Source organism: Methylosinus sp. DMC45 (assembly GCF_056313885.1).
On sequence record NZ_JBQUZK010000033.1, the window covers coordinates 113,280 to 168,639 of the forward strand.

The 55,360-nt window shown below is 63.8% G+C and carries 55 protein-coding genes, 4 tRNA genes and 1 riboswitch (2 of these 60 only partly in view); of the genes, 19 read left to right on the plus strand and 40 right to left on the minus strand.

Going from position 1 to position 55,360, the window contains the following annotated elements; all coding sequences use genetic code 11:
• Positions 1–717, plus strand: the 3' portion of a protein-coding gene (locus tag ACT53T_RS07385; RefSeq protein ID WP_476160725.1) for an AsmA-like C-terminal region-containing protein. It extends 2,799 nt beyond the left edge of the window; 717 of the gene's 3,516 nt are visible here — the last part of the coding sequence; the start codon falls outside the window, past its left edge; its stop codon occupies positions 715–717.
• Between the two features lie 178 nt (positions 718–895).
• On the opposite strand, the gene ACT53T_RS07390 is transcribed toward ACT53T_RS07385, so the two are convergent.
• The 3 genes from ACT53T_RS07390 to tyrS form a co-directional block, all read right to left on the minus strand.
• Complete coding sequence (locus tag ACT53T_RS07390) at positions 896–1,135, minus strand: hypothetical protein (RefSeq protein ID WP_476160726.1); 240 nt, start codon at positions 1,133–1,135, stop codon at positions 896–898.
• A gap of 32 nt (positions 1,136–1,167) precedes the next feature.
• A complete protein-coding gene (locus tag ACT53T_RS07395) occupies positions 1,168–3,477 on the minus strand; it encodes a TonB-dependent receptor (RefSeq protein WP_476160727.1) in 2,310 nt (769 codons plus the stop codon).
• 756 nt (positions 3,478–4,233) lie between these two features.
• A complete protein-coding gene (tyrS, locus tag ACT53T_RS07400) occupies positions 4,234–5,493 on the minus strand; it encodes a tyrosine--tRNA ligase (protein WP_476160728.1) in 1,260 nt (419 codons plus the stop codon).
• Between the two features lie 184 nt (positions 5,494–5,677).
• On the opposite strand from tyrS, the gene ACT53T_RS07405 reads away from it, so the two are divergent.
• Positions 5,678–6,412, plus strand: coding sequence for a class I SAM-dependent methyltransferase (locus tag ACT53T_RS07405; RefSeq protein ID WP_036308821.1), 735 nt, complete (start codon positions 5,678–5,680; stop codon positions 6,410–6,412).
• 326 nt (positions 6,413–6,738) lie between these two features.
• On the opposite strand, the gene ACT53T_RS07410 is transcribed toward ACT53T_RS07405, so the two are convergent.
• Positions 6,739–7,533 carry a DUF2076 domain-containing protein gene (locus ACT53T_RS07410; RefSeq protein WP_476160729.1) on the minus strand — a complete coding sequence of 265 codons (795 nt, stop codon included), beginning with the start codon at positions 7,531–7,533 and terminating at the stop codon, positions 6,739–6,741.
• A gap of 129 nt (positions 7,534–7,662) precedes the next feature.
• Positions 7,663–8,802, minus strand: a complete 1,140-nt coding sequence (proB, locus tag ACT53T_RS07415) for a glutamate 5-kinase (protein ID WP_476160730.1) — start codon at positions 8,800–8,802, stop codon at positions 7,663–7,665.
• A gap of 164 nt (positions 8,803–8,966) precedes the next feature.
• Between proB and ACT53T_RS07420 the strand changes: the two genes are divergently transcribed.
• On the plus strand, positions 8,967–9,776 hold the full coding sequence (locus tag ACT53T_RS07420) for an intradiol ring-cleavage dioxygenase (RefSeq protein WP_400767879.1): 810 nt from the start codon (positions 8,967–8,969) through the stop codon (positions 9,774–9,776).
• Positions 9,777–9,785: 9 nt separating this feature from the next.
• Here the strand turns inward: ACT53T_RS07420 and ACT53T_RS07425 are convergent, their stop codons facing one another.
• From ACT53T_RS07425 to ACT53T_RS07435, 3 genes are all read right to left on the minus strand, one after another.
• On the minus strand, positions 9,786–10,451 hold the full coding sequence (locus tag ACT53T_RS07425; RefSeq protein WP_476160731.1) for a DUF3142 domain-containing protein: 666 nt from the start codon (positions 10,449–10,451) through the stop codon (positions 9,786–9,788).
• Positions 10,452–10,504: 53 nt separating this feature from the next.
• On the minus strand, positions 10,505–12,619 hold the full coding sequence (locus ACT53T_RS07430) for a PA5441 family protein (protein ID WP_476160732.1): 2,115 nt from the start codon (positions 12,617–12,619) through the stop codon (positions 10,505–10,507).
• 120 nt (positions 12,620–12,739) lie between these two features.
• Positions 12,740–12,925, minus strand: a complete 186-nt coding sequence (locus tag ACT53T_RS07435) for a hypothetical protein (RefSeq protein WP_476160733.1) — start codon at positions 12,923–12,925, stop codon at positions 12,740–12,742.
• Positions 12,926–12,941: 16 nt separating this feature from the next.
• On the opposite strand from ACT53T_RS07435, the gene ACT53T_RS07440 reads away from it, so the two are divergent.
• Entirely contained in the window at positions 12,942–13,484 is a 543-nt protein-coding gene (locus tag ACT53T_RS07440) for a hypothetical protein (protein WP_476160734.1), read from the plus strand.
• 137 nt (positions 13,485–13,621) lie between these two features.
• Here the strand turns inward: ACT53T_RS07440 and ACT53T_RS07445 are convergent.
• Positions 13,622–13,698 (minus strand) — tRNA-Trp (locus ACT53T_RS07445).
• 87 nt (positions 13,699–13,785) lie between these two features.
• A complete protein-coding gene (gene pal / locus ACT53T_RS07450) occupies positions 13,786–14,304 on the minus strand; it encodes a peptidoglycan-associated lipoprotein Pal (RefSeq protein WP_018265426.1) in 519 nt (172 codons plus the stop codon).
• A gap of 306 nt (positions 14,305–14,610) precedes the next feature.
• Here pal and ACT53T_RS07455 point away from each other — a divergent pair, with 306 nt between their 5' ends.
• Positions 14,611–15,243: a hypothetical protein gene (locus ACT53T_RS07455; RefSeq protein ID WP_476160735.1), complete on the plus strand. Its 633-nt coding sequence runs from the start codon at positions 14,611–14,613 to the stop codon at positions 15,241–15,243.
• Here the strand turns inward: ACT53T_RS07455 and chrA are convergent.
• Positions 15,236–16,471, minus strand: a complete 1,236-nt coding sequence (gene chrA / locus ACT53T_RS07460) for a chromate efflux transporter (RefSeq protein WP_476160736.1) — start codon at positions 16,469–16,471, stop codon at positions 15,236–15,238. The two genes, ACT53T_RS07455 and chrA, sit on opposite strands and share 8 nt — an antisense overlap.
• A gap of 142 nt (positions 16,472–16,613) precedes the next feature.
• A riboswitch (Fluoride riboswitch) is annotated at positions 16,614–16,676 on the plus strand.
• 62 nt (positions 16,677–16,738) lie between these two features.
• Between chrA and ACT53T_RS07465 the strand changes: the two genes are divergently transcribed.
• Positions 16,739–17,185 (plus strand): hypothetical protein, encoded by a 447-nt coding sequence (locus ACT53T_RS07465; RefSeq protein WP_018265423.1) that lies wholly within the window; start codon positions 16,739–16,741, stop codon positions 17,183–17,185.
• Between the two features lie 235 nt (positions 17,186–17,420).
• Positions 17,421–17,870: a hypothetical protein gene (locus ACT53T_RS07470; protein ID WP_476160737.1), complete on the plus strand. Its 450-nt coding sequence runs from the start codon at positions 17,421–17,423 to the stop codon at positions 17,868–17,870.
• A gap of 6 nt (positions 17,871–17,876) precedes the next feature.
• On the opposite strand, the gene ACT53T_RS07475 is transcribed toward ACT53T_RS07470, so the two are convergent.
• The 5 genes from ACT53T_RS07475 to ACT53T_RS07495 all read right to left on the minus strand — a co-directional run bounded on the left by ACT53T_RS07475 (position 17,877) and on the right by ACT53T_RS07495 (position 23,624).
• Positions 17,877–18,842, minus strand: a complete 966-nt coding sequence (locus ACT53T_RS07475; protein ID WP_476160738.1) for an alpha/beta fold hydrolase — start codon at positions 18,840–18,842, stop codon at positions 17,877–17,879.
• Between the two features lie 95 nt (positions 18,843–18,937).
• Complete coding sequence (locus ACT53T_RS07480) at positions 18,938–21,496, minus strand: TonB-dependent receptor (RefSeq protein WP_476160739.1); 2,559 nt, start codon at positions 21,494–21,496, stop codon at positions 18,938–18,940.
• Between the two features lie 123 nt (positions 21,497–21,619).
• Positions 21,620–22,558, minus strand: a complete 939-nt coding sequence (locus ACT53T_RS07485) for a FecR family protein (protein ID WP_476160740.1) — start codon at positions 22,556–22,558, stop codon at positions 21,620–21,622.
• A 73-nt stretch (positions 22,559–22,631) separates the two neighbouring features.
• The gene (locus tag ACT53T_RS07490; RefSeq protein ID WP_476160741.1) at positions 22,632–23,132 is read right to left on the minus strand and encodes an RNA polymerase sigma factor; all 501 of its coding nucleotides are present in this window, start codon (positions 23,130–23,132) and stop codon (positions 22,632–22,634) included.
• A gap of 96 nt (positions 23,133–23,228) precedes the next feature.
• Complete coding sequence (locus tag ACT53T_RS07495; protein WP_476160742.1) at positions 23,229–23,624, minus strand: hypothetical protein; 396 nt, start codon at positions 23,622–23,624, stop codon at positions 23,229–23,231.
• A gap of 233 nt (positions 23,625–23,857) precedes the next feature.
• Between ACT53T_RS07495 and ACT53T_RS07500 the strand changes: the two genes are divergently transcribed.
• Positions 23,858–24,325 carry an Hsp20 family protein gene (locus tag ACT53T_RS07500; protein ID WP_036287246.1) on the plus strand — a complete coding sequence of 156 codons (468 nt, stop codon included), beginning with the start codon at positions 23,858–23,860 and terminating at the stop codon, positions 24,323–24,325.
• Between the two features lie 65 nt (positions 24,326–24,390).
• Here the strand turns inward: ACT53T_RS07500 and ACT53T_RS07505 are convergent, their stop codons facing one another.
• Entirely contained in the window at positions 24,391–25,350 is a 960-nt protein-coding gene (locus tag ACT53T_RS07505; RefSeq protein WP_476160743.1) for a hypothetical protein, read from the minus strand.
• 324 nt (positions 25,351–25,674) lie between these two features.
• Between ACT53T_RS07505 and gltB the strand changes: the two genes are divergently transcribed.
• Positions 25,675–30,336 carry a glutamate synthase large subunit gene (gltB, locus tag ACT53T_RS07510; protein ID WP_476160744.1) on the plus strand — a complete coding sequence of 1,554 codons (4,662 nt, stop codon included), beginning with the start codon at positions 25,675–25,677 and terminating at the stop codon, positions 30,334–30,336.
• Between the two features lie 16 nt (positions 30,337–30,352).
• Here the strand turns inward: gltB and ACT53T_RS07515 are convergent, their stop codons facing one another.
• The 3 genes from ACT53T_RS07515 to ACT53T_RS07525 all read right to left on the minus strand — a co-directional run bounded on the left by ACT53T_RS07515 (position 30,353) and on the right by ACT53T_RS07525 (position 33,663).
• The gene (locus ACT53T_RS07515) at positions 30,353–31,255 is read right to left on the minus strand and encodes a metallophosphoesterase (protein ID WP_476160830.1); all 903 of its coding nucleotides are present in this window, start codon (positions 31,253–31,255) and stop codon (positions 30,353–30,355) included.
• 90 nt (positions 31,256–31,345) lie between these two features.
• Positions 31,346–32,092, minus strand: a complete 747-nt coding sequence (locus ACT53T_RS07520; protein ID WP_476160745.1) for a hypothetical protein — start codon at positions 32,090–32,092, stop codon at positions 31,346–31,348.
• A gap of 131 nt (positions 32,093–32,223) precedes the next feature.
• Positions 32,224–33,663 (minus strand): aspartate aminotransferase family protein, encoded by a 1,440-nt coding sequence (locus ACT53T_RS07525; protein WP_476160746.1) that lies wholly within the window; start codon positions 33,661–33,663, stop codon positions 32,224–32,226.
• Positions 33,664–34,216: 553 nt separating this feature from the next.
• Here ACT53T_RS07525 and ACT53T_RS07530 point away from each other — a divergent pair.
• The 7 genes from ACT53T_RS07530 to ACT53T_RS07560 all read left to right on the plus strand — a co-directional run bounded on the left by ACT53T_RS07530 (position 34,217) and on the right by ACT53T_RS07560 (position 37,044).
• Complete coding sequence (locus ACT53T_RS07530; protein ID WP_400767851.1) at positions 34,217–34,774, plus strand: cold-shock protein; 558 nt, start codon at positions 34,217–34,219, stop codon at positions 34,772–34,774.
• Between the two features lie 165 nt (positions 34,775–34,939).
• Positions 34,940–35,407 (plus strand): DUF192 domain-containing protein, encoded by a 468-nt coding sequence (locus tag ACT53T_RS07535; protein ID WP_476160747.1) that lies wholly within the window; start codon positions 34,940–34,942, stop codon positions 35,405–35,407.
• Positions 35,408–35,500: 93 nt separating this feature from the next.
• A tRNA-Pro gene (locus ACT53T_RS07540) sits at positions 35,501–35,577 on the plus strand.
• A gap of 75 nt (positions 35,578–35,652) precedes the next feature.
• A complete protein-coding gene (locus tag ACT53T_RS07545; RefSeq protein WP_026191305.1) occupies positions 35,653–35,964 on the plus strand; it encodes an ETC complex I subunit in 312 nt (103 codons plus the stop codon).
• A gap of 13 nt (positions 35,965–35,977) precedes the next feature.
• Positions 35,978–36,054: transfer RNA gene (locus ACT53T_RS07550), tRNA-Arg, on the plus strand.
• Positions 36,055–36,164: 110 nt separating this feature from the next.
• Positions 36,165–36,241, plus strand: a tRNA-Arg gene (locus tag ACT53T_RS07555).
• 173 nt (positions 36,242–36,414) lie between these two features.
• Entirely contained in the window at positions 36,415–37,044 is a 630-nt protein-coding gene (locus ACT53T_RS07560; protein ID WP_476160748.1) for an Abi-alpha family protein, read from the plus strand.
• Positions 37,045–37,158: 114 nt separating this feature from the next.
• On the opposite strand, the gene ACT53T_RS07565 is transcribed toward ACT53T_RS07560, so the two are convergent.
• The 3 genes from ACT53T_RS07565 to ACT53T_RS07575 all read right to left on the minus strand — a co-directional run bounded on the left by ACT53T_RS07565 (position 37,159) and on the right by ACT53T_RS07575 (position 39,404).
• A complete protein-coding gene (locus ACT53T_RS07565) occupies positions 37,159–37,446 on the minus strand; it encodes a hypothetical protein (RefSeq protein WP_476160749.1) in 288 nt (95 codons plus the stop codon).
• Between the two features lie 797 nt (positions 37,447–38,243).
• The gene (locus tag ACT53T_RS07570; RefSeq protein ID WP_476160750.1) at positions 38,244–39,125 is read right to left on the minus strand and encodes a hypothetical protein; all 882 of its coding nucleotides are present in this window, start codon (positions 39,123–39,125) and stop codon (positions 38,244–38,246) included.
• A gap of 39 nt (positions 39,126–39,164) precedes the next feature.
• Positions 39,165–39,404, minus strand: coding sequence for a hypothetical protein (locus ACT53T_RS07575; protein WP_476160751.1), 240 nt, complete (start codon positions 39,402–39,404; stop codon positions 39,165–39,167).
• 338 nt (positions 39,405–39,742) lie between these two features.
• Here ACT53T_RS07575 and ACT53T_RS07580 point away from each other — a divergent pair, with 338 nt between their 5' ends.
• Complete coding sequence (locus ACT53T_RS07580) at positions 39,743–39,991, plus strand: helix-turn-helix domain-containing protein (RefSeq protein ID WP_476160752.1); 249 nt, start codon at positions 39,743–39,745, stop codon at positions 39,989–39,991.
• A 52-nt stretch (positions 39,992–40,043) separates the two neighbouring features.
• Here the strand turns inward: ACT53T_RS07580 and ACT53T_RS07585 are convergent, their stop codons facing one another.
• From ACT53T_RS07585 to ACT53T_RS07665, 17 genes are all read right to left on the minus strand, one after another.
• Positions 40,044–40,946, minus strand: coding sequence for a hypothetical protein (locus tag ACT53T_RS07585; protein WP_476160753.1), 903 nt, complete (start codon positions 40,944–40,946; stop codon positions 40,044–40,046).
• Between the two features lie 285 nt (positions 40,947–41,231).
• The gene (locus tag ACT53T_RS07590; protein WP_476160754.1) at positions 41,232–41,888 is read right to left on the minus strand and encodes a hypothetical protein; all 657 of its coding nucleotides are present in this window, start codon (positions 41,886–41,888) and stop codon (positions 41,232–41,234) included.
• Positions 41,889–42,459: 571 nt separating this feature from the next.
• A complete protein-coding gene (locus tag ACT53T_RS07595) occupies positions 42,460–42,687 on the minus strand; it encodes a hypothetical protein (RefSeq protein WP_476160755.1) in 228 nt (75 codons plus the stop codon).
• Positions 42,684–43,484: an HK97 family phage prohead protease gene (locus tag ACT53T_RS07600; protein ID WP_476160756.1), complete on the minus strand. Its 801-nt coding sequence runs from the start codon at positions 43,482–43,484 to the stop codon at positions 42,684–42,686. Before ACT53T_RS07600 ends, ACT53T_RS07595 begins: the two co-directional genes overlap by 4 nt.
• Positions 43,481–44,209: a hypothetical protein gene (locus ACT53T_RS07605; protein ID WP_476160757.1), complete on the minus strand. Its 729-nt coding sequence runs from the start codon at positions 44,207–44,209 to the stop codon at positions 43,481–43,483. Before ACT53T_RS07605 ends, ACT53T_RS07600 begins: the two co-directional genes overlap by 4 nt.
• Positions 44,210–44,269: 60 nt before the next feature.
• Complete coding sequence (locus ACT53T_RS07610) at positions 44,270–44,761, minus strand: hypothetical protein (protein ID WP_476160758.1); 492 nt, start codon at positions 44,759–44,761, stop codon at positions 44,270–44,272.
• A 508-nt stretch (positions 44,762–45,269) separates the two neighbouring features.
• Positions 45,270–45,701 carry a hypothetical protein gene (locus ACT53T_RS07615; protein WP_476160759.1) on the minus strand — a complete coding sequence of 144 codons (432 nt, stop codon included), beginning with the start codon at positions 45,699–45,701 and terminating at the stop codon, positions 45,270–45,272.
• Between the two features lie 16 nt (positions 45,702–45,717).
• Positions 45,718–46,887, minus strand: coding sequence for an AAA family ATPase (locus tag ACT53T_RS07620; RefSeq protein ID WP_476160760.1), 1,170 nt, complete (start codon positions 46,885–46,887; stop codon positions 45,718–45,720).
• Positions 46,884–47,051: a hypothetical protein gene (locus tag ACT53T_RS07625; protein WP_476160761.1), complete on the minus strand. Its 168-nt coding sequence runs from the start codon at positions 47,049–47,051 to the stop codon at positions 46,884–46,886. Before ACT53T_RS07625 ends, ACT53T_RS07620 begins: the two co-directional genes overlap by 4 nt.
• Before the next feature lie 128 nt (positions 47,052–47,179).
• Positions 47,180–47,869: a hypothetical protein gene (locus ACT53T_RS07630; RefSeq protein ID WP_476160762.1), complete on the minus strand. Its 690-nt coding sequence runs from the start codon at positions 47,867–47,869 to the stop codon at positions 47,180–47,182.
• Positions 47,866–48,369, minus strand: a complete 504-nt coding sequence (locus ACT53T_RS07635; protein WP_476160763.1) for a hypothetical protein — start codon at positions 48,367–48,369, stop codon at positions 47,866–47,868. The genes ACT53T_RS07630 and ACT53T_RS07635 overlap by 4 nt, the downstream gene beginning before the upstream one ends.
• A gap of 182 nt (positions 48,370–48,551) precedes the next feature.
• A complete protein-coding gene (locus tag ACT53T_RS07640) occupies positions 48,552–48,797 on the minus strand; it encodes a hypothetical protein (protein ID WP_476160764.1) in 246 nt (81 codons plus the stop codon).
• A 116-nt stretch (positions 48,798–48,913) separates the two neighbouring features.
• The gene (locus ACT53T_RS07645) at positions 48,914–49,621 is read right to left on the minus strand and encodes a hypothetical protein (RefSeq protein WP_476160765.1); all 708 of its coding nucleotides are present in this window, start codon (positions 49,619–49,621) and stop codon (positions 48,914–48,916) included.
• Complete coding sequence (locus ACT53T_RS07650) at positions 49,618–50,907, minus strand: tyrosine-type recombinase/integrase (RefSeq protein WP_476160766.1); 1,290 nt, start codon at positions 50,905–50,907, stop codon at positions 49,618–49,620. Before ACT53T_RS07650 ends, ACT53T_RS07645 begins: the two co-directional genes overlap by 4 nt.
• Before the next feature lie 324 nt (positions 50,908–51,231).
• Positions 51,232–52,599 (minus strand): outer membrane beta-barrel protein, encoded by a 1,368-nt coding sequence (locus ACT53T_RS07655; RefSeq protein WP_476160767.1) that lies wholly within the window; start codon positions 52,597–52,599, stop codon positions 51,232–51,234.
• Between the two features lie 172 nt (positions 52,600–52,771).
• Positions 52,772–53,893, minus strand: coding sequence for a cell division protein ZapE (gene zapE / locus ACT53T_RS07660; protein ID WP_476160768.1), 1,122 nt, complete (start codon positions 53,891–53,893; stop codon positions 52,772–52,774).
• Between the two features lie 22 nt (positions 53,894–53,915).
• Positions 53,916–54,413 (minus strand): GNAT family N-acetyltransferase, encoded by a 498-nt coding sequence (locus ACT53T_RS07665; protein ID WP_476160769.1) that lies wholly within the window; start codon positions 54,411–54,413, stop codon positions 53,916–53,918.
• A gap of 71 nt (positions 54,414–54,484) precedes the next feature.
• On the opposite strand from ACT53T_RS07665, the gene ACT53T_RS07670 reads away from it, so the two are divergent.
• Positions 54,485–55,045: an N-acetyltransferase family protein gene (locus tag ACT53T_RS07670; protein ID WP_476160770.1), complete on the plus strand. Its 561-nt coding sequence runs from the start codon at positions 54,485–54,487 to the stop codon at positions 55,043–55,045.
• Positions 55,046–55,051: 6 nt separating this feature from the next.
• Positions 55,052–55,360 carry the 5' portion of an N-acetyltransferase family protein gene (locus ACT53T_RS07675; protein ID WP_476160771.1) on the plus strand. Its footprint extends 222 nt past the window's final position, so the window shows 309 of its 531 coding nt (coding positions 1–309); it begins with the start codon at positions 55,052–55,054; the stop codon falls past the right edge of the window.

A 55,360-nucleotide genomic window follows, 5' to 3' on the forward strand; every position in this document is an offset into this window, starting at 1 on the left:
GGCGGCAAGCCGCGGCAATTGTCGCTCACCGGCAATTTCGGCCGCGAGCCCTTCGCCGCAATGCTGACGCGCCATCCGAGCGGCGCGCCGCAGATCGATCTCTCGACCAGCGACGGCGGCGCCTTTCTCTCCTTCCTCGATCTCTATCATCGCATGGAGAGCGGCGCGCTGTCGGCGACGCTATTGCTCAATCCGGGCCGCTCCGACGGCACGATGCGCATTCATGATTTCTATCTGCAGAACGAGCCGGCCATTCGTCAGCTCGTCATGCAGGGCGCCGCGCGCACGGATGACAAGGGCGCCGCGCATTTCGATCCAGACTCGGTGAAATTCGCGCGCGTGCAATCCACCTTCACCTGGGCGAATGGCCGCCTCACAATGCGCGACGCGGTGATGTCCGGGACGGAGATCGGACTCACGGTGGACGGCTATATCGATATGGCGCGCGATCGCATCGACGTGTCGGGCTCTTTCGTTCCGGCCTATGGGCTCAATAATCTCGTGTCGAATATTCCGGTCATCGGCTTCATGCTCGCCGGCGGCCAGCACGAGGGCGTCTTCGCGGTGAGCTTTCGCGTGAGCGGCGCCTTCAGCGCGCCGGTGCTGACCGTCAATCCGCTATCGGTGATCGCGCCGGGCCTCTTGCGCAAGGTGTTCGGCATAGTGGACGGCACCGGGACGGGCCGCCTGCCGGAGAGCGCGCCGGCGCCGCGGTAGAGGGCGTCGCGAGCGCGGCGTCATCTCGCGCGGCGGCAGATCGGGCCGGTGGGCTCCGGGTCTTCTCGCAACGTCGCCATCAACGCCGAGGCGCCGCCGCAGGCGAGGAGCAGAAGAAGCGCGAGCCACCCAATGGCGGCTCGCGTGTGGATGGTCGAGGCGCTCCACATGCGCGCGCTCAGTGGTGATGGCCGCCGCCTCCGCCGCCCGCCGCGCCCTCCGCCTCGTCGTCCGACGGCAGCTGGCCGACGCGCTTCAGAAACGCCGCATGCTGCTCGGGCGTATGGTTGGCGTGGATGCCGCCGAGCTTCTTGTAGTCCTCATTGGCGGCGACGGCGGGCGTCGGCGAACTCGTCGAATTGCAGGCGGCGAGCATGAGCGCGCCGCCGATAGCGACGATAGAGAGTGACGCCTTCATCGTTTCTTTTCTCCAGTAATGATTTCATAGCCTCAAAATGTGATCGACGAGGTGACGCCGAATGTGCGCGGCCCCTGCGTCGAAATTCCGACGGTCGTCGGCGCCGAGGACGTGCCGGGCGTCCAGCTCGACCAGGGCCGATTGTTGAAGAGATTCTTCGACCAGAGGGTGAGGCTGTATTTGCGATCGTCGGTGCGCAGCCCGAGGCCAGCGTCGAGCATCACATAGGCGGGCTGCCAATATTGGACCAGCGAGAAGGGGTTCGTATATTGCGCCTTGTTGAACCAGGACGCATTCGAATAGACGAAGCCTGTCACCGGCTGATTGCTCCACTCGCCGAGGCCGGCGAGCGCATTGCCGAGCCTGTGCTCATAATTGAAGCCGCCATTGACCTGCCACCAGGGCACGCCGGTGATCCGCGTGCCATTCATCGGAATGGTCGCCGGGCCGCCGGCGATGGCCCAATCCGCGGGCGCCGGTCCGTCCTTATAGTCGATATAGCGGGCCTCGGTGTAAGCGCCCGACGCGTTCAGCGTCAGCCCTTCGAAGGGAATCCAGCGCTCCACGAATTCGACGCCGCGCAGGCGCACATGTGGGGCGTTGCCGAGATAAGAGACATTGGCCGTGACGCCGGCGCTGCTCGTCTGCACCTTGGTCTGGGTGATCTGGAAGTCGTAGAGATCGTTCCAATAGAGGTTGACGTTGGAGATCAGCGCGCCGTCGAACCAATTGGTCTTCGCGCCGATCTCATAATCCCATGAGGTTTCGGGCCGGGAGAAGGCCGTCTTGAAGCCTTGCGCGACGCCGCCGATGTAGGTCGGCGTGTTTTGCGTGTTCACCGATTGCGGCTTGTCGCCGCGTCCGACCAGGCCATAGATCAGGACATTCTCATTGACCTGATATTGCGGGTTGAAGACCGCCACGACGCCATTGTGATATTTCGTCTCGCCGCCGGAATCCGCCCAACCATAGCCGCCGCCGGCGATGATGGCGGCGTTCTGCTGCCAGACGGTGTAGGGCACGCCGTAATAGAAGTTCGGCCGAAATTTGTTCGCGCTATAGCGGATCTCATAGCTGTCGCGCAGGCCGAAGGTGAGGGCGAGCTTCTCGTCGAAGTGATAGGTTCCCTGGCCATAGGCGGCGAAGGAAATGTCGCCGGTCTTATTGAGCCACCAAGGCGTCAGATCGGGCAGAGCGGCGGGGTTGTTGAGCCATTTCGCCGTGTCGACGCCATATTGGTAATGGTGCATGCGGTCTTCGCCATACTCCAGATAGCCGTAGAGACCGGTCGTCCATTCGAGTTCCTGGTCCTTGGGCGAGGACAGCCGCAGCTCCTGCGAGGTCTGCATGAGATAGGTGTCCATGCTGCCCGAGCCGAGACCGAGCTGCAGCAGCTGATTGTCCGAATATCCCAAATTGCGGAACGATCCATAGCCGATCGCGGAAATGGCGGTCAGCATATTGTCGCCGATCTGATAGTTGAACTCGTTCGACAGCATGAAGACATGCGTCGGGTCGCGACCGCTGCGCGCGAGATAGGGCGTGTTGGGATCGACCGTCCAAATCGGCTTGCCGAGCTTCTTGATGACATTCTGGAAGAAGGTCGTCGACGGACGCGTTCCATCGACATAGACGAGGCTGGTGTCGCCGATCGTGCCCGTGAGATAGTCATTGTGCTCGTTGGACGCGTTGTAGATGAAGCTGAAGCGGTCGCTCCATCCATCGCCGACGCCCAGAAGCTGGAGGTGCAATCCGAGGCGATTGGTGTCCTGATAGGTCGAGCCCGTGGACGGGTCCTTGATCCAGCCGTCGCCGCGATCGAGATAGCCGGCGAAGCGATATGCGAGGGAGTCTTCGATCAGCGTGCCGGTCGTGTTGATCGTCTGCTTGAAGTGATTGTAGTTGCCGAAGGTGGATTTGACCGTCGTCTTCGGCTCGAAGGACGGCGCCTGCGTATGCAGGATGATCGAGCCGACATTGGTGTTCTTGCCGCCGGCCGTGCCAGTCGGGCCGAGAGCGAGCTCCACCGAGCTCAAATCGATGAGATCGCCCCATTGGAAGCCGGCGAAGCTCCAATAGACGTTATCGACGATATATCCGGTGTCCGACGGCGATCCGGTGCCGCCGCCCGCCGCGACGCCGACGCCTCTGATCGCATTGCGGGACTGTCTCGGCGTCGAAATGTTCGGACGATAGCCCGGCACGCGGCGCGAAATATCGGTGACGGAATCGATCTGCTGATCCTCGAGGGTGCGCTGCGTCACCACATTTCCCGCGCGAGGGGTCTTGGTCAGCACCTGCTCCAGTAGCTTCTCGCCGACGGCCTCAGTGCCGCCAGTCACCTGCACATCCTGAATCTGCGCGGAAGCGGCCCCCTCACTCTGCGTCGCCGCCGATGGCGCGGGCGCCGGCGTCTGAGCGAGCGCCGCGCCGCCCGAAGCGCCCGCCGAAAGTCCTATCAGGATGGACGCAACCGACACGCTCGAAGACAGACGCCAATTCGAATTACCTTCCCCGATCCAGACCATTCGACCTATCCCTCACCGTTCGACCCGTGATGGTCCCCCCGGACCATGCCGCCTCGCGCCGCCGCCCCCTCAGGCGATCTGCGCGCTGCACGTACGAAGTCTCGCTTAGTGTAGGGAAAAGATACAGTATGTCTACCGATTTAATATGTTTTAGCGTCGCGACTAGGTCTTCTTTCGCCTCCTATCTTATTGAATCATAGTAATTTATGAGATGGAGCGGAATGCGCCCACGCGCCGCAACGGGATTTTCATCGCAGATGGAACCTAAAAAGTAGGAATTATGGTTCGCCCTTGCCCGGACCGGAGAGACTCTCGTCTCGGCTCCGCAACGGCAGGATGCGCAGCTTTTCGAGGAGCGATGGCGTCGACGCAATCGGGCTCGCCGAATGTCGCCGGAGCGTCGGCTGCGAGAAAAACGGAGGGCGTGTTCGACGGCGAGACGGTCAGCTGCGACAATGGAAGGAAGTGGACCAAGCAATAAGCGGCTCGGGCGCGCGGCGATCTCGTCACGGCGACAGCAAGCCGTCGCTAGGCGCGCGTCGGCGCTTCACATCGAGCGCGGTCGGCTTCTTACGCGCGCTCCAGCAGCACATGCTTCTTCTTGCCGAGTGACAGCTTGGCGACGCCTTCGACGAAATCCGTCTCGCCGAGCACGGCCTTCTCGTCGCCCACCACGGCGTCGTTCACGCGAAGTCCGCCGGCCTTGATCTGCCGCCGCGCCTCGCCCGTGGAGGCCACGAGACCGGCTTTCACAAAGGCGGTGAGCACGCCGATGCCCGCCGCCACCTCGCTCGCCGCGACAGCGACCTTGGGCAGGGAGAGCGCGAGCGCGCCTTCCTCGAAAGTGCGGCGCGCGGTCTCGGCGGCGAGCTCGGCGGCCTCGCGCCCATGCAGAAGCGCGGTCGCCTCGGTGGCGAGAATCTTCTTCGCCTCATTGATCTCGGCCCCGCCGAGCGCAGCGAGCTTCTCGATCTCGTCCAGAGGCAGGAAGGTGAACAGCTTCAGGAAGCGGACGACGTCCGCATCCTCGGTGTTGCGCCAATATTGCCAATAATCGTAGGGCGCGAGCATCGACTCGTCGAGCCAGATCGCGCCGGCCGCCGTCTTGCCCATCTTGGCGCCGGAGGAGGTGGTGAGCAGCGGCGCGGTCAGCGCATAGAGCTGATGCGTCCCGAGCCTTCGGCCGAGATCGACGCCCATGACGATATTGCCCCATTGATCGGAGCCGCCCATTTGCAGGCTCGCGCCATAGCGCTTGGCGATCTCGGCGAAATCATAGGACTGCAGGCACATATAGTTGAACTCGATGAAGGACAGCTCCTGCTCGCGATCGAGCCGCAGCTTCACCGAATCCATCGACAGCATGCGATTGACCGAGAAATGGCGGCCGACGTCGCGCAGAAAGTCGATGTAATTGAGCTTGGTCAGCCATTCGGCGTTGTCGAGCAGAATGGCGTCGGTCTTGCCGTCGCCGAAGCGGAGAAATTTCGCGAAGGTCTTTTGGATCGCCGCCTTATTGGAGTCGATCGTCTCTATGGAGAGAAGCTTGCGGCTCTCGTCCTTGCCGGAAGGATCGCCGACGCGCGTGGTGCCGCCGCCGACCAGCGGCAGCGGCTTGCCGCCCGTGCGCTGGAGCCAGGACAGCAGCATGATCGACAGAAGATTGCCGATATGCAGCGAGGCCGCCGTGCAGTCGAAGCCGACATAGGCGGTGAGCTCGCCGGAGCGCGCCTTTTCATCCAGCCCCTCGAAATCGGAGCATTGGTGCACGAAGCCGCGCGCGATGAGCGTCGCGAGGAATTCGGATTTGGGGCGGAATGCGTCAGACATGGGGGCAGGGTGTTACGGGGAAAGGGGGCGGGGCGCAAGGGAGGGGCGCCGCTCGGCGAGGGCAAGGAAATCGCCCGCCGTCTTTTAGCTGTCGCATAGCCGAAATCGACGATACCGTCGTTGATCGCTGGGCGCGTTCTGGTGTATCGGAGCTAGTTGTCAGCACTTTCCAAAAGGCGTCTCCATGCATCAGATGCTCATCGATCATAATGACATTGGCTATAGTGAATTGATTGCGCATCTGGTCAAGGCGCGCGCGGCGCGAACCTATTTCGAAATCGGCGTTTGTCATGGACAAAACCTCGCGTCCATATCCTGTGACGTCGCGATCGCCGTCGATCCTTTCTTTCTGATCAACCACAATGTCGCGATGGGAAAAAAGGAGCTCTATCTCTTTCAATATCCGAGCGACTCTTTCTTCGAGCGCGGCATTTTGAAAAATATCGCGCCCAATGGCGTAAACTTTGCCTTTCTCGACGGAATGCATGTTTTCGAATTTCTTCTGCGAGATTTCTATAAGACCGAGCGCCATAGCTGCAAAAACTCGCTTATCGCCCTGCATGACTGTTTGCCGGTGAATGCCGAAATGGCAGAACGGGTCCACAAGCCCGAAGCGAGGCAGGACTTGCCGCATGCCGGGTGGTGGACGGGGGATGTTTGGAAGTTGATCCCTATATTGAAAAAATACAGGCCTGATCTTTCGATCAAGGCAACCAGATCTCCGCCGACAGGCCTGCTTTTCGTGACCAATCTTGATCCGAATTCCGATGTGCTCGAAAAAAACTATCTGCAGATCATTTCGGAGTTCAAAGACATAGAAAACAGCAGCGAGAATATTCGAGCGGCGATCGACCAGGTCGAGTTCATCGATTCGCAGGCGTTGCTGGGGCTGGATCACACGTTGTACTTCAGCTTATAGCGCCCACTGGCGCGGCGTTCATCATCCTTTTGGAAAGTTTCCGTTTCTTTGGGGTTGTAGCGAGACAGAAACCGCGCTGTACCGACGTGTCCTTCAGCAGCGCGCCCAGGGTACGCCGCTGTTCTCACTTCAGTATCGCGGCGGTAGAAAAATCGGGAGCAGCGCGCCGCCTGTCGGAAGCGGGCGACGCGCGCTATCGCTGGACTTCATCCAGTCATCGCATCCCAATCGGGGATCGCGACCCAGCCGTCGCCCGAAATCGATCGAGATAATAAGACGGCGCGCCTGACAGGCGCGCCGCGCGTCGAATTTCAACTCGGCCCCACTCACACGTCGAAGCCGCCATCCCCGCCGCCGTCGTCGAAGCCGCCGGTATCCGTGTCGTAATCGGCGCTTTGCACATCGGGGCCGCCGGGGTCGGGGCTGTCATAGCCGGCGTCGGGGTAGGGCTGGCTATTGTCGCCCTGGTCGCCGTAGTAATTGTTGATGATCGTGTCGCCACCGCCGGCGTTGGCGTGCTCATAGCCCGAGCCTATGCCGAGATTGCTCCCGGCTCCGCCGGTGCCGCCATGGAACAGGCCGCGGATCGAGTCGGCGAGCAGCACGCCGCCGGCGACGCCCGCCGCCGTGCCCAGCGCGCCCTTCAGAAAGCCGCCGCCGGGGGCCGCCGCAGCCTGCTGGGGCGGATAGCCTTGCGGGGCGTAGCCGGGAGGCGTGGGCGGAGCATAGGCGGGACCGCCGGCCGGGGGCGCCCCCCAAGGGCCGCCCTGCTGCTGCGGATAGCCGGGCTGCTGGCCATAGCCCGGAGGCGGGGCCGGACGCGGCGGGGGCGGAGCCTGGCGCTGAGCGCCGCCGAACAGACCGCCCAAAAATCCGCCGGACTGCTGCGGACGGCTCTCGAGGTCGCGCACGCGGCCTTCCAGCTCCTGCAGACGTTGATTGGCCGCCTGCAGCGCCTGATCCTGCACCAGAACGGTCTGCGCCAGCAGATAGGGCGCGCCCGGCTGCGACTTCAGCTGCTCGGCGATGAAACTTTCCGCCTCCTGATCGCGCTGAGCGCCGGCGGCGCTGCGCGTACGCTCGAACAAACCGGCGAGCAGTTGGCGTTCTTCGGGTGACATAGGTCTCTCCCAGTTGGAACCAGCCCTCTTCGCGGGCGTGGCGCCCGTGATATGGGAGCGCGATTTCGCTCTGCCAAGGCCTGCCGCTACGTTCCCGCCCATGTTTTACCGGGCCGCGAACGCCCCGAGTCAGTCGCCGGCGAGCGCCATGTCGTCGCGGTGGATGATCTCGTCCGGGCCTTTGAAGCCGAGCAGCCCCTCTATGTCGCGGGACGAGCGGCCGATGATGCGGGCCGCGTCCAATGCGTCATAAGTCACGAGGCCGCGGCCGATTTCGCCGCCCGAAGGATTGCGGATCACGACGCAATCGCCGCGCGCGAAGCCGCCTTCCAGCGCGGTGACGCCGGCCGGCAGCAGGCTCTTGCCGGAGAAGAGCGCGCGCGCCGCGCCTTCATCCACATGCACGACGCCCTTGGGCTCGAGCGAGCCGGCGATCCATTTTTTTCGCGCCGTCACCGGCGAGGAGGGGGTCAAGAACCAGCTGCAAGGGCCGCCCGCGGCGATTCGCGAGAGCGGCGCCTCCACGCGGCCGTCGGCGATGACCATATGGGCGCCGCCCGTGGTCGCGATCTTGGCCGCCTCGATCTTGGTGCGCATTCCGCCGCGGGAGAATTGCGAGGCGGCGCCGCCGGCCATCGCCTCCACCTCCGCCGTGACCCGCGGCACCACCTCGAGCAGCTTCGCATTCGGATCGCTCGCCGGCGGCGCGGTGTAGAGCCCGTCCACATCGGAGAGCAGCACCAGAAGATCGGCGCTCGCCATCGTCGCGACGCGGGCGGCGAGGCGGTCGTTGTCGCCGTAGCGAATCTCGGAGGTCGCGACCGTGTCGTTCTCATTGATGACCGGCACGGCGCGCAGCGCCAGCAGCCGGGTCAGGCATTCGCGGGCGTAGAGATAGCGGCGGCGCTCCTCCGTATCGCCGAAGGTGACGAGAATCTGCCCGGCGGTGATGCCGAGATCGCCCAAAGTCTCCGCCCAGATGCGGGCGAGGGCGATCTGCCCGACGGCCGCCGACGCCTGGCTGTCCTCCAGCGGCAGCGCGCCGGAGGGCAGGCCGAGCACGCTGCGTCCCAGCGCCACCGCGCCCGAGGAGACGACGAGAACATCGGCGCCGCGACGGTGCAGAGCGGCGATGTCCGCGGCGAGCCGTGCGAGCCACTCGCGCTTCACCTTCGCCTCGCGCGGATCGACGAGCAGCGAGGAGCCGACCTTGACGACGATGCGGCGGAAGGAATTGAGGGAGGGACGTTTCACGGGCGATCGGCTCATTCGAGATGCGGGACGGCGGGACTTATAGCCCGTCTGCGCGGAAAGCCCACCCCGCGCCGCACGGCGAGAAGAAACGGGACCGAAACGCGCGAGAGATTTTCCGCCGCGCATCCGACACCGGGCCGTTTCATCCTGCGCGCGCTGACGAAGACCAAGGAAATTCCATGCCTGACAAAATTGCTTTGACGCGACGCGGCCTCGTGGCTGTTGCGCTCGCCGGCTCGGCGACCGCGATCCTGCCGGAACCCGCCGCTCCCGAGCCTGCCCCCGGGCCGCTGACGGCGCCGGCGGAAGAGGGGCCATTCTATCTCGATCTCGATCTCCAGCGTGCGGACATAGCCGAAGGGCTCGCCGGCGTGCCGCTGGACATCGCCTTCGCCGTCCAGGACGAGACCGGCGCGCCGCTGCCGGGCGCCCGAATCGATGTTTGGCATTGCGATGCGCAGGGGCGCTATTCCGGCTTCCCCGGCCAGGGCGAGGACGGGCGGCTCGATCTCTCCGGCAAGACCTTTCTGCGCGGAAGCCAGATCGCGGGGGCGGACGGACGCGCGCGCTTTTCCAGCGTCTATCCGGGCTGGTATCCCGGCCGCACCACGCATATTCATTTCAAGATCATCGACGGCGGAACGGCGCGTCTCACCTCGCAGATTTTCCTGCCGGATGCGCTGAGCGAATTCCTCTACGCCAATCTCGGCGATTATGCGCGTGGCCGGCTGCGCGACACGCTGAACTCGACCGACGGCATAGCGCTCGCCGCCGGCGAGACGACGCGTGGCGAGCTGCGCGAGGCGGCCGGCCGCTATGTCGTGTCGCTGCGCGCGCGGATCGACCGCAAGACGGTGCGCGCCGTGCCGACGCCGCCCTTCATGCCGCCGCGCGGCGATCGTTTCGCCGGACCGCCGCCGGGCGGCCCGCCGCGCCGTCCGGCGCCGCAAGGGGCGGAGCGTCTGCGCGGGCTGCTTCCCAAGGCGTGAGCCGATCGCTCATGGCGCGGCGCGATTGCGCAGAAACACCACATAGCCGAGAAAATTCGGCCGCGTCGCCAGCGCGGCCGGAGGCGTCCATCGCGCCCCTTCGGCGAGGCCGAGCCGGAAGGGAATGCGAAGCCGCGAGAGCCGCGCCAGATAGGCGTCGATATTCTCGACCGTCTGCGCGCCTTTGTAGGTCTGGAAGACCAGCTCGTCGACGCTTCCCGAAAGCGCGTTCAAATCCTCGGGCGAGGCCTGCGACGCCCAATCCATGAGGCCGGTCGCGCCGAGCGCGCAGCCTCGAGGCAGCTCCCGCCGCAGCGCGCGCAGGAAGGCGGCGTAATTCTGCAAGCCGCGCGTCGCCGCGTCGAAATCGATCTGCACGCCGGCGACTCCGCCCGGCTGCGTGCGCCAGGCGTCCAGCCGACGGCGAATCTGGGCGACGATCTCCGGCGGCCAATCGAGGCTGCGGACGCGATAGGCGAGCCAGAGAGCGGCTGTGTGCGGGCCGGGCTCGACCCCGCCTTGCGCCTTCATGCGGACAAAGCCGTCGCGATCCGGCCCGATCTCGCCCGAATGGAGATAGATGGTTTTCGCCGTGGCGAGCTCGGCGCGCCTTTTGACGCCGGCCCATAGCCAGAAAGCGTCATGATCCGCCGCCCGCACGAGCGGCTCGGCCATTGCCCGCGCGGCGCAGAGCAGGGCGCAGAGCGCGAGGAGAAGAGCCCGCGCTCTCACCAGTAATATTGCAGGCCGCGCGCCCATTGCGTCGCGCCATAGCGTGATTTCAGCGTTTGGAACCAGGCCTTTCGCTGCGCCTTGTCGACATCCTTGCCGCCGCAATCATTGCTGCCCGCCGGCGCATAGCAATTGATGGCGCGATAGAGCGCATAGGCTCGGTCGGCGTCCTTGGTGGCCGGATCGGCGATCAGCCGCTGATAGACATCGCCCCGCGAGAAAGGCTCGCCCGGGAAGATGGCTTTGGCGCCGCCCAGCTCGTCCGCCGCCGGACGCCAGGCGTCGAAACGGGCGAAGCCCGAGTGGCGGACGAAATCGCCGAGGCAGAGCAGCCCATGCGCGGAGCGCGGATCGGCGGCGAGCTCAGTGACCACCGCCTTGGGCGCTGGGCATTTATAGGGCTCATTGGCGGGCGAGGAGAGGAAGACCGCCGATTTGGGAAGATCGGAGACCTCCGGCGCCTCGGCGTCGTCCTTGGCGAGGCCTTCGGCCGTAAAATCGCGCAGGAAATTCGCATATTGGCCGCGCGTCGCCTCCTTGTAGAGCAGGAGGAAGCGGGCGAGCTTGCGCTCCTCCGCGCTCCCCTGCGGATCGGCGACGGCCATGCGCAGCAGGATCGGCCCGGCCGTGTGGCGCAGCAGAATCGCGCGAATGCGCGGCGAGGAGAGCCTCGTCTCCGGCAGGAAGACCTTGTTCGCCATGCCGGCGCGCTCATAGCTCAGGGCGAGGCCCAGCTCGATCGCCTCTTTCCACAAGGGATTGGAGACAGCGCCGCGCAGCTTCGCCCAATGCTCGATCGCCTGTGGATATTGGCCCGAGGCCATCAGCGCCTGGCCGCGTAATGTCTCGCGGCTGAAGGCGAGATAGGAGCGCGGCGCCGCGACGGGAGCCCCGAGCGCTTGCAGCGTCGCCGGAAAATCGGCGTCGGCGTAATAGGCGCGCGCGGCTTTCAGAAAGCCGAAGAGATCGGCGCGGCCGGCGAAGGCCTGTGCCTGCGCGTCCAGCTCCGCGGCCGGGAGATGCGTCTCCTTGCCGTCGGAGCGCAGCTTCATCAAATCCTGAGTCGCCAGCAGGATCGGCTCGCGGCTCGCATGGTCTTTGGCGGCGGTCAGATATTTGGCGTCGATCTCCTGCGCCAGATCGACGCCGTCGAGGCCGACCTTGGCGCCGCTCCCCTGCGCGATCTGCCGGCCATATTCGGCGGCGAGGCGCTCGTCATCCGCCGCCAGCCAATAGACGCGCCGCAGCAGTCCCTGCGCCGAGGCGGCGTAGCGCCCTGTGGAATAGGATTTCAGATAGGTCTGAAAGGCGGCCTGCGCCGCCGTCAGCGTCGCGCGATCGGTCACATTGGGCGTCGCGGTCGCGTCGAAATCGGCGAAGGCGCCGATCTGCGCCTTGTTGAGCAGAGCGCGGGCGGTCATGTAGCGCGCCGCCTCGCGCAGCCAGGCGTTGCGCGCCGATTCGAGCTTGCCGAAGCGCTCCAGCGCGCGATCGAAATCGCCTTCGTAGAAAGCGTCGGCGCCGATCAGATAGGACGCGAACTCCTGCCCGGCGGCCGAGGGCGCGACTTGCGCGAGCGCATTGCGCGCGGCCGCGTCGGCTTTCTCATTGCGGCAGGAGGGAGCGATCTTGTCCCGCGCCGCCGTCAGCGCCCGCCGCTCTTCGGCGGAAAGCGCGGGCTCCGCCTCGACCGCGGCCGTGAAGGCGGCCCGGCCGGAGTCCAGTGAGACGCAGCGCGTTCCCTCGCCGAAGCCAAAAGCGAAAGCGCTCGCAGCCTGGTCTTTTCCTTCGCGCGCGCTCGCGGCCTTTCGGCACGCGTCCGTAAAGTCCGGCCATGCAAACAGCACAGATGAATAGAAGTCGATCTTCTCATCGCCCTTCGAGATGGCTTCGTCCTGTGGCCGCAGCTTTGGATCGCCATCGATCATCAGGAAAAGCAGATTAAGGCGGCTGTCATTGCCCGGGCCGAGGAAAGGCATGCCGTTTTGTTGGGCGTAGCTCTTAAAATCGAGGGTCCAGCGCCCAGGAGAGCCGCCGTCGGCGCATGCGCGCGCCGCACTAGCGGAAATCAGAAAAGCGAGAATGGCGGCTCCGGCGAGCATGGAACGCATCGAAACATCCCTATCACGAAATGCGCTTCGATATCGCGCTCCGCTGAACGCCCGGCTGCGCGATCTGTGTTGGGCTGAATTCTGGGAGAGGCTGGCAGGAGTGGAGGGATTTGCCAACCGTCAATTGCGGCCTTCGACGTCGGCGCGGGCCTGTTCCTCTTCTAGCAAAGATAATCTCGCCATTTGCAAGAAATATTCGACCATTGGTTCTGATTGCTTGGCCTCGACAATCAGATAGTCGATCAGGCTCAACATGGTCGATAGGCGATCGAATTCGGCGACCGCCGACTGCTTCGACGGTTCCATGGGATTTTTTCGAATCATGAGCCTCAGCCCGGCGCCGATTCCGTATTTTCACCAATCGGACCAGGGTTCAGGGGAGACCGCAACGAAAAAGATGCTGGCGGCGAAGAAGCGCGCGTCAATGACCATGCTTGCGCCGCCACTCTGCAAATTGCTTCTCGATCCATTCGCTGTGCTGCGGGTAGCGAGTGGCGAGGTCCGCAATTACCTTCTCGACGCCTTTCCTGGCGACGTCCCAGGAGGTTTTTTCGTCCTCGAGAAGCCGATCGGTGTTCTCAATTGTTCGCGCGACGAGGCGCGCGAGGTCTGGATCGACCGACATGTCGATACCTCGTTCGACGCCAATCATTGGCGCGCCGGTCCGATAGCAACGAACGGTTGCGGACCACCTAAATCAATCGCTCAAATTTCGTTAATGCAGAAAAAGTCCCGCCGGCGATGCGTTGGCGGGGCTCTTGGTCCATTCGACAAGGCCGAGGTGGCGCGCAGTCCGCCGTCCGGCGGCGCCGGGGCGCTCGACGGCTGGACGGCGTTAGAGCTGGCCCTAGACCTAACATTGTAGGAGAAACGCAAACGCCTCGCATCGGGCGCCGTAAGGCTGATCGGGGAAACGTCCGGGGAACAAAGTGTCCCACCTATTGGGACGGATGTTGTCCCACATGATGGAACAGACTGACTTTATTGCATGATTTTCGGAGCTGGCAGGAGTGGAGGGACTCGAACCCCCAACCCCCGGTTTTGGAGACCGGTGCTCTAGCCGATTGAGCTACACTCCTGCGGTGACGGCGCGCCGTCGTGGCTCTCATGCCGCATCGCGGCCGAGGATGCAAGCGCCGGGGAGGGGCCTCGGCGCATTTTGCGGGTCAAGAATTGCCGCCGGACAGCACGGTGACGGCGCGGCGGTTCTGCGACCAGCAGGAAATATCGTCGCAGACGGCGACCGGACGCTCCTTGCCATAGCTGATCGTGCGGATGCGGCCGGCGGAGAGGCCGCGCGAGGCGAGGTAGTTCTTCACCACCTCGGCGCGGCGGGCGCCGAGCGCGAAATTATATTCGCGCGTGCCGCGCTCGTCGGCGTGGCCCTCCACGGTGAAGGAATAGCGGCCGTAGCGCTGCAGCCAGTCGGCCTGCTTGTCGAGCGTCGCCTGCGCGGTGGTCGTCAGCTCGCTCGAATCGGTCTCGAAATAGACGCGGTCGCCGACATTGACGACGAAATCCTGCGGGCTTCCGGGGGCGGCGTAGCCGCCGCGGCCATTGGCGCCGGCGCCGCCGGCGAGCGCGGCGTTCTCATCCTCGGCGTTTTTGGCGCAGGCGCCGAGCGAGACGGCCGCCAGAACGGCGACGGCGAAGCGCAGGGCGCGCGCGGCGGAAAGCAATGCCATTTCCTCTAAGCTCCTCTGACGACGGGTCTCTGCTGTCGCCAGTCCTATCTGCGCAGGGGTTAAGCGAAGGTTCCGTCAACCTTGACGAAAGCTTTGCGCGCCCCGATGCGGCGCGCGAAAGCGCGGTAAGGTTAACGTGAGCTTGATCGTCGACGCGGTCCGTGGCGGCAGTGAGGCGAAAAGGCGGCGCGAAAGGCGATGCGCCTTGTCCCACAGGGAATTGCGTATGGGGAATGCGGGGGCTGGACCGCCGCCCGGATCATTGTTAGCACTTTCTTCATCATGAGGCGGAGGGTGCTGGAGACGATGCGCGATCTGAAACGCTGCGCCCTTCGCTTTTTCGGGCCGTTCTGCGCGGCGATCGGCGCGCTGACGCTCGCCGGCTGCGTCGATACGGCGGTGGAGATCGGCCATCCGCGGGCCGAGCAACTCGCTCAGCGGCAGCGCCCGACAGCGCGGCCCGGCGTCAGCCCCCATGGCGCGCCCGTGGCGCTCATCAGCCTGGAAGGCGCGCCGGAGGATGCGCTGGCGCGCTTCCGTCCGGCCTTCGCCCGCGCGACGGAGAGCCGCGACATCGCCGCTTCCGAGGAGCCGGCGGCCGCCTATCGGCTGCGCGGCTATCTCACCGCCTATGCGAGCGCGGAAGGGGCGACGCGCTTCGCCTATGTCTTCGATATTTTCGACCGCAACGGACGACGCGCCCGCCGCCTCACCGACGAGGTGGCCGTGACCGGCGCCGGCGATCCCTGGACGCTGCTCGACGATCGCGCGCTGGCCGCGGTCGCGGCGCGGGGCGCCGACGAGCTCGCCGCCTTTCTCTCCGATACGCCGGAGGCCATAGCCGCCGCGGCGGGAGCCGAATCGGGCGTGACGATCGCAGCCGCGACGCGGGGCGAGCCGACCGCCGCCAAGCCTCTGGGCTTCGCCGAGATCAAGTGAAATTGCCGAGCGCCGCCGCGCCCAGCGCGCCGAAGAGGACGACGATCCAGGGCGGCGTCCGCCAGAAGACCAGCAGCAGATAGGCCGCCGCAGCGAGGCAGAAATCCGCCGCCGAGAAGATCGCGCTGGTCCAGACCGGCGTGTAGAGCGCGCCCGTGAGAATGCCGACCACCGCCGCATTGACGCCGGCGAGCGCCGCGCGCATGGCGGATCGGCCGCGCACCGCATCCCAGAACGGCAGCACGCCGAGCAGCAGCAGCAGGGACGGCAGATAGATGGCGACGAGGCACAGAATCGCGCCCTCCCAGCCATTGGGCGGCTCGCGCATCGCCGCGCCGAGAAAGGCCGCGAAGGTGAAGAGCGGGCCGGGGACGGCCTGCGCGGCGGCATAGCCGGCGAGAAAAGCGTCCGGGCCGATCCAGCCCGGCGGAGTCACCGCCTGCTGCAGCAGCGGCAGCACCACATGGCCGCCGCCGAACACCAGAGCGCCCGAGCGATAGAACGCCGCGAAAAGGGCGAGCCAATGCGCGCCGGTGGTCGCGGCGAGAATCGGCGCGCCGATCAGCACGAGGAGGAAAAGCGCGAGCGAGGCGAGGCCGGCGCGCCGACCGATGAAGCCGGTGGAGATCGGCGACGAGGCGGGCGCCGCGCGTTGCGGGAGCAGCAGCCATCCGATGAGGCCACCGCCGACAATGGCGCCGATCTGGCCCATAGCGGAGGGAAGCGCCAGAGTGAGGATCATGGCCGCGAGCGCGATCGTCGCGCGCTCGCGATCCGGGCAGAGGGATTGCGCCATGCCCCAGACCGCTTGCGCGACGACGGCCACGGCGACGATCGCGAGTCCGTGCAGCCAGGGAAGATGCGCGACATCGCCGAGCTGCGAGACGCCATAGGCGAAAAGGACGAGGGCGACGGCCGAGGGCAGGGTGAAGCCGAGCCAGGCCGCGAAGCCGCCGAGCAAGCCCGCGCGCGACATGCCCAGGATAAAGCCGAGCTGGCTGCTCGCCGGTCCGGGAAGAAATTGGCAGAGCGCGACGAAATCGGCGAAGGCCGTCTCGCTCAGCCATTTGCGGCGCTCGACGAATTCGGCCCGGAAATAGCCGATATGGGCGATCGGCCCGCCGAAGCTGGTCAGTCCCAGCTGCGCAAAGGCGAGAAGCGTCTCGAGCGCCGAACGCCGTGGAGAGCTGGAGCCGATGGTGTCGTTCTCGTCGTTGCGCGTGAGCATTTTGGTTTCGTCCTCGCGGCGGCTCATACGCTCGCGCGCGGGATCGCGAAAGCCGTCCGCTGCGCGCCGCTCGCCGGCGCATTGACGGCCCGGCCGGCTTTAGGTATCGAATTAGCTACATAAGGCCGCGAGGGCGATAGCCCGCGCGCCAGGGGATGGGGTGCCCCCTATAACCGCCGAAGAGGCTGATGACTCCTGCTCGATGCCCGATGATCGCAAGATCATCGAAGGAGGGCGCTCGCGCGCTCATAAAGCAGGAGGAAGCAGATGAATCAGGATCTCTCGGTTTTCGTCACCCCTTTCGCTCTCGTCATCGGATGCGCGCTGATCGCCGCCGGCGGGCTCTACTTCATCGAAATTCAATTTCTGAAGTCGCGCTTCCAGGCGATCGCCGCGCTCGTCGCGGGCTCCCTCGTTCTCGCCGCGCTCGAGGTCGTGCTGGCCGGCAGCAGCGTCTCCTTCTTCAAGGCGCAGCAGGTGCAGACTTCCGCCTGCGAGCTGGAAGGAGAGTCGGCGCATCCCGAGGCGCGCCTCGGCGTCGACGTCAACATCATTCACAAGCACATCCTCGGCTGCATGCAGGAGGCCGGCTATGAATGGTCGCCGACGCATCGCAACTGCAAGGACGCGCCGGTCGCCACCAATCCCTATTGCTACCTGCCGACCGCCGGCTTCGATCGCACCATCACCGCTTTCCAGCTGCGATTCGAATAGTCTGAGCGCTGCGGCGAGCTCGAGCGCTTTCGAGCGAAGGGGGAGCCGGTTCGCGTGAAGAAAACACGACCGAACAAGGGAAACCACGAGTCATTCCGGTTCAATCCGAGCCGGAATGACTCTAAGCTCGCCGCTGGTCCCCGCGGGGCGCTTGCCGGTTGGAGGACATGCTCCATTTGACCTCGAGACTGAGGGGAAGGCGGCGCCCCGTCGGGAACAGACGGGAGACGTGCCGATGAATGAGGATATCTCCGCCTTCGTGGCTCCGCTGACGCTCATGCTCGGCGGCGGATTGCTGGCGCTCGGCGCTCTGTCCTTCATCGGCATCGATTATTTCGACAGCAAGTTCAAGGCGCGCGTCGCCTTCGCCGTCGGTCTCGCCTTCATCGTCGCGACCGAGCTCGTCTTCGTCACCGGCAGCAGCAGCGGGCGCTATTTCGCCGGGCTGAAGATCGACGTCACCGATTGCGAGCTCGACAGCGAGAGCAAGCTCCCAGAGGAGCGGCACAAGAACAGCAGAGTGCTGCACGATCATATCGTCGCCTGCATGGAGCGGCTCGGCTATGAGTGGAACGCCGAGCACGAGCACTGCAAGGAGGCGAAGATCGCCACCAATTCCTTCTGCTATCTGCCGACGCGGCCGGTTGCGCGGGCGATCGTGCGCTTTCAGACCGCCTTCGAGTAAAAGCGCTCAGGCGCTATCCACCGCCTCGCCGGGAACGAAAGCGTCGAAGGCCGCCCAGAACTGCTCGCGCAATTCGTCGCGCTCCATCAGCAATTCGTGACGCGCGCCGGGAACCTCTATCAGGCTCGCGACCGGCAGCCGCTGGGCGAAGCGCTCGATCGCGCGCGAGGAGACGATGCGGTCGCGCCCACAGAGAAACGCCATCACCGGCGAGCGCACGGCGCGGGCGTATTCGGGCGCGGCGAACTGCTTCATCAGCCGGAAAGCGGCGTTGACCCAGCCGACCGTCGGATCGCCGATGGCGAGATGCGGCGCGGCGCGCACAATGTCGGCGTTGCGGGAGAAGCGCGCGGGATCGGAGGTCAGACGATTGTCCTCGAAGGGCAGCTCCTCCAGCGATTTAGGTCCGCCGCCCGGCACATACATGGCGCCGAGGCCGAACATGTCGAGCGTGTCGGCGATGGCGCGCGCGCCGATCGGGAAGCGCAGCCCTTCGAAATCGACCATTGGCGCGGCGACGATGACGCGATCGAATGGCGAGCGCGCCGAATGGACGCGATCGAGCAATATGGCGCCGCCCATGGAATGCGCTAGTGCATGCCAGGGGGAGGGGCATTCGAGCGCCAGGACGTCGGTGATGAAGGCGTCGAGATCGCGCTGATAGAGCGCGAAATCATCGACATGGCCTTTGCGTGGATCGGAAAGATCGCGCTCCGAGCCGCCCTGTCCGCGCCAATCCAGCGTCACCACATGAAGGTCGCGGGCGAGCAGATCGTTGATCGTCTCGAAATATTTCTCGATGAACTCGGCCCGGCCCTGAAACAGCGCCACTGTGCCGATCGCCCCACGTGGCGGCGTGAAGCTCGCCGCGCGCAGGCTGCGTCCGTCCGCCGTGCGAATGGCGAAGACCTTCGCATTGGGCGGCACGGGATTGTCGGGCGTTCCGATGAGCTGCGATTCGGTGAGCGGCATGTCGGGCGATCCTGCTGCGGCGGGAACGAAAGGCGCTGCCCGCGCCTCTCGTCCCGTCTATCGCATGTCTCGCCCGAGCGCGCAAAAGGCGAAGCTCAGAACTTCACTGTCAGCCCCGCATAATAGGAGCGGCCCTGTCCCGGCACGGCGCCGAAGACGCTCGTCTTCTTGTAATTCGTGTAATCGAAGCCGCCGAGCGGCGAATAATAGCGCACATCGGCGACATTGGTGACGCCGAGATCGATTCGGAACGCGTCCCATTCATAGGCTGTGCGCAGATTGACGAGCCCGTAGGAGGGCGTCTTCAGCTCGTTGCGCGCCGTGCTCACATGCGTCTTGCTGTCGACCAGCTGCAGCTCGACGGCGCTGCTCCAGCCGCCGAGCTTGTGCTCGAGCGCGAAGCGGGCGTTGAGCGGCATGATGTGATAGAGCCCGTCGCCGCGATCGAGATTCTCGCCATAGACATAGCCGATGACGCCGGAGAGCGTGAAGCTGCCGACATCCGGCGCCTCATAGAGCTTGCCGCGGCCGGAGAGATCGAAGCCATAGAGCTCCGCCTTGTGATTGCGGAACTGCAGAATGGGGAACCAGCTTCCATTCTTGTCGCTGAATCCGCCGATGCGATCGGCGTCGATGAAATTCTCGACATAGCTGAAATAGGGCGTCGCCTTCACCTCCCAATCATGGGCGACGGGATCGCGCCAAGCGGCCGTGAAGCTCACCGTATGCGCGACCTCGGGCTTCAGATCGAGATTGCCGACATAGCCATTGGCGTCGCCGAACCAGCCGATCATGCTGCTCGCCATGCCGCCGACGCCGAAGGCGTAGCGCTCGTAGAGATTGGGCGAGCGCGTCTTGCGCGAATAACCGAGCTCGTATGTGCTCGTCTCGTCGGCCTGGTAGCGGACGAGCGCGGTCATGTCGAAATTCACGTCGGTGCGCGCATGGCTGCGGGCGTTGAAGAAACGCGCCGCCGTCGCGTCTGGATTGGCCATGCCCATGCCCATTCCCATCATGCCCATGGGGATGGGATTGCGCGGGTCATAGGCCTGCGCGTCGCCGGCGTTCGTCCACACGACATCGTTGCGCACGCCGAGCGACGTCGTCCATTGCGGCGACCATTTCGCCTCCCATTCCGCGAATGTGCCGATGCGGTCGCGCTGGCCGCCATTGATGTTCCAATAGGTTCCCGGACCCATCATCATGCTGCCGACGATCGGCGGCCACCAATCGTTCAGATGATTGCCGTGGAACTCGTTGCCGACGCGTAGAAGATTGGAGGGGTCGAGCGGAATTTCCGCCTTCAGCGAATAGCCGTAATCCGTTCCCGACGTGTTCATCGGCATGTTGGCGGGCTGCTTGTCATAGAGAAAGCCCATCTCATGCGCGGTATGGTGCCAGTAGGCGCGCGCCTCGAGCTTGCCCCATTCGAACGCGCCCTCATAGCCGGCGTCGACGGAATAGGCGCGGTTGGCGGTCATATCCATGCGCTGATTGACGAAGCCCTGATAGGGAATGTTCTGATAGCCGCCCTTCAGCGTGAAGAGATGTCCGTCGTTCTGATAGGCGAGAGTCGCCGAATGATTTTCGGAGATGAAGCCGGTGGAGAGGACCTTCGGGCCATTGTCGCCCGCGTGATAATCCGAGCCGCGCGTGTAGCCGCCATTGTAGAGCAGGCTGAAATGCTCGGTGGCGACATTCGCCGTTCCCGAGACGCCGAAGCTGCTGTTGGAGCTGCGGAAGAAGCCTGAGATCGATCCCGAGGCGAGAACGCCGGGCGCGACCGATGGAACGAGGCCGGGCGCCGAGGCGACGCTCGGATTGGCGAAGATCGGCGGCTTGGGCGTGACCGAAATCGTGCCCGCGATCGAATCGCCGCCCTTGCTCACCGGCGTCACGCCGGAGAGCACCTCGATCTTTCCGACATTGTTCGGATCGATATAAGAGAGCGGCGGATTCATGTGATTGGCGCAGGCCGAGGTGATCTCGACGCCGCCGAGCAGAATCTTGATGCGATCGTCGGCGAGGCCATGCAGCGCGGGAAGCCGCGACACGCCGCCCGCCTCATAGAGATCGACGCCCGGAGCCGCGTAGAGCAGCTGCGCCGTGTCGCTGGCGTTGGGACGCTGAGCGTCGAGCGCCGCGCCGCTTATGTCCGTCGCGCCGATCGGCGTGAAGGGGCCGTCGGCGTGGCGCGCTGCGGCGCGCAGAGCGCGCGCGCGCTCCGCCGCCACGTCGATCGGCGGCAGCGGAACCGCGCCGGCGTCATTGCGCGTGGTCTCGTTCTGCGCGAGCACGATGGCGACGCTGCGTCCATCGCGCGTGAGGCGATAGCCTATTCCCGTGCCGGCGAGCAGACGATCGAGAGCGTCTTCCAGCGTGAAGACGCCGGTGAGTCCGTGCGTCGTGAGATCGCGCGTCAGCCGAGATTTGTAGACGAGCTGCGCGCCGGTGGCGTCGGCGAGGCGATTGAGCGCGGCGGCGATGGAGCCCGCCGGAATCTCATAGCTGCGCACGGCGGCCACGAGCTCCGCCTCCGGCATTGCGACATGCGCTATGGCCGGCTCTTGTCCGAGGACGAGAGCGCTCAGAGCCGTCGCTATCGCCGTCGCGCCCATGTTTCTATTCTCGAGACGAAAAAATCGCCGCTGCATCCGTCCTTCTCCGAGTTCTCATCGGGAACGAAAACGTCCCTCTATGAACTCTGACGAATGGAGCGCGCGAACACGCACGTCCGTGCGACGAAAAAATGCGGGCGCATGATGCGGCGTTCTGTCTCATCCGCGCAGCGCCACGAGATAATCGCCGATATGAATCGCGTCGAGAGCGAGCGAAGCCTCGATCGCGCGCAGAGCGCCGATCGGATCGGCGGCGTCGAACACGCCGGTGACGCGCAGCCGCCGCGTGGAATCGCTCGCCACGATTATGTAGCCGCGGTGATAGCGTGACAGAATATCGACGACTTCGCCGAGCGGACGATCGACGAAGATGAGCTTGCCGCGCCGCCAGGCGGTGGCGTCCGGCACGGCGACTGGGATGGGCGCGCTCGTCGGCGCCGCCGGGCCGAAGTCGCATTGGCGACCTTCCTCGACGATCATTCTCTCGCCATGGCTCGCGACGGCGACCTTATGCTCGGCGACCGTCACGCGGGCGCCGTCATTCTCGAGCGCGACGTCGAAAGATGTGCCGAGCGCCGTCACCGATCCGCCCGCCGCCGTGACGACGAAGGGCCGCGCGGCGTCCGGCGCGACATCGAAAAACGCCTCGCCTTCGAGCAGAGTGAGCGCGCGTTCGCCGGCGGCGTAATGCACGGCGATGGCAGATTTTCCGCCGAGCTGGATCTTGGAGCCGTCCGCGAGCGTGACCATGCGCGTCTCGCCGGCGGCGGTGCGGAAATCGGCGCTCCAGAGCAGGCGCAGCGTGTCGAAGCTCGCCACGGCGGCCAATGTCGCGGCCAGCGCGGCGGCGAAAGCCATGCGCCGCCGCCGCCGCCGCGCCGTGATCGCGTCGACACGGCGCGGCTTCAAAGCCTTCACCTCGCCGCAGAGCGCGCAAATATAGGCGAAGGCCGCGGCGTTGGCCCGCTCGGCCACCCAGGCCTCGAAGGCGGCGATCTCGGCGCTCGACATGTCGCCGGCGTCGCGCCGCACCCACCAGGCGATGGCGGAGTCCTGCGAGGCGCTCTCCTGCGGCGCGGGATCTTTGTGGGCGGCCATAGATCGAAACTCGCTCTTCACACATACAGACGAGCGACGGTCCGAATCGCGGATGCGTCGCCCGGGAATTTTTCTACTGCACCGCGTTTCGGCAGCGCTTTATGGCGATGCGCAAATGCCGGTCCACCATATTGCGGGAAATGCCGAGCCGCCGCGCGATCTCGTCCTGCGGGACGTCATGATGCATGCGCAGCACGAAGACCTCGCGGCATTTGGGCGGCAGCGTCTCGATCGCCGAGGTGAGAATGCGCGCGCGGCGATCGGCTTCCAGCGTCTCGTCCGCCGAGGGCTCCTGCGAGGGCGCGTCGCAGCTCTCCGCATCGGCCACGAAGAGCCTGCTCTCGAGCTTGCGCCGCCGCGAGAAATCCATCGCCAGATTGACGGCGGTGCGGCGCAGATAGGCGGGCGGATCGGCGATCTCCTCGGTCATGTCTCTATGCATGACGCGCAGAAACGCCTCCTGGACGATGTCCGGGGCGTGATCGGGACCGACGCGCCGCGTCAGCAGCCGCGTCAAATCGCGTTGCGTGCGCGCGAAGAGCTCGCGCAAAATCGAAAATCTCGTGTCGGGCATCGGCGCCATCCGTCGCGGCGTCGCCCGGGCGCGGGGGCGTCCGGTGCGTCCATCGGCGTATCGAAACGGCGGCCGCGATCGCGGCGCGCCGCGCGATCAGGCGAGGGGAGGGGCGCGGGACGACCAGGAGCTGGCCCAGCCGACGGGCTCGCGCCGAGGCGGCGCTGTCGAGGCATAGGCGACGAAGGCGAAAGCGACCGGCGGCGCGAGGATCGGCTCCTCGGACGGCGGCTCGGCGAGGCTCGGCAGATCGCGGCCGGAGACGCAGAGAATGCAGCAGGGCGCATGTTCGCGCTCTGCCGGCGGCGCGCCGTCCCTGTGCGGCTCGCAATAAGCGGAGGCCGAGACGCCGGCCGCGCTCGCGTCATGCGCTCGGACCAGCGAGGCGGCGACGAAAGCCTGGAGCGCGAAAAGGCAAAGCGCCAGCGCCGAGACGAACGCGCGTCTCGCCGCGGAGACGTCCGACCAGCGCCGTGACCTCAGCTTCGCCATGCGTGAAACTAGCGCCGGGAAATTTCCGCGGTCAATGCGATCGTCACGCTCACGGCGAAAACTCGGGGCCTGTCACAAAATTGCGACACCCGCGCCGGCGCCTCTTGCAGGCCGCAAAAGGCGCTCCCACATGGAATTCAGCGCGGGCCGTAGCGGACGCGCTTCTTCCCCGGCGCGAGCGGGGACGAGCATCCCGATCGCGCTTCCACTGTCGCTTCTAGGAGGACAATGACATGCGTCACTTCGATCTTTCCCCCCTCTATCGCTCGACCGTCGGCTTCGATCGTCTCTTCTCGCTGCTCGACCAGGGGCCGGGCGCGGAGACGGCGCCGACCTATCCGCCTTATAATATCGAGCGCACCGGCGAGAACGACTATCGCGTCACCTTGGCCGTCGCCGGCTTCGCGCGCGAGGATATCTCCATCGAGACGCGCGAGAACACGCTGACCATCAAGGGCGCGAAAGACCCGCAGCCCGAGACCGGCGGCGTCAAGCGCGAGATGCTGCATCAAGGCATCGCCGCCCGCGCCTTCGAGCGCCGCTTCCAGCTCGCCGACCATGTCGTCGTGACCGGAGCGACCCTCGCCAACGGCTTGCTGCATGTCGATCTGGTCCGCCAGATTCCCGAGGCGCAGAAGCCGCGCCGTATCGAGATCGGCGGCGGCGTTCCGGCGCAGACGATCGACGCCAAAGCGGCCTGATCGCAGGCCACATCCCTCGCTTGCAAAAAATCGAGGCGTCCCGAGAGGGACGCCTCTTTTTTCGTTCAGCCGCCCGGAGTCGGCTGGGCTTGCTCGCCCGCGGGCGGCGCCTTTGACTGCTCCGCCGAGACGGGGTTGGCGGGAGCCGCAGGGGCGGGCGGCGGCGCGGCCGGCGTCGCCGGAACAATGGTCTGAGGCGCCGGCGCCGCCTGCTGATGGCCGACGGCGGCAGGTTCTGGCGCGGTCGCATGCGACGGCTCGGGAGCGGCTTGGACCGGCGCGGCGGGGGCGGCGGCTGGCGCAGGGGCGGGCGCCGGAGCTGCGCCTTGCGGCGGGGTCGGCCCCGATTGCTGCTGCGCGGGCGCCTTGCGCTCGGCGGCCGGCTTCACGGAATGGGGAGCCGTCGGACGAAGCTGCGGGGCGGCGGCGCGCGTCGGCGGCTTGGTCGCCTCGGAGGGCGACGAATGGGATGGGCGCTGCGTCTCGGCGTTCTCCGGCCGGACTGCGGCCACGCCATTGGGCGCATGGGCGCGCGAAGGCGCCTCCGCGCGTCGCGCCGGACGACGGGGCTCGGCGCCGAGGCCGGGCACGACCAGAGGGTCTTCCGCGGCGCCGGCGCGCGGCGCGTCATAGGGTTCCGGCCCCGGCGGTCCGCGATAGGCGGCGGGCGGCGCTTCGACGAAGCCCGGTCCGACTTCCTCCGGCCCGATGCGCCAGGAGCGCAAAATCTCGCCCTCATAGGGGTCGATCAAAAAGCGCCGATAATGGCCGCGGCGGTCGACGCCCGTCGCCACCACCTGATCGCCGCGCCGGCCGAGCCCGCCGACGAGACGAAAGCCTTCCTCGCCCAAAATGCCGGCGATCGCGCGAGGCGTGGCGTTGGGCGCGGGCTCCGGGATCGGCTGGTGAAAGGCGTAGCCGAACGGACGAAAGAAGAAATCCGCCGCGGCCGGCGTCGGCGCCGCCATCGGCGCGAGGCTCGCCATCGCGAGCAAGAGCTTCGGCCGCAGTCTCGATAGCGTCATGAACCGCTCCACATCCATCTCATCGTCTGGTCCCGTCTCGATTGTCGAGCTTGGGCGACCATTGCGGCGAGCTTTGGACGCAAGCGGCGCGCGCCGGCGACGGAATGCGCCGGGAATTCGGTTTTGTAGCGGCAGATTGCTTGTGCGGGGGACGCAAATCTGGCAACAATATTTCCCGCCGATATGTCAGCCTTGCTGACCATTCTGCGCCAATGACGCTCGCGCCACCCTGCGAGCGACGCTATGATTTCGACGACCAAGGACGGGGGAGCGGGCGCGGCGATCGGGCCGGGCGGCCCCCGGACTCGCCCGGGAGACGCCGCCATGACCGCGATCGACGCCAGAGACCCCCTCCTGCCGCAGGCTCAGGGCCTCTACGATCCGTCCAAGGAGCACGACTCCTGCGGCGTCGGCTTCGTCGCCAATCTGCACAACGCCAAGAGCCATGAGATCGTCGAGATGGGTCTGCAGATCCTGCTCAATCTCGATCATCGCGGCGCCGTGGGCGCGGACCCCAAGCTCGGCGACGGCTGCGGCATTCTGGTGCAGATTCCGCACCAGTTCTTCAAGGAAGAATGCGCGAAGCTCGGCTTCGCCTTGCCCGAGCCCGGCCATTACGCCATCGGCCAGTTCTTCCTTTCGCGCGATGACGCCGAGCGCGCCAAGGCGAAGGAATTCATCGAGGCCGCCGCCGCCGCCCAGGGCCTCGTCGTGCTCGGCTGGCGCGACACGCCAGTCGATTCGAGCGACCTCGGCGCGGCGGTGAAGGCGGTCGAGCCGGTGCATGGCCAGGTCTTCATCGGGCGCGGCCCCACCGTGACCGACGACGTCGATTTCGATCGCCGCCTCTATCTCGCGCGCAAGACCGCCTCCAATGAAATCTATGCGCGGGGGCCGGCGGCGCGCGAGCATTATTCGGTTTCCGTGTCCTCGCAGACCATCGTCTACAAAGGCATGGTGCTGGTCTCGCAGCTCGGCGAATATTTCCTCGATCTGAAAGACCCGCGCTTCGTCAGCGCCCTGGCGCTGGTGCATCAGCGCTTCGCCACCAACACATTCCCGTCCTGGCGCCTCGCGCATCCTTACCGCTTCGTCGCGCATAATGGCGAGATCAACACGCTGCGCGGCAATCTCAACTGGATGGCCGCGCGTCAGGCCTCCGTCGCCTCGCCGCTGTTCGGCAATGACATCGAAAAACTGTGGCCGATCTCCTATGAAGGTCAGTCGGACACCGCCTGCTTCGACAATGCGCTCGAGTTTCTCGTGCAGGGCGGCTATTCGCTCGCTCATGCGGTGATGATGCTGATCCCGGAGGCTTGGTCCGGCAATCCGCTGATGGATAGCGACCGCAAGGCCTTCTACGAATATCACGCCGCGCTGATGGAGCCCTGGGACGGTCCCGCCGCCATGGCCTTCACCGACGGCCGCCAGATCGGCGCGACGCTGGACCGCAACGGCCTGCGCCCGGCGCGCTATCTCGTGACCGAGGACGGGCTCGTCGTCATGGCCTCGGAGATGGGCGTGCTGCCGATCCCGCAAGACAAGATCGTGCAGAAGTGGCGTCTGCAGCCGGGCAAGATGCTGCTCGTCGATCTCGAGCAGGGACGCATCGTCTCCGACGACGAGATCAAGAAAGAGCTCGCCTCCTCGCATCCCTATAAGCAATGGCTCGAGCGCACGCAGATCGTGCTCGAGGATTTGAAGCCCGTCGAGCCGCGCGCTTCGCGCGCCGATGTGTCATTGCTCGATCGCCAGCAGGCCTTCGGCTATTCGCAGGAGGAGCTCGATCTTCTGCTCTTCCCCATGGCCGTCACCGGCCAGGAGGCGGTCGGCTCCATGGGCACGGATACGCCGATCTCGGCGCTCTCCGACAAGCCGAAGCTGATCTACACCTATTTCAAGCAGAACTTCGCGCAAGTCACCAATCCGCCGATCGATCCGATCCGCGAGGAATTGGTGATGAGCCTCGTCTCCTTCATCGGCCCGCGTCCGAACATTCTCGATCACGAGGGCTCGGCGAAGCGCAAGCGGCTCGAGGTGCGCCAGCCCATCCTCACCAATGAGGATCTCGAGAAGATCCGCTGCATCGGCCATATCGAGGACAGCTTCGACACCAAGACGCTGGACATCACCTATGACGCCGCGACCGGCGCCGCCGGCCTGCGCGAGGCGCTGAACCGGCTCGGCGAGCGCGCCGAGAAGGCGGTGAACGGCGGCTATAACATCATCATCCTCTCCGACCGCATGGTGGGGCCGGATCGCATTCCGATTCCGGCGCTGCTCGCCACGGCGGCCGTGCATCATCACCTCATTCGCCGCGGATTGCGCACCTCGGTCGGTCTCGTGCTCGAGACGGGCGAGGCGCGCGAGGTGCATCATTTCGCTCTGCTCGCCGGCTATGGCGCGGAGGCGATCAATCCTTATCTCGCCTTCGAGACGCTCGAGGCTTCGACCGCGGAATTCCCCTCCGACGTCGATGGGCCGACGGCGATCAAGCGCTTCATCAAGGCGGTTGACAAGGGTCTGCTGAAGGTCATGTCCAAGATGGGCATCTCGACCTATCAATCCTATTGCGGCGGGCAGATTTTCGACGCCGTGGGCCTCGCGCAGAGCTTCATCGACGAATTCTTCCGCGGCACCACGACGCGCGTCGAGGGCGTCGGCCTCGACGAGATCGCAGCCGAGACAGTGCGCCGTCACAAGGACGCTTTCGGCGACGTCGCCATCTATCGCGACGCGCTGGATGTCGGCGGCGATTACGCCTTCCGCATTCGCGGCGAGGCGCATAGCTGGACGCCGCATACGGTGTCGCTGCTGCAGCATGCCGTGCGCGCCAATGCGCAGGACAAATATCGCGCCTTCGCGCAGCATTTGAACGAGCAGGACGACAAGCTGCTCAATCTGCGCGGCCTGTTCCGCGTCAAGACGGCGGAGGAGGATGGTCGCGCGCCCGTTCCGCTCGACGAGGTCGAGCCGGCGAGCGAGATCGTCAAGCGCTTCTCCACCGGCGCCATGTCCTTCGGCTCCATCTCCCGCGAGGCGCATACGACTCTCGCCATTGCGATGAACCGCATCGGCGGCAAGTCCAACACGGGCGAAGGCGGCGAGGAGCCGGAGCGCTTCAAGCCGCTGCCCAATGGCGACAGCGCGCGCTCGGCGATCAAGCAGGTCGCTTCTGGACGTTTCGGCGTGACGGCGGAATATCTCGTCAATTCCGACATGATCCAGATCAAAATGGCGCAGGGCGCAAAGCCCGGCGAAGGCGGACAATTGCCCGGCGACAAGGTCGATGCGGTGATCGCCAAGGTGCGCCATTCGACGCCGGGCGTCGGCCTCATCTCGCCGCCGCCGCATCACGACATTTATTCGATCGAGGATTTGGCGCAGCTGATCTTCGATCTGAAGAATGTGAATCCGCGCGCCGACGTGTCGGTGAAGCTCGTCTCCGAGGTCGGCGTCGGCACGGTCGCCGCCGGCGTCTCCAAGGGCCGCGCCGATCATGTGACCATCTCCGGCTATGATGGCGGGACGGGCGCCTCGCCGCTCACCTCCATCAAGCACGCCGGCAGCCCGTGGGAAATCGGCCTCGCCGAGACGCATCAGACTCTGGTGCTGAACAATCTGCGCGCGCGCATCGCCGTGCAGGTGGACGGCGGCCTGCGCACGGGCCGCGACGTCATCGTCGGCGCTCTGCTCGGCGCGGACGAATTCGGCTTCGCGACGGCGCCGCTGATCGCGGCGGGCTGCGTGATGATGCGCAAATGTCATCTCAACACTTGCCCCGTGGGCGTCGCGACGCAGGACCCTGTGCTGCGCAAGCGCTTCGTCGGCCAGCCCGAGCATGTCATCAATTTCTTCTTCTTCGTCGCCGAGGAAGTGCGCGAGCTGATGGCGCAAATGGGCTATCGCCGCTTCGACGAGCTGATCGGCCAGATGCAGATGCTCGACAAGGAGAAGGCGCTCGCCCATTGGAAGGCGAAGGGACTCGACTTCTCCAAGCTGTTCCACAAGCCTGCGGGCGAGGGCGCTGCGATCCGTCACAGCCTCACGCAGGATCACGGCCTCGACAAGGTGCTCGACAACAAGCTCATCGAGGCGGCGCGCGCCTCGATCGACCGCGGCGCGAAGACCTCCATCGAGACGGCGATCCGCAATGTCGATCGCTCGACCGGCGCCATGCTGTCGGGCGAGGTCGCGCGCGTCTATGGGCTCGCCGGCCTGCCGGAGGACACGATCGACATTCGCGCCTCGGGCACGGCGGGGCAGAGCTTCGGCGCCTTTCTCGCGCGCGGCGTGACGCTGCGTCTCGAGGGCGAGGCGAATGATTATGTCGGCAAGGGACTCTCGGGCGGCAAGGTGATCGTCTATCCCTCGCGCGAGGCCAAGCAGATCGTGCCGGAGAAGTCGATCATCGTCGGCAACACCGTGCTCTATGGCGCCGTGGGGGGCGAGGCCTATCTGCGCGGCGTCGCCGGCGAGCGTTTCGCCGTGCGCAACTCCGGCGCCTATGCGGTCGTCGAGGGCGTCGGCGACCACGGCTGCGAATATATGACCGGCGGCGTCGTCGTCGTGCTCGGCCCGACGGGTCGCAATTTCGCGGCCGGCATGTCGGGCGGCGTGGCCTATGTGCTGGATGAGGACGGCGGCTTCGCCGAGCGCTGCAATCTGTCGATGGTCGATCTCGAGCCGGTGCGCGACGAGGAGACCGCGATGACGCAGGCCTATCATCAGAGCGGCGATCTCGAGCAGCATGGCCGCGTCGATGTGATGAGCGACATGACGCGCTTCGACGCCGAGCGTCTGAAGCATCTCATCTCCAATCATTTGCGCTACACGGGCTCGACGCGCGCGCGCGCCATCCTCGACGATTGGGAGGGCTATAAGCCGAAGTTCCGCAAGGTGATGCCGGTGGAATATCGCCGCGCGCTCACCGAGCTTCTGGCGCGCAGCCAGAGCGGCGAGAAGCTGAAAGCGGCCGGCGAGTGAGGCGGACGCGCCGGCGTCACGCCGCCGGCGCTTCGACTCTTATGTGAAGGACTTCCGGCGGCGCTCCGAAGCGCACCGGAAGCGCCGTGCATCCCAATCCGCCGGAGACGATGAGATGCTTGTCGTCCTCGACGATATGTCCATGGACATAGCGATTGCCGTAGAGCGACGGCACGATCGGCGCCCAGCCGAATATCCGCACCTGGCCGCCATGCGTATGGCCGCAGAGCGTCAGCGCGACGCGTTCCGGCACGCGCGGAAAAACGTCCGGCTCATGCGCCAATAGGATCACTGGATCGTCGGTCGTCACCTCGGCGAGCGTCCCCGGTAGATCGTCCAGCCCATTCCATTTGCGCCGCCCGGCGGGTATCGCGAATTGGTCGGCCAGTCCCGCGAGCCAGAAGGGGCGAGCGCCGCCGGTCAGACGCACCGCCGCATTCTCATAGACCGGAATCCCATTGTCCTCGAGCGCGGCGCGGGCGGCCGTCTCGTAGCGTCCGCGATGCTGCGCGGTTTCGTCGTCCCACATGTCGTGATTGCCGAGAATCGCATGGACGCCGAGCGGCGCTCTGAGCCGAGACAGCGCCCGCGCCCATTGCGGCGCCGGAATCGGCGTCGCGAAACGATGCAGCCCGGCGACATAATCGCCGAGCAGCACGATGACGTCGGGCCGCAGCGCATTCATGCGATCGACGATCGCGTCTATGCGCTCGAGCGACATCCATGGCTCGCAGGCGTGCAGATCGGAGAGCGCCGCGATCTCGAGCGCGAATCCCTTCGGCCAGACGCGCGGCGCAATGTGATAGCGGGCGACGCGCGGCTCCATCAGCGGCTCATAGCCGAAGGCGTAGGCCGCTCCCGCGAAAGCGGAAGCCGCCCCGGCGATCGCGCCTCTCAGAAAGGCGCGCCGAGTCAGCATGAGCATTGCAATTCCCTCATGAGCAGTTGCGCGACATTGAAGCCGATGAATGCGTCGGTTTCGAGTCGCGCCGCTCTGGCGCCGATCGGCTCACCGCGCAGGGAAGGGGCCTTCGTCCAGGAAATAGCCCTGAGCTCGCGCCGAGCGCTGCGGAACAGGGTCGACGGCAGTATAGGCTCCGGGCCGATAGGCGCGATCATAGGGATTGCCCGCATGCGGATAATAGGCCGACCGCACATGAGGAGTGGGAGCGATGTCGCCCGCGCGATAGCGAATGGGCTGTCGCCATTGCGTCGCCTCCTCTTCCGTGGCCACGCGGTAGCGTTGGGGCGCGACGGAGGCGCGGGCGTAATCCTCATGCGGATAATAGGTCGGCTCGGCATAGGCGAGGGGAGCGACTTCGTCGCCGCGATGGCGAATGGGTCGCCGCCATTGCGTCACATCTTCCGTTGGGACGCGATAGCGCTGCGGCGCGACGACGGCGCCGGCGTAATCCTCTTGCGGATTATAGGCCGGCTCCGCATAGGGGACGGCAGCCGCCTCCGTGGCGCGATAGCGAATGGGCTGCGGCCATTGCGTGGCTTCTTCTGCGGCGACCCGGTAGCGACGTGGCGCGATGGCGGCGCGGGCGTCGCTCGGCTCCTCCTCGCGCCAATGGCGCGCCTGACGCGCGACCGGATGAAACGGCCGAAAATTCGCGGTCGCCCGCGGCGCGAAATCATTGGGGCCGAGCCCGCGAATGACGACCGGTTCGCGCGCGCCGGCGTAGGAGGACGCGGGAACGCCCGCGAGCGCGGCCAGCAGGGCCGCAGACAGAATCGTCGCACTGATACGCATAATCGACGCCTTTCGTCTCGAAGCGGAGCGCGACGGGATGGAAATATGCGCCGACGTCTCAAATCGGCGCAGCTTCCCGTCGCGCGCCTCATCGGAGCAAGGCGCGTTCCCAATTCATTAACCTTGGCGTGTCAGCCGAGCTTGGCTTTCAGCGCATGGCTCGCGAGCGTCTTGCCGAGCGACCACACCGCCCCCGGCGCGTGATGCGCGTCGGCGATGACCTTGTCGAAGGAGCGCTCGATCCAATCGCAATCGAAATCGTCGATGGTGAGCGGCGGCAGCAGCTTGATCGTGTGATTGCCATGGCCGGCGACCTGCGTCAGCACCTTGTGCTGCTCGAACAAAGGTATGCTGATGAGCTGGCAGAAGAGGCCGGAGTTGACGGTCTCCAGCAGGTTCCATGCGGCTTTCAGCTTCAGCGAACGCGGCTCGCCGAACTCGATTCCGATCATCAGGCCTTTGCCGCGAACATCGGCGACGAGCTCGTAGCGCTCCGCCATGGCGCGGAAGGACGCGAGCAGGCGCTCGCCTCTGGCGGCGGAATTCTCGACGAGCTTCTCGCTCTCCATGACCTCGAGAGTGGCGAGGCCGGCGGCCATTGCGAGATCATTCTTGCCGAAGGTGGAGCCATGCACGACCGCGCGATCCATGCGGTCGAACATTTTGTCGAAAATCCATTTGCGCGTCAGCACGGCGCCGACCGGCACATGGCCGCCCGAAAGCGCCTTGGCGACGAGCAGGAGATCGGGCTCGACGCCATAATGCTCCACGGCGAAAAATTTTCCCGTGCGGCCGAGGCCGGTCTGAATCTCATCGGCGACGAACAGCGTCCCATATTTGCGGCAGAGCGCCGCAGCCTGCGCGAGATAGTCCTGCGCCGGCATGTTCACGCCCTTGCCCTGAATGGGCTCGACGAAAAAGGCGGCGACGTCGCGATGGCGCAGCGCCTCCTCGAGCGCGGCGAGATCGTCGAAGGGAATCTCACGCGTATCGGGGAGCAGCGGGCCGAAGCCCTTCTTGAAAATCTCGTCGCCATTGAGCGACAGCGCGCCATAGGTGAGGCCGTGGAAGGAATGCGCGCAATGGAGAATGCCCGGGCGGCCCGTCGCCGCGCGCGAAAATTTGATCGCCGCCTCGACCGCCTCCGTGCCCGAATTGGCGAAAAAAACTTTCTCCATATAAGGCGCGAAGCCGAGCAGCCGTTCTGCGAGCAGCCCCGCGGGCACCGATACGTCGAGCTGCACGAGATTGGGAAGCTCGGCGCCCAGCACGCTCATCAGCGCCTCGCGCAGCGCGGGATGATTGCGGCCGATCGCGAACACGCCCCAGCCGCTCAGGAGGTCGAGATAGCGCGCGCCGGCGCGATCATAGAGATATTGGCCGGCGCCGCGCACGAATCCGACGTCATAGCCGATCGTTTTCAGCACGCGCACCCACATCTCGTTGAGATGCTGCGAGTGCAATGCGAAACGCTCGTTCTCCCGTTCCGTATAGAGCGAGGCGAGATCGAAGTTCGGGGCGCCGTCACGCTGCGCCAATTCACGATCGTCTCGCGGTGTGGTGAAGCTCATTCGTTCGAAGTCCGTGCTTTCAAGGGCTGCGTGCGATCTTCTCGCGGGAATTGCGGGCCGTCGGCTGCGCCACCGATCGGCGGCGACGCACTATGTCGCGGCTTCGCGACGGCCGCAACATACGGACGAGCATATTGCTTCGCGCCGCTCTGTCCAGCGTCGCGCGCGCCGCGAGGGGCCGAGCCGCGCGCAAATGTGACGAAAGGACGCTCTGGCGCCCAATCACGCCGCTTTCATGGCGAAGATCGAAGCGGAAACATGCGCGCGAGGGACCCGAAAAAGCGGCGATCGCGCATTGGCGACGCTCGTACGGTATTTCGCGTAACCCGCGCCGAGGTCGCGGAACGCCAAGCATTTTCGGGCTTTGTATCCACAGCGAAGGCGCACGAGACAAAAAAGTCGGTTGGAGGAAAGCGTGGCGATGATATCTTAACCACAGTGATTCACGGGCGAGCGTCGCGATTCGAGTCTTCGAAGGCGAGCGGAGCGCATTCGTTCCGAATCGGCAGGGGGAGTTGGTCTGTTGGGCGCAAAAATTTCATTCCAGAATGAGTTGAGCGCGTCGACCATCAATGTCGAAAACGGTGAAGCCGGGCTCGATCTCGTCGAAGTGTCTGGAACCATCAAATGGTTCGACGTTTCGAAGGGATACGGATTCGTCGTTCCCGATGATGGCGGCGCGGATATTCTCTTGCATGTGACGATCCTACGTCGTTCCGGGTTCCAGTCCGCCTATGAGGGCGCGCGCGTCGTCTGCGAGGCGCAGAAGCGCGTGAAGGGCATGCAGGTGTTTCGCGTCATCGGCATGGACGAGTCGACGGCCGTTCACCCCTCGCAGAACGGCGCCGCCCGCACCCATGCCCAAGTGACGCCGTCGAGCGGCTATGAGATCGCCATCGTCAAATGGTTCAACCGGGTAAAAGGCTTCGGCTTCCTGACCCGCGGCGAGGGCACCGACGATATCTTCCTGCATATGGAGACGGTTCGCCGCTATGGACTCGCCGAGCTGAAGCCCGGCGACAGCGTTCTGGTGCGCTATGGCGACGGCCCCAAGGGCCTCATGGCGACCGAGGTGCGGCCGCTCGAATCGGCGCTGCCGGCTTCCCATTAGGGCCGAGCGACAGGCGCGTTTCCGGGCCGCTTTTTATTTCCCGACCGCAATGGCAGAATGGCCGTCGAAGCGCTGGCGTTTCGACGATGTCGCGATGCGCTCGGCGGTTTGGATGCGGCGAGGGTGAACATGTCGGGTGAGGTGTCGCGGAGCGTATTCGGCGTCATGGCCGCGTTTTTCGTCCTGATCTTTTGCGCGGCCGTTCCCGGCCACGCGAAGGAGCCGGGCGCATCGCCGCCGCCCGCGGTCAAAATGGCCATAGAGCCGATAGAGATCGTCACCACCTCCGGCGCGCATCGGCTGCGCGTCGAGGTGGCGCGCACGCCCGACCAGCGCGAGAGAGGCCTGATGTTCCGAACCTCGCTCCCCGCGGACGGCGGCATGCTGTTCGACTTCCACGAGGAGCGGCCGGTCGCCATGTGGATGAAGAACACGCCGCTGTCGCTCGACATGGTCTTCGTCTCACGCGCCGGCAAGGTCGTCTCCCTGGCGCTCGCCGCGGAGCCCTATTCGGAGCGCGTCATCTCTTCCGGCGGGCCGGCGCTCGCGGTCATCGAGCTGGCCGCCGGCGCGGCGCAGCGCCTGTCGATCGCGGTCGGCGACACGGTCAAACATCCGATTTTCGAGAGGTAGCGCGGTCGGCGCGCGCGCTCGCGCTTGTGAGCGACGCGCCCTCGTGCTAGCGAGGCGTTCGGCGGAAATGGGCTCCGCGGCCTATACGCGAGACGGGGTATGGCGCAGCCTGGTAGCGCGGAAGTTTTGGGTACTTCAGGTCGCAGGTTCGAATCCTGCTGCCCCGACCATTGGCGCGGAGCCCCGCCACAGCGCCGATTTTTCGTTTCCGGCCGGCTCACGAGCCGGCTTTCGCCGAGGCCGATATGACCGCACGCATTCACCGCCCGTCCCCCAGCGCGACGCAATCCGGTCCCGGGCCGGCCAAGCCCTGGGTCCTCGAATATGAGAACGAGACCCCGCGCGAGCTCGATCCGCTGATGGGGTGGACCGGCACGTCGGACGCCAAGGCGCAGATCAGGCTTCGCTTCGCCACCAAGGAAGAGGCGATCGCCTATGCCGAGCGCAAGGCGCTCGTCTATCGCGTCGAGGAGCCCAAGCCCGGCGCCCCTTCGCGCCGAATCCTGTCCTATGCCGATAATTTCAAGACGCAGCGCGTCGGCCAGTGGACGCACTGACGGCCGCCGTCATGACCCCGTAGCTCAGCCGGATAGAGCAACCGCCTTCTAAGCGGTAGGTCGCAGGTTCGAATCCTGCCGGGGTCGCCAAGAAAAGCAAGCAGTGCGGTCGACGGCCGCCGGATCATTGCGAGAGGGAAGAGCGCCTCGACGACAGCGCCCGAGACGCCGCCGACCGAACATGCTAATTTGCGAGCGCCGACTCCGTAGCTCAGCTGGATAGAGCAACTGCCTTCGAAGCAGTAGGTCGTAGGTTCGAATCCTACCGGGGTCGCCATAAAATCAGTATCTTAGAACGAATTTGAGGGTAACGACGTCGCTCTATTTGGCTCCGGGTAGCTACCAGGGTAACAGCGAGGCGAAAGATACAGGAAGAGTGATTCCTGATTCCGGGTTGGTTCGGTTCCGGCCAGGGCAACGAAATTCATTGCTGGTAGCGAGGCGGCCTTTATGGGCGATAACGATTTGATCCCGATCAGCGACGAGCAAGCGAAGCTCGCCAGAGCGATCGTGGAGGCCGGAAAAGACTCGTTCGGCTACCTCGCAGACGTTCTCGGAGAGCTTCCAAAGGACTTAGTTGGGCTACTTGTCGGCGATCGCGTGAAGGTCGCGCGCGCCGAGCGCCTTGCCAGACTTTTCGAAGATGCAAAGAAGCGGCTCGAAGAGCGTGGCGTTCCCGATCCGGAGCCACCGCCACTCAAACTAGCGTTGCCGATTTTGGCCGCCGCCGCCGATGAAACCCGCGATCAGCTGAGAAACCTATGGGCTAGATTGCTCGCGTCGACGATGGATCCACATCGACAGGGCTCGTTCCGCCAATCTTTTATAGCGATCGTAAAGGAGATGGATCCCTTTGACGCTCTCGTCTTCCAAGCGATCGTTGAGCGTGGAACAAAGCCGTGGCCTCAAAATGGAGTAGTAGAAATCGCACGACAACTCGGAGTTGAGCAAGAAGAGTCCCAGGTCTCTATTGATAACCTGACGCGACTGAATCTAATATTTGTGCCGGTTGGTGCACCTTATACGAATCCAATGTTAATGCCGCTCGGCAAATTGCTTGCGGTGGCCTTGGCAGAGTGACAGATTAACCGTCCCTCTATAGAGCGTCCAAAGAAAAACGCCCCGCGCTTACATCCGGCGTCGGGGCGTTTCGCTGTTGCGTCGGTTCCGGGAAACCTTCGGCTTGCTCATAGATTAGGCGGCTCGGATATGTGATGCAAGAGCGGGCGCCGCGCTCACAAATAGCCGGGCGATCGCCTTCATCAACGCAGCGACCGTGGCCTCTCCAGCGATGCGCGCAATCTTGGCCTCGTCGAACTGCGGAGCGCGCTGGCCACGCCGCCACGCCATGAACACGCGGATGAGCATTTCGCGCACGGCCGGCGCCAGCTCCGTATCCGAGCGAATGGCGATGAGAAGGGCCTGCGGCTCGTTCAGCCAATATTCCTCGACCTCGACGGTCTTTGCGCGGCCCTTGGGCATGGCGACAGTGACGAGCGCGCCACGGTGGCGCGCACATCCGTATCGTTGAAGTTCCTCGAGGTTGCGCTCGATCAGCTTGCGGATATCGCGCGGCCGCTCAAACCCGAGCCGTTCCGCGATATCGAGATCGCGGGCGCGGGCCTCGCCCTTCCGCGGATCCCTCGAAAATACCCATTCGCTAATTCGCGGTTTTGCGCGCGAACCACCTGTGCCGATGCGGGCTCCCTTTCGCGCCATGGAATTTTACCCCCTATGCCCCCCGGCGCCACGGCGTCGCGGCAGCGGAGCACGAGCGCATAGAGGCCGGATTCGGAGACGATCAGCAGTTCCTGTGTCTCTCCGGGGGGCGGGATTGAGCCCCGACCCTTTTCATCATCATCGAGCTTCCCGAGAGCGTCGCGGCTGTTCGGCAGAACCGGGCCATTGCGCACAGGAGAAGCCGTGAGTGTATTTTGCCGACGTTGACGGCAACTCGCCGCCGTCCGAACCTCTTATGCGACGCTTGGCGCAAAGCATGGGGGCTCGAGTGACGGTCTTAGAGCGGGTGCGAGATTTTGTCGTCGCTCGGGCGCCAATGGCCGCATGTGACGACTGTATCGCTGACAACCTCGGCCTCAGTGTCAGGCAACACGCCAACCACAAAACGCGAGAATTAGAAAAACTGCCAGGGTTCGACCGCCGTGTGCAGACTTGCTCGATCTGCAAGAACGAGAAGAAGGCAATTCGATACGCCCAACCGGTCCTAAGGGCATGCAACACACCGGCTCGAAGGCCCGCCGAGGCGTCGTCACCGGAGGTCACGCCGCGGCCCGCACGGGAGGCGGCGCGAGGGACGGGAAACGCCAGCCTCCTCGGCCGTCTATGGGCGGCGATTTTCCCTTAGTCGCGCGCCACCATTCCGCCCACGGGCCCCAGTCGCGCGAGCCGGCTTCGATCCATACTCCCAGCAGCTCGGCCGCAGTCCCGCCTGCAGGCTTCGGGAGGCCGCTGGCACGCCAGCGCTCTTCGGTCAGCCAACGCGCCGCCGAGACGACGAATCGGCGCTCGCGGTCAGCCGTCGAGACGCCATAGGCCCGGGCGCCGGCAATGATCTCGGCCGGATCGGCACCGGCGGCGAGCGCCTTGCGCCAGGCGGCGCGGGCGGGCGCTTCGGGGTTGTCGCCGTCTCGCTTGGGAAAGGCCTGCCAAAATTCCTCGAATGATCTCTCGCCGCGCGTGACGCGCGCAGAGTCTATCTCTTCCTCTTGATCTTCTTCTAACGCGTCACGCTCCACCGCCGTCACATCGCGCGGCGCGTCACAGGCCTGCCCCTGATTGCGCCGCTCGCGCCAGCGGCGCGTCCGCTCGGCGCCCGACAAGGGCTCGCGCTCGCCATCCTCGTCCGCCGGATTTTCGCGCTCTCGGTTCACGCCGTCATCTTCGGCGACGATCACCAGCGCGCCGTCCCGCTGCTCGAGAAGGCCGGCAGCGACCAGAGCCGCCAGCCGACGCTCGACGGCGGGAACGCGGGAGCCGAGCAGGAAGGCGATTCGCTCGACCGGCGGGAGCGTCGCGCCGCCGTTGCACGCGGCGACGCATCGCAGGAAGTAGAAATGCTTGAAGAGCCCGGCCGGGAGCTTCCTCAAGCGCATATCGAGGAAGTCGGCACCCTGGGCTTTGAACCATCGGGAGAAAATCACGGCTTGGGCTCCTTCAAAAGCCGCAGGGCGCGGATCAGGTCAGCGGGACGTCGGGACGTCGAGAAGATGCTCGGCCGCGCTCGCGTGAGTGGCGATCTCGTCGGCGATATCGCCCAGGGCGTCGCGGTCTCTCTGGTCAGAAAAATCGACGTCGGGCGAGCGGGTCAGCTGGAAGAGCAGACGCGCGAAATGCGATGCGCGCCGGACGTGAAACTCCATATCCTGCACGGTCACGTCGGGGTCATGAAGATCGACGGGCGGGGGAAGGGTATGCTGCATGTTTTTTCTCCTAATTCGCCGGAAAATCCGGCGGCGGCGATCGGCAAAAAAAGGGAGCGCCGATCCGCTCCATCGTCACGCGGCGCGAGGTTGGCGTCTCTTCGCGATCACCCGCGCTCGGCGCGAACGGCAGCCACGGCGCGAACCGTCTCAACGGCGAAGAAGGGGAGCGCCACCACAGCGAAGGGCGCGAGGAACAGCAATTCGGCCGCGATTTTCCAATGCATGACGAAAATTCCTCGGGCAAAGCTCCGCCGATCGCCGGAAACTGCTCCCCGGCGGCGGTTGCTCAGGCGAATGGCCTGTGATACTTTCAGTATCGATTAGGAGGCCGGCGCTTGTCAATACGAAAAGTATCAATTCGTCAGGTGAAGGCAGCGCGCTCGATGCTCGCATGGTCGCAGTCCGACCTCGCGGCGGCGTCCGAGGTTTCCGAGCCGACCATCAAACGCCTCGAGTCCCAGGACGGTGAACTGGGCGGCCGCGCCGATACCGCGGCGAAAATCATCGCCGCCCTTGAGGCCGCTGGCGTGATCTTCGTCGACGAGAACGGGGAAGGGCCGGGCGTGAGGCTGCGGAAGAGGTAAGAGTAAGCGCGACATTTGCGTAGGCCGATGCAAAGGAAACCCAGCACCTTGTCTATGGATCGCCTAAAAATGAATTGTTTCCAAGAAGCGAATTTAAGCCCGCATCTGAGGAGAGTCTTTGTCGAATCTTTTCGGCAACATCAGGACCAGTGATGCCTTTTACAACACGAATTACCTCGTCGAGGATCGCCTGCTTTTGAGTCGGAAGCGCCTTTACGGCTTTATTTATCTCATCTGCGTCAATTATTCTGTCTATTCTATCTACTCTGTGACAAGTTGAGGACGACTGCATCAATCTATAGGCGTCCTCGATCTCTTTCAGCTTCTTATCATCAACCCAAATAGCTATATCAGAAATTATATTCTTTATCTTATTATTAACAAAATCAACCGGCCAATCCTGAGTGCCAACGCGTGAGTATTGTTGCCCAACAAGCCAGCCGAGTTTTGATTGAAAATTATCATTTAACTGCAATATTTTTGCATCCAGGCAGGTTTTGTAATGCACATTAGCCTTGATGGCAATCGATAGACCCAATACTGCAATGCAATTGCATTCAATTGGAGCGCTTTCTTCATCAAGGAAGAAATACCCCGTCTCGTTATTATTGATAAGTCTCTGTAAAAACTCCCGCGCTTTTTGTTTGTTTTTATTTGCAACCACCGGCAAAGCAGCGCGAACATTTTTTGACGACAATCCGGAAACATACCTGTCCAATAACCAGTCGAGCGATCGGACCGGGGCAAGAGAAATGTATGGAGCCTTACAATGCCCCTCGCGCGGAACAAGGTCACAGCTTTGCGTTAAAATCATAAAATATAGATTCTTACTGCCTGCGTAGAAGTGTGGATGAACGTCTTTAAGAAGCGCGTTGAGGGCGTCCGTTCGCTCAAGAACGTCGCCCTGCATTAGCTCAGTCTTGTCTAAGCCTTCGAGGTTATAAGTGATATGCATATTACACGCCGGGAAATCGCTAAAATTTTCCTGTCCGCCCAACGATCGTTTTGCCCTTCAGCTCATTATTCATGCGCCGAATGAGCAGCTTTCGTTCAACCGAGGACGGATCCACTCTGACGACCCAAGCCCCTCTACCGGGCGCCGCTTTGGCCTGAACGAAAACATAATCGTCGCTGCCGTGCCCCAACGTATCCGTCGAACACCGCATTCGAGGGACGTCGCGCCACTCGTTCCACTCCCCTATTGACATTGCGGTCACGGGCTTTGTGTCCCCCTTTGTACTCATGCGCATTCCCCATAGATCTTGTTTATAATGGCTTTCGCAAACCGCAGATTTGCTGCCATTCTTGAGTAACCATCGCCACCACTTAATATTTTTAATACGTCATCTATGTTATTAACGGGGTGATGGAAATTGAATTTAACAGATAGTGTATTTGCATCAAGGCTTCTACCAATGTTGACGACAATATTACCACTTTGCTTCGAGAGGCTTGTGTTAAGAGAAGTCACAGCAGGCCTCCAGTCATTGTCGATCGCCTCAACGATATCCTGACGAGCCAGTGTAAATGTTTCTAAATACTCGATTTTGGGAGAGGTGTCACGGAATTCAAAATTATGTCCGACTCCAGTGACCGGGGTATGTTTTAAAATGCTAACCATTCGGGAAACCGAGTCTTCAGCCAGTTCTAGCTTCTCGTCCGTTGGTTGTGCAGGCGTGACCACCAGTGCGTCTGGCCGGATCATGAACGAAAAGTCGCCTTCTAGCTGGAAGCGGGGAAATTCAAAAATCCCTCCAATTCCCGCGGGAAAAAAGGCTTGAACGCGACCGCTCTCCGGTTTCTGCAAACCAAACTTTAATACCCAGTCAGGGGTGAGAATTGCAGGATTCCAAGCCCCTGCGACGACAAGGGATGTTTCTTCCGGAACGAGGAACATCGGCCAATCCGAATTTGAGCATAGACTCATGAGCAGTCCAGGGTGATAGACCCACAAGCCGCCGCCATCAAGGCACTCGGCCCTTTTGTGAGGCTGACAAAGCGATAGATGTAGTGCGCCAAGACAATCAGCCAGCGCGTCGAGAGAGGTGCGACCAATGGCCTTTAGGTCGCGGCCGAGCACTTTGCCGCGCGCGACCGTCAGGGATTATCCACGCATGTTATGCACACGGCGCGCCACGTTCTCCGGTTCGCCACGATCTGCGGCTCGAGCGATTTTGGTAGCACGACGCGCGCCGCCGGCTGTCCACACGCGCAATTGCGGTTCTGACGCAGAAACTGGCCGATGGCGCGACGCAGCTCGACCTGATCGAAGCGCCACTTTTCTCGACTTTCTACGATCGACGGTCGAGCGCCGTTATCTCTACAGGGCATGGGATCGCCTCGCTTTTTTCGGGTGTTTTGGAGAAATTTCTGAAATTTCCTGGCGGCCGAAAAAATCTCCGCGTGAGATCCCTGCCGATGCGCGGCCCCTAAAGGGTCAGGGAAATTTACCCCCGCCGCGCCTACCGCTAGGCTCGGAAGGCTTCAGGGCCCAGACGCTCGACGTAGCGATGTGCCTCGTGGTCGAGCGCCAGGGCGAAGGTGCGCAAGGCATCTTTTGTCATTTCGTTGCCGACCAGGGGGGAAATGTCGGAACACACGGCGTTCACGACGCTTCGCGCCGCCTCGATCGTCATCCCGCCTTCAACAAAGCCGGCCATCGCAGCCCGGCAAAAATGCGCGAGTTCTGCGGTCATGATTGCCTCAACTTTTCGAGGCGACTCGCAAGCGGGCAATCGAATAGCGCTTCGATCTGTGCTCGTTGGTTTGATGACATGCCGGCCACAGTGCAGCGAGCCAAGAGTTCACTACGCGACGCATCGACGCACGCGAGGAATTCTCTTTTGTCCAAATCTCTACCTCCAGCACCGATCAGATATTTTGCCATGTGCGCGGCGCCTCGCTTTTTTGCCTCGGTCGCGAACTCGTCGAAGAGAGACGACGACACGTCGGCGCGGAAAGCGGGCCTGATGGCTCTCCCTGCGACAAGGGCGTTGGGGTCGCACGGAACGGCCACGAGCGAAATTTCTAGGAGTTCGACGCGGACAAAATCCAGCGCGCCATATCCGCGATCTCGCGCGGGCTTGCTTTCGATCGGAAGCCAGGAAATGCTACATGCGCTCTGAAATGCGCCAGAATACAGCGCGAACAGCTCTCTTCCGGCTTCAGTATCGGCGAAGTCGACGGCGCCGAGAAGTTTGCCATCGCGCGTTTCAGACAGATCGACAGCACGGCCGACAGCGCGCTTCGTGACGTCGTGCGCTTCCAGAATGACCGGGTTGCGCTTGAATGACGCGAGGCCATCCGTTCCCTTGCCGCGCCAGTTGGCGATAAAGGCGCCCGCGCGAATGACGTGATTGTCTCTCGCGACGTCGGACGTCGAGAAGACGAAGGGAAGCCGTCCGCAGCTGCCAGCCGGCGCGGGTTCGGCGGAGCCCGACGCGCTCTTCTGCGCTTGGCCAGACGCGAGCCGCTGGTAGATCGTCTTCGTCATTTTCGGATTTCCTGCTTTGCCGCGTCGAGCGCCGCATCGAGCGCCACTGAAAACTCTTCGAGAGCCTGCTCAAAAAGCCTCTCGCCTTTGTCCGGGCGCGAGCTGTCATAGACCATCGTCGTGAACGACGGCGACGGCAATGCATTGCGGCCAGCGTCATAGACGAGGCGGAGATTCTCGTCAGAATCGAGACCGTCGAAGACGAGAGACTGCAACGCAGATATGATCCGATCGACGAAGACGACACACGCTTTTCGCGCCGGGCCACTCGTTAGCTCTTGGGTTGCGGACTTGCGATTGACATCAATGACCCGTTGCTCCCGCGCCAGAGGCGTCTTGCCAGCAGCCTGTGCGAGCGCTCTCAGCTCGTCGACAAATTCGGAGAGCAACGGATTGGCGAGCTCCATGAGGCGATCGTTGATGCGGCCGATCTCATCGCCCGTCCGCCTTTGAAATTTGCTGCGCTCCCAGTAAGCGGTTTTGGCGTGACGCCGAGCTTCCTCGAGCTGTTCGGCGACGAGGCGAAACTTCTCTTCTGCGTCATGCTGCGCGGCCTCGAGCTTCGGAAACTCCGTCGCGAATTCGACATCGATCTCGCTGCGCCGCGCGATCAAGTTTTTCACTTCCGCGGCGCGCTCGCGTTCGCGGCGTTTGATGATCGCCTTGCCTTCGGGGCCATCTTTGAGCGCCGCAAGAACATCAGCATCTGTAATTTGTTTCGACATCCGAAAATCTCCTTCAGCACAGAGAACGCCACGAGCTGACGGAAATGAAAACGGCCTATTTCATTTCCCTGGGTCTACCCGGCAATTCAGTATGTTGCGAATCTGCTTGACGCTTGTCGGAGGGTCGAATTCACAAATCTTGTCGAGCAATTGATCCTCGGCTCTGGCCGCCACGCGAGCGGATCGATCCCGCAGCGCGGCGCGACGTGCGATCTTGGTTGCGATCTCCGTGGCCGAATAGCCGAAACCTGCCAGAGCCCTGATGGCTTCGTCTCGTAATTCTCGACGTTCCTGGTTCCACCAGGCGCCGCGGCCGACACCTGCAAGCGAGAGCGCATTTTCGAGCGTCTCACCGTAAGGAGCGAGACGCTCGTAATTTTCCAGCGCGCCAGCGAACCATTTGCTTTCGCGATCTGACACGCCGAGGCGTTCTCGCAATCGTCGGAGAATTCGCATTGCGTCGAGCGGCGTCGCCGGAGCGTCGGAGAATTTGCACGAAGCGCCATCGTCAGAAGTGATTTTTTCAAAGGGAGCAAAATCATGATTTTTCATGGATTTTTCGCCTGTTTCGCGCTCTTTGCTGATTAAATGGGCAGCCCGAAATCAGACGGGCTTTCAAATTGACAAAAAGCACGCAATTACAATAGGATAGACCGAAGTGATTTCAAAGGATGCGAGGCCTGTTTGATTTCCTGCGGTGGGAGTCTCTGCGTGAGCCCTATGCCGGTGTGCGCTCCCCAAGCGGTTCGGGATTTTTACCCCCTACATGGTATCCACACGTCCGACTGTGAAACACCCTGCCGGCGCTGCAGCCGCCCCAAAGGCGGCGCGCATGAGCGCCATGGGGGGTATGGGGGGGGACCACCGCACACCGCCGCAGGACCGCCGCATCCCCGTGAAACGCGGGTTTCCAAGGACCGCCGCAGACCGCCGCAAAGAACCGCCGCGGAACCGCCGCAAGCGATTGTTTTCAAGAGTGCAAGGTCGTGCGGCGGTTGCCAAAATCGAGGAACCGCCGCAGACCGCCGCAGAACCGCCGCACACCGCCGCGCCGTTGTGGTTAGTACCAATCATCGGCACATCCGAGTGTTCGGCTGACGATGGTGCCGAGCCTTTTCATTTCATCGTCCGAGTATGCGGCGACGGCGATTTGTTTTCCGGTCCAAGCTGGGTTCGAGACGTAGTTGCAAAGATCGGCGCGAGCGTTGCGAAGGAAGCGGGCGAAAACGGGAATTTTCGCCGCCTCCATGACGAAGCGATTTCGATTCACGCCGTAGCAAATCTCGACGGTTAGAATGATGTCTAGAATGTCTTCTATGGTAGGACTCTCCCTGCCGGGATGCACAGCGTTCCAATAGCAAAATCGATCATCTCCGAACTCTCTTCGTACTCGCTCCCATAGCGCGGGTTGCCCATTTTCGATGATGAATGCGTCCCCGACAGGCTCGTCGAAATTTGCGCGACGAGTCACCCAGAACCAATGTTGCGACATGCTGCAGACTCCGTTTTTAAGTGCGAATGATCTTGAAGCGCTCATCGGATCGTCGTCCGTATTGTTCGTTTCGAATAGCCCGACGCGAGAAAAGACGTTCCATCGCCCTCTCGAAATCGGCCTTGTGATATCCTTGGCGCAACTCGCTCCGTGCGAACTCCTTTGGCGCATAGTTGCCGGCGTTCCTGCTCGCCGAGACGGGGCGATCTTGCAGAGCGAGAGCGTCGAGGATGGACAGGAAGACGTCTTCCACAGGCGGGCGGAATGCATTGCCGGATGGATGGTCGGGCACGAAAACGCCGTTCGAGTAGCGCATCGGAATATCGATTCCGCTTGCCGAGTAGTTGGCCTTGGCGACGCTCATAATGCGCGCATCCTTGTCGGGCATTGCGCCGTCGGGCGCATCTTCGTCGCGAAAATAGAGGCGCGACCGGAGTGTTCCTTCCCAACCAGTCGAACCGCTTTGGCCGCTTCCATCGGCAATTCCGGCACGGGAGGGATGCGCGAGAAACACCAGGGCTCCGCCGATATCGCGCGCGATCTTCCCGAGCGCGAATTGTACAAATTGCCGCACGTGAGAACGATCGTTTTCGTTGCCGGCGAAGCCGTCGGACACCGTGTCGAAGATGACAAGCTCGGCATGTTCGTCCTTTGCAAACTCTACCACCTGCTTATGCAGCGGCGTCAACTCGATCTTGCCCGTTCTGGTAAATGTCGCGAGAATGTTGTCGTCGCCGAGGCGCGAAACCATGCGCGCGTTTCGGGCATCATCATCGCCAATCTGCATGTGATCGTCGATGCGTCGCCACCGGCGCATCAGTTCGTCTTCGTCGTCCTCGCAATAGACGCCGACAGATTTGACTGGCTCGACAATGCGTCCGCACCATTCGCCGCCGATCGCTGTTGCGCCTTGAAGCTGCATAGCGAGCGTCGATTTTCCCTTTCCGGGCGGTCCATAGAGGCCAGTGACGACGCCGCACGGGACCATTCCGGGCACGACAAATTTGCGGTCGGGAATAGAGATTCCACGCCATTCTTCAGGACGAATAATTTTCAACGGCGACAATTGCGTCGCCGTCAACGCGCTCGGCGGGTGGAAAAATCCCGCCGGCTCCTCTGGCGTCGGCGCGTCATACAGCGTCGAGCCGAGAGCATCGAAGTCGTCGTCGGAGAAGCGGCGGCTCATTCCCGCTGCTCCTCTCTTGTTGCGGCGCGCAGTTCCTTCATCACAGGCACCGCGGCGCGAATTTGCGCGACGACGCTGGCGAAAAATTCGAACGCGGAAGCGTCGTCGCCCCATTCCAAGGCGGCGTTCATCGCCAGGATGTCGAGCGGCACGCGAGCGGTCATTTCAGAGATCGCGGATCTCTGCAGCATGTGAGACAATTCATCGCTTCTCGGCACGGGCTGTCGGCGAGCGCGCAGGGGAAGACTATCGCGATAGGCGCGCGCGACCTCGGCCAAAACGGGGTCCTGGCTCATGCGCGCACCCCCATCTCCGCAGCGCGCGCCATCATTGCGTTGATCCGCTTGATGGCCTCTCCGTAGATACCGAGGCACTGATTTCTGACACCGGATCGAATCCGGCCGATCATCGCGCGATCATCGTCCGATAGGTCGAGTTCTTCGATGCGGTCGAGCCATTCGAGGTGATCGTCTTCAAGGTCATCCCACTGTGGCGGCTCGGTCCCGGCCTTCACACCTCGCAAGCGCTCGCGCTCGGCGATTTCCGCCTGCTTCTCCGCCTCCTTGACTGCGGACTCTTCTTCGCGCCGGCGACGGATCGCTTCGTCGAATTCCGCTTTCTGGCGCGCGCGCTCTTCCTCGGCGGCGCGGCGCTCTTCCGTGCGCTTTCGGTCTCTTTCTTCCCACTGACGGAACCTCTCCTCCATTGCGCGAGTTTCCGCCTGTCGCTGCTCCGGCGTCTTCGTCATCCATTCGCGAACCCAGGCATCGACGTCGAAATCGTAGGAGGAGGCCCGGCGTTTCTGGTGTTCGAAACCACCGGCCCATTCGATCGCCTCTCGCGAGAATTCGATTCCGAGGTCGGCGGCGAGCTTCCCGCCGAGATGACGGCAGGCTGCGCGCTCGCCCTCCGTCGCGGCGGGGTCGTCATGTAGGGCGAGCATCTTCACCAACCGAGAGAGGCGGGGATCCGCGATCGTCATCCGGCGCCTCCCGTGATGTTGGTGATTTTCGCGAGGCCCGCGACAGCGATGAGCGCGGCCTCGGCGCGACCGTCATCCCTGACACGGGCGAAGAGACCGGCCTGGGCAGGCCAGCGTCTGATAGCCTCGGAGCGCGCCGCGTCCTTCGCGCCATCCTTGCCCGCGGGAATGCCGACAAGGCGCTTCCAGGTCGGCGGCGTGATATGCGTCGCCGGAACACCGCAGGCGCCGAGAACGCCCTCGACAACGCCGCGGCTGCGGCCGAAAGCGAACGCGCCGACTGCGCCTTCACCCGGCCGAGCGCCGACATATTCAATGAAGGCGTGTCCGGCGTGCCATTTGTAGACCAACTCGGCGAGCAACGGCGGATTGACGGCAGGCCGGCCTTTCGGCCCATCCTCGAGCGTCGGCATGTCCGCGACATCGAGAAGGTCGCCGTTCGGCGAGAGGAGCGCCAGCGCGCCCTTCACGCCGATATCGATTCCGATGAGGTTCGCCATCAATGCGCCTCCCCGAAGGCAAGAGAGGCGACCACGCGCGCCGCAGGCGGCGCGACACGAAAACCTTGATGGTCGGGAGCGGGAGAGATATTCTCGGAACCGATCAGCGCGCCAACGTGATCACAGTTCCGAGGCCGGCCCGCTCCCAAGGCGGCCGGCTTCGACGTTTTTGAGGCCATGATTCACGCGGCCTCCGTCTGCTTGCCGGCAATGCGGCGGCCGATCGTGCGGCGTCCGAAGCCGAGTTCCTTGGCGGCGTCGCCGGCATTCACCAGCTCTTCACGGCCGAGGTCCGGCTCCGGTTCGCCGGGCTTCACGACGCCGGCGGCGACCATGATGGCACGCTTGTAACGCTCGAGGTCGTGGCGGCGGAAATAGAGCCGGCCGTTGAGCCGGATGGCCTGCGGAAAGTCGGGTGGGTTAGACATTGAGTTCCTCGTCCATGTGTGACGTGACATGACGAGGATGGAGGCGGATTAGCCTCAATCAGAAGTGGAAAATGTCGGAAAGTTCGGCGACATTTTCCATATTTTATATCAATGTGTTATGCATCCTTCGCGTCAGCTCCAGGGAGGCCAATACCTCCGCCGGAGTCATGCCGCAATTCACGCGCGAGCGCATCGCGTTCTGTGATACGCGCGACGAAAGCGTCGAAACGATCTCCAACCGTCGCCTTCATCGAACACCAATACGATTTCGGCAAAGCGATTTCGCAAGCGAGAAGAAGCGAAACGATTTGCGCTCGATCGCGCGGGGCCGGCTCGCAAGCGCTCCATACGCGCTCTATAAAATCGTCGTAAGCATAATTCGGTTCTCGCTTCTGAGAGACCCTTCCCGTTCTCAGAGCCTCTTCTACAAATGTCGAAAGGAAATACATCTCAGAACCGAATCCAAATGGATCGATATCGGCAGCCCCGACATGTTCAATCAACACGCGAGCAACGTTGAGGCGGCCAGGAGGTGACTCGATTTCAGATGTGTCGAAACATTCATTATATGCCCGGCGTGCTTCTTCAAGCGCAGCAAAGAGCTTTTCGACCGGATCACGTGTATTTGTTCTACCGTTGCCACCCTTGTCCTGAACAAGAACATCTTCGCTAATATAGTGGTCGAAGGTCGCAATTATTCTCAATTCACGGTCGCTCGGCCGCTTAAAGCCATGGGCGACGAATTTACCGGCGAGCGCCTCTATTAATGCGACGTGCCTCTTATGAAATTCTGCAATGTAGTCATTGTCCGTCGAACTCGTCATCGCCGCCCCCGCTTCTTTATCGGGACGACGTTCTCCGGCGCTCGCCTAGTCACGATCGCGTCGAGTCGTCGCGCCCATGCGTCGAGCGCCGCACGCTTTTCGGTGCTGTATGAGTAGCGGTTGTAGACCGCAGCGACGCCCTTGATGGCTCCACTCTTGTGGTTAAGCACGGCCTCGACGACGTGAGGCGCAATCCCGAGCCCGGCCATGCCGCTGGCGCAAGTGCGCCGGAGGTCGTGCAGCGTCCAACGCGCCGGCGCCTTCACCTTTTCCGGGTCAGCCGAGGTGACCTGCATCGCCTCGAGAATCGCGCCGTCGAATTGATCCTTCGCCTTGCTGAAGCCGGATACGGGCGTCTTGCCGGTGGTCGTGAACACGTAGCCAGGCGCGTCCTTACCGCCTTCGATCTTGGGAACGCCCTTCAGGATCGCGACGGCGGCGTCTGAAAGCGGGATTTCATGGGCGGCACCGTTCTTCGATCGCTCCTTCGGAATCGTCCACAGCTTGCCGGCGAGGTCGACCTCGCCCCAGCACAGATGCGCAACCTCATCTCGCCGGGCACCCGTGAGGAGGAGAAGCTTCCCGATCGGGCCGAACGGCCAGCCGGCGCCGTCGAACGCGCCCCAGGTAAGCCGCAGCTCGTCATCGGACAGCACACGGTCTCGGCTCGTCTCGGCGACTGGCGCCTTCACGCGGTCGCAGGGGGAGGCCTCGATTATCCCGCGGCCGATCGCCCAGTTGCAGACGCGGCGGAAGGCCGCGAGCGTGCGGTTGGCGAGGATCGGGGCAGGGCGATCGACAATCCCGTCGAGCAGCGCGTGGAGGTCGGCGCGCGTGATATCGCCGAGGCGACGGCCGCGCCATGCCGGGACGATTTCCTTGTTCAGGATGCGCTCGACCTCCCGCCATGACGCCTCGCGCGTGTTCGGCTTCGCTTGCCGATCGATGTAGGAGACGCAAACGTTTTCGATCAGGTCGTGAGCCGGCCGGGCGGCGGCGGCTTGGCGCCGCGCCTCTTGCTTCTGTTCGCCGGGGTCTTCACCACGTGCCACGGCGACGAGGGCGGCGCTCGCCAGCTCGCGCGCGGCCTTCAGGTCGATGGCGGGATATGTCCCGAGAGTGAGCTTCCGTGGCGCCCCGAGGAAGCGATAGCGGACAGCCCAGGAGCGCGAGCCCGAGGGTTGTATTACGAGGTAAAGGCCACGGACGAGCCCGTCGGGAATTTCGCGCCGGGCCGCCTCGGGCTTGGTCTTTTCGATCGCGACGACTGTGAGAGGTCGGGCCATCTGTTTTGTTCCCGGGTATCGGCCGGGTAACGAAATCGACGTGTCTCGGGTCGTTACCCTATGTCCTAGTCACTAGCGGACATGGTGACACATCACAAGCGATATATGGGACAAATCAGGTTAGAGCGTCTGCCTTTGGCTTGCCCTGTCCGGCCCACTTTCCTGCCTTCGAAGCAGTAGGTCGTAGGTTCGAATCCTACCGGGGTCGCCAGCCGCTCGAGACGCGCTTCCGTCACTTCAGCGTGAACGGCACGATCACATCCATCGCGAACATTCCCGTCGAGCGTCGGTAGCCGCTCGCGCCGAAGAAGGGCGCCGCGCCGGTCAGCGAGGCGTCGTAGCGCAGCTCCGGCCGCAGGGACAGGCCGGTGATCGGCAGGCCTTGGGAATCTCCGGCGTGATCGTCAGCCCGGCGGTGATCTCGAGATAGCTGGTTCCGCGCCCCTCTGGCTGGAAGATCGCCGAGGGCGCATAGAAGCCGTGCTCGACATTCGTGTAGTCGAAATAGCCGGGATAGGCGCCGACAAAGAAATTATTATGATCGCGCCAAAATTCGACGCGGCCGTTGATCTGCAGCGCATCGTCGATCTTGTAGGACACATATTGCGCGACGCCGTAGCCATTGACGCCGCGCGGGCGACGCGGAATGAGCGCGGCGTTGAAGCCGAAAATATCCGCGAGCCGGCTCAGCGCGCCTTCGGACAGTCCTGTGATCGAGAGCGGGTTCCATCCATCGTCGCGAATGTAGTTTATGTCTGTGCTGAGAGTGAGCCGATCGGTCACTTTCCAGGTGAGCGTCACATCATTGCTGTATGACAGCGTGCGATTGGGATCGCAGGCGCATTCGTACGGAATGTTCGGCCAGCCGACGCCGAGCGGATCGAGCTGCATCGGATCCTCCGGCCCGATATGCGTCGTCCCCAGAATGGTCAGCCTGTCGTCGAAAGCCTTTATGCGCAGGCCCGCCTGGAAGGAGGCGGCGCTGTTGTTGTCGCCCGGCCAGCCGAGGCTCGCGCTGTCGCCCGACATGACGCTCGCATGGACATAGAGCCAGGAGGCGAGATCGGAGGAGATCATCACGCCGGTCTGCTTGAGCGGAATGCCGAAATTGAAAATATAGGAATGGCTATAGAAAATGCTGTCGACCAGCTCTGCGCCTTCGAGCGTGACGAATTGGCCGATCTTCACATCGAAACCATTGTCCGTGATCCAGGGCAGATGCGCGGTCGCGAATGCTTGCAGAATGTCGAGCTGCGTGCGGTCGCGCATCGCATAATCGAGCTCGCCGAGAAAATGCGTGTAGCGCGCGTCGGAGCCGACCATCGTCTGAATTTTGAAGCCGAAGTCGAAGTCCTTCGTCGCCTTCGGATCGGGCAGGCGCTGCATGGTGAGCACGCCGGCGTTGAATTGCGGCTGATTGGCGCGATCGGTGAAGAGATGGCCCCAATTGAGCTTGTTGAACGGATTGTCGAAATTGAAGGTGGAGCCGGCCTCGACGAAGCCTGTCACCGTCAATGTGTCGAGCCAGGAAGGCGGCGGCTTGCTCTTCGTGTCGGATTTCTTGTCGGCGGATGACGCAGGCGCGCGTGAAGCGGGCGATGTGGGCCATCCGAGCAGCGCGCCGGAATCGTCCTCTTGCGCCGATGCGGAGACGCCGCCGCCGGCCATGAGAACGATCATGAGAGCGGTCATGAACGGGAGCCGCCATGTCGCGACCACGAGCAGGAAAGCCTCTTTTCGAAAACATCGATTGAAACGAGTCGATGAAAAGCATTTTCGGCCGCGCCGAAAAAGTCCGGGCGGCGAATGCGAGGCCTATCCGATTCCGGCAGAGCGCGGGAGTCGGTTATTCCACGGCCCCAGCCTACCGCGCGGCGAGATAATCGCTCGAGCGCATCTCGATCAGCCGCGACACCGTGCGCGCGAATTCCTGCGCCTCATGTCCCGTCGGCGCGTGATAGAGGTCCTGCGCCGCGCTTTCGGCGGAGAGAATCAGCCGCGTTTTCCGCTCATAGAGAATGTCGATGAGCGTGATGAATCGCTTGGCCTCGTTGCGGCGATCGAAATTCATCTTCGGAACCGCATCGATGAAGATCGTGTCGAAAGCCTCGGCGAGCGCCATGTAATCGGCGGCGCCGGTCGGTCGCGCGCATAGCTCCTCGAAGGAGAAGCGCGCGACGCGCCCGGCCGCCTGCGGAACGGCGATGTCGCGGCGCCCGACGCGCAGCGTCCTCGGCGCGCCGATGGCGACGCCTGTCAGCTGCAGAAACAGCGCATCCATCGCCGCGCGGGCGTCGGCGTCGGCAGGCGAGAAGAAGGTCTCGCCGAGCAGCGTCTTCTCGAGACGAAAATCGGCGCGCGCGTCGAGACGCAGCTGATCGAGCCGCTCCTCGATCAGCGCGATGAAGGGCAGGAAGAGATCGCGATTGCGGCCGCCTTCGTAGAGCCGGCGCGGCTCGACATTGGAGGTCGCCACCATGATGACGCCGTCCTCGAGCAGCCGGGTGAACAGACGCGCGAGAATGGTCGCGTCGGCGATATCGGTCACGGCGAATTCGTCGAAGCAGAGCACGCGCGTCTCGCGCGCGATCTCCTGCGCCACATGCGCCAGCGGATCGGGCGCGGCGCTGCGGCGCGCGGCGAGCAGGCGCGCGTGAACCTGCGCCATGAAATCGTGAAAATGCGCGCGGCGTTTGGCGGCCAGCGGCAGCTCGGCGAAGAAGATGTCCATCAGCGTCGTCTTGCCGCGCCCGACGAGGCCGTGGATATAAAGTCCGCGCGGACCGCAGCAGGGCGCGCGGCGTCCGAGCAGCCCGCGCAGCCGCGCGGCGAGGCCGTTCGGCGAAGGGGCGGCGGGACGGCGCGTCAGCTCGCGCGCCAGCGTCTCCAGCCGCTCGAGCGCGGCGAGCTGCGCGGGATCACGCTCCAGCGCGCCGCTGGCGACCAGCTTCTCATAACGGGCGAGGAGGGGGCGCGGCGCCGTCATGCGCGACGCCTCGTCGGAGAGGTCACAGCCGCCGCATCCTGCCATTGGCCGCGGCGAAGGCGCCTTCGCGCAGCTCGCAATAGAGAAGGCGGCGGGCGTCCACCGGCCCCGGCATGACGATCTTGCCATGCGGAACGCGGGCGAAGCCGAGGCGGGCGTAATAGTCGAGATCGCCGACCAGCAGCACCAAGCCGTGACCGGCGTCGCGGGCGGCCTCCAACGATTTCTTGACCAGCGCCTCGCCGAGCCCCTGCGAGCGAAAGGCCGGCTCGACCGTCAGCGGGCCGAGCAGCAGCGCTGGAGTTTCGTCCACGAGAATGGCGGTCATGCGATTTGCGCCGACCAGCAGCGTGCCGACATGGGCGACAAAGGAGAGGGAGAGCTCGGCCCCGACGCCCTCGCGCAGCCGATAGGCCGTGCGCGCATAGCGGCCCGGACCGAAAGCCCGTTCCTCGAGCTTTTCGATTTGGGGCGCATTGGCCGGCGTCTGCGGCGAGAAGCGGATGACGAGATCGATCATGGCTGCGCATAACATGGGCCGCCCGGTCGGCAAAGACCGCGATCGGCCCGAGTCTTGCTGAAAACGTGCGCATGACCGCGATCGAGATCAGACCAGCGACGCCGGCGGACGCAGAGACGATCGCCGCCCTCCATGTCGCCTGCTGGGCGGAGACCTACACGCCTCTGGCTCCGGCGGAAATTCTCGCCGAATACACGCGGGAGACGCGCCTCGCGCAATGGCGTGAGACCTTGGCCGGCGGCGGGCCGCAACAGCCGCCGCCGAGCGTGTTTCTGGCGCTGAGGGACGGCGTCGCGATCGGCTTTTCGGCTAGCGGCGCCCAGCAGAGCGCCATTCTCGGCGAGCGCGGCTATGCCGGCGAGTTCCAGGCGATCTATCTGCTGAAGGAGGCGCAGCGCCACGGCGCCGGCCGTAGCCTCATGCGCGTCATGGCGCAGGCGCTGCGCGAGCGCGGGATCGAATGGGGGAGCCTCTGGGTGCTGCGGCATAATTTCACGGCGCGGAAATTCTACGAGAAGCTCGGCGGCCGCAAGATCGGCGTCGAAGGCGCTTGGCGCGGCGTGCCGGAGGTCGCCTATGGCTGGCGCGATCTCGGCCTGCTCATCGATCCGGCGCCCGCCAAGCCTTGGTGACGCGCCATGGCGGACGAATTCTCGCTACGCGCTGCGACGGCCGAGGATGCGAAGACGCTCGCCGCGCTCAATCTCGCCTGCTGGCGCGAGACCTATGCGAGCCTGCTGCCGGCGGAGACATTCGCCGCCCTCACGCTCGAGGAGCGTCTCGATCATTGGCGCGGGGTTTTTCAGACGGAGGGCAATATCGTTGCTCTGGCGATGGACGCCGCCGGAGAGGCGGCGGGCTTCGCCCATTGGCGCGCGCATGAGCTCGCGCTCGGCGGGCGGCTCGGCCGCGGCGGCGAGATTTGCGCCATCTATCTGCGTCGCTCT

Coding starts and splice junctions, on each gene's coding strand:
- ACT53T_RS07390 (WP_476160726.1), bottom strand. CDS start 1,135: ATGAAGGCGTCACTCTCTATCGTCGCTATCGGCGGCGCGCTCATGCTC.
- tyrS (WP_476160728.1), bottom strand. CDS start 5,493: ATGTCTGACGCATTCCGCCCCAAATCCGAATTCCTCGCGACGCTCATC.
- ACT53T_RS07405 (WP_036308821.1), top strand. CDS start 5,678: ATGCATCAGATGCTCATCGATCATAATGACATTGGCTATAGTGAATTG.
- ACT53T_RS07410 (WP_476160729.1), bottom strand. CDS start 7,533: ATGTCACCCGAAGAACGCCAACTGCTCGCCGGTTTGTTCGAGCGTACG.
- proB (WP_476160730.1), bottom strand. CDS start 8,802: ATGAGCCGATCGCCCGTGAAACGTCCCTCCCTCAATTCCTTCCGCCGC.
- ACT53T_RS07420 (WP_400767879.1), top strand. CDS start 8,967: ATGCCTGACAAAATTGCTTTGACGCGACGCGGCCTCGTGGCTGTTGCG.
- ACT53T_RS07425 (WP_476160731.1), bottom strand. CDS start 10,451: ATGGCCGAGCCGCTCGTGCGGGCGGCGGATCATGACGCTTTCTGGCTA.
- ACT53T_RS07430 (WP_476160732.1), bottom strand. CDS start 12,619: ATGCGTTCCATGCTCGCCGGAGCCGCCATTCTCGCTTTTCTGATTTCC.
- ACT53T_RS07435 (WP_476160733.1), bottom strand. CDS start 12,925: ATGGAACCGTCGAAGCAGTCGGCGGTCGCCGAATTCGATCGCCTATCG.
- ACT53T_RS07440 (WP_476160734.1), top strand. CDS start 12,942: ATGAGCCTCAGCCCGGCGCCGATTCCGTATTTTCACCAATCGGACCAG.
- pal (WP_018265426.1), bottom strand. CDS start 14,304: ATGGCATTGCTTTCCGCCGCGCGCGCCCTGCGCTTCGCCGTCGCCGTT.
- ACT53T_RS07455 (WP_476160735.1), top strand. CDS start 14,611: ATGCGCGATCTGAAACGCTGCGCCCTTCGCTTTTTCGGGCCGTTCTGC.
- chrA (WP_476160736.1), bottom strand. CDS start 16,471: ATGCTCACGCGCAACGACGAGAACGACACCATCGGCTCCAGCTCTCCA.
- ACT53T_RS07465 (WP_018265423.1), top strand. CDS start 16,739: ATGAATCAGGATCTCTCGGTTTTCGTCACCCCTTTCGCTCTCGTCATC.
- ACT53T_RS07470 (WP_476160737.1), top strand. CDS start 17,421: ATGAATGAGGATATCTCCGCCTTCGTGGCTCCGCTGACGCTCATGCTC.
- ACT53T_RS07475 (WP_476160738.1), bottom strand. CDS start 18,842: ATGCCGCTCACCGAATCGCAGCTCATCGGAACGCCCGACAATCCCGTG.
- ACT53T_RS07480 (WP_476160739.1), bottom strand. CDS start 21,496: ATGCAGCGGCGATTTTTTCGTCTCGAGAATAGAAACATGGGCGCGACG.
- ACT53T_RS07485 (WP_476160740.1), bottom strand. CDS start 22,558: ATGGCCGCCCACAAAGATCCCGCGCCGCAGGAGAGCGCCTCGCAGGAC.
- ACT53T_RS07490 (WP_476160741.1), bottom strand. CDS start 23,132: ATGCCCGACACGAGATTTTCGATTTTGCGCGAGCTCTTCGCGCGCACG.
- ACT53T_RS07495 (WP_476160742.1), bottom strand. CDS start 23,624: ATGGCGAAGCTGAGGTCACGGCGCTGGTCGGACGTCTCCGCGGCGAGA.
- ACT53T_RS07500 (WP_036287246.1), top strand. CDS start 23,858: ATGCGTCACTTCGATCTTTCCCCCCTCTATCGCTCGACCGTCGGCTTC.
- ACT53T_RS07505 (WP_476160743.1), bottom strand. CDS start 25,350: ATGACGCTATCGAGACTGCGGCCGAAGCTCTTGCTCGCGATGGCGAGC.
- gltB (WP_476160744.1), top strand. CDS start 25,675: ATGACCGCGATCGACGCCAGAGACCCCCTCCTGCCGCAGGCTCAGGGC.
- ACT53T_RS07515 (WP_476160830.1), bottom strand. CDS start 31,255: ATGCTGACTCGGCGCGCCTTTCTGAGAGGCGCGATCGCCGGGGCGGCT.
- ACT53T_RS07520 (WP_476160745.1), bottom strand. CDS start 32,092: ATGCGTATCAGTGCGACGATTCTGTCTGCGGCCCTGCTGGCCGCGCTC.
- ACT53T_RS07525 (WP_476160746.1), bottom strand. CDS start 33,663: ATGAGCTTCACCACACCGCGAGACGATCGTGAATTGGCGCAGCGTGAC.
- ACT53T_RS07535 (WP_476160747.1), top strand. CDS start 34,940: ATGGCCGCGTTTTTCGTCCTGATCTTTTGCGCGGCCGTTCCCGGCCAC.
- ACT53T_RS07545 (WP_026191305.1), top strand. CDS start 35,653: ATGACCGCACGCATTCACCGCCCGTCCCCCAGCGCGACGCAATCCGGT.
- ACT53T_RS07560 (WP_476160748.1), top strand. CDS start 36,415: ATGGGCGATAACGATTTGATCCCGATCAGCGACGAGCAAGCGAAGCTC.
- ACT53T_RS07565 (WP_476160749.1), bottom strand. CDS start 37,446: ATGCCCAAGGGCCGCGCAAAGACCGTCGAGGTCGAGGAATATTGGCTG.
- ACT53T_RS07575 (WP_476160751.1), bottom strand. CDS start 39,404: ATGCAGCATACCCTTCCCCCGCCCGTCGATCTTCATGACCCCGACGTG.
- ACT53T_RS07585 (WP_476160753.1), bottom strand. CDS start 40,946: ATGCATATCACTTATAACCTCGAAGGCTTAGACAAGACTGAGCTAATG.
- ACT53T_RS07590 (WP_476160754.1), bottom strand. CDS start 41,888: ATGTTCCTCGTTCCGGAAGAAACATCCCTTGTCGTCGCAGGGGCTTGG.
- ACT53T_RS07595 (WP_476160755.1), bottom strand. CDS start 42,687: ATGACCGCAGAACTCGCGCATTTTTGCCGGGCTGCGATGGCCGGCTTT.
- ACT53T_RS07600 (WP_476160756.1), bottom strand. CDS start 43,484: ATGACGAAGACGATCTACCAGCGGCTCGCGTCTGGCCAAGCGCAGAAG.
- ACT53T_RS07605 (WP_476160757.1), bottom strand. CDS start 44,209: ATGTCGAAACAAATTACAGATGCTGATGTTCTTGCGGCGCTCAAAGAT.
- ACT53T_RS07610 (WP_476160758.1), bottom strand. CDS start 44,761: ATGAAAAATCATGATTTTGCTCCCTTTGAAAAAATCACTTCTGACGAT.
- ACT53T_RS07615 (WP_476160759.1), bottom strand. CDS start 45,701: ATGTCGCAACATTGGTTCTGGGTGACTCGTCGCGCAAATTTCGACGAG.
- ACT53T_RS07620 (WP_476160760.1), bottom strand. CDS start 46,887: ATGAGCCGCCGCTTCTCCGACGACGACTTCGATGCTCTCGGCTCGACG.
- ACT53T_RS07625 (WP_476160761.1), bottom strand. CDS start 47,051: ATGACCGCTCGCGTGCCGCTCGACATCCTGGCGATGAACGCCGCCTTG.
- ACT53T_RS07630 (WP_476160762.1), bottom strand. CDS start 47,869: ATGACGATCGCGGATCCCCGCCTCTCTCGGTTGGTGAAGATGCTCGCC.
- ACT53T_RS07635 (WP_476160763.1), bottom strand. CDS start 48,369: ATGGCGAACCTCATCGGAATCGATATCGGCGTGAAGGGCGCGCTGGCG.
- ACT53T_RS07640 (WP_476160764.1), bottom strand. CDS start 48,797: ATGTCTAACCCACCCGACTTTCCGCAGGCCATCCGGCTCAACGGCCGG.
- ACT53T_RS07645 (WP_476160765.1), bottom strand. CDS start 49,621: ATGACGAGTTCGACGGACAATGACTACATTGCAGAATTTCATAAGAGG.
- ACT53T_RS07650 (WP_476160766.1), bottom strand. CDS start 50,907: ATGGCCCGACCTCTCACAGTCGTCGCGATCGAAAAGACCAAGCCCGAG.
- ACT53T_RS07655 (WP_476160767.1), bottom strand. CDS start 52,599: ATGACCGCTCTCATGATCGTTCTCATGGCCGGCGGCGGCGTCTCCGCA.
- zapE (WP_476160768.1), bottom strand. CDS start 53,893: ATGACGGCGCCGCGCCCCCTCCTCGCCCGTTATGAGAAGCTGGTCGCC.
- ACT53T_RS07665 (WP_476160769.1), bottom strand. CDS start 54,413: ATGATCGATCTCGTCATCCGCTTCTCGCCGCAGACGCCGGCCAATGCG.
- ACT53T_RS07670 (WP_476160770.1), top strand. CDS start 54,485: ATGACCGCGATCGAGATCAGACCAGCGACGCCGGCGGACGCAGAGACG.